The 42,500-nt window shown below is 50.3% G+C and carries 42 protein-coding genes, 2 tRNA genes and 1 rRNA gene (1 of these 45 running past the window's edge); 19 read left to right on the forward strand and 26 right to left on the reverse strand.

The genetic code is table 11. The annotated features are described in order from the left end of the window. From L3N51_RS05115 to L3N51_RS05140, 6 genes are all read left to right on the forward strand, one after another. On the forward strand, positions 1-678 hold a 678-nt coding region (locus tag L3N51_RS05115), incomplete at its 5' end, for a DUF3782 domain-containing protein (protein WP_238025889.1). A gap of 269 nt (positions 679-947) precedes the next feature. Beyond that, the gene (locus L3N51_RS05120; RefSeq protein WP_238025890.1) at positions 948-1,235 is read left to right on the forward strand and encodes a 50S ribosomal protein L44e; all 288 of its coding nucleotides are present in this window, start codon (positions 948-950) and stop codon (positions 1,233-1,235) included. Beyond that, positions 1,232-1,429: a 30S ribosomal protein S27e gene (locus tag L3N51_RS05125; protein ID WP_238025891.1), complete on the forward strand. Its 198-nt coding sequence runs from the start codon at positions 1,232-1,234 to the stop codon at positions 1,427-1,429. Before L3N51_RS05120 ends, L3N51_RS05125 begins: the two co-directional genes overlap by 4 nt. Before the next feature lies 1 nt (position 1,430). Further along, positions 1,431-2,201 carry a translation initiation factor IF-2 subunit alpha gene (locus L3N51_RS05130; RefSeq protein ID WP_238025892.1) on the forward strand — a complete coding sequence of 257 codons (771 nt, stop codon included), beginning with the start codon at positions 1,431-1,433 and terminating at the stop codon, positions 2,199-2,201. Continuing rightward, positions 2,198-2,359 (forward strand): RNA-protein complex protein Nop10, encoded by a 162-nt coding sequence (locus L3N51_RS05135; RefSeq protein WP_238025894.1) that lies wholly within the window; start codon positions 2,198-2,200, stop codon positions 2,357-2,359. Before L3N51_RS05130 ends, L3N51_RS05135 begins: the two co-directional genes overlap by 4 nt. Before the next feature lie 466 nt (positions 2,360-2,825). Beyond that, positions 2,826-3,908 (forward strand): AAA family ATPase, encoded by a 1,083-nt coding sequence (locus L3N51_RS05140; protein ID WP_238025896.1) that lies wholly within the window; start codon positions 2,826-2,828, stop codon positions 3,906-3,908. 84 nt (positions 3,909-3,992) lie between these two features. Here L3N51_RS05140 and L3N51_RS05145 read toward each other — a convergent pair whose 3' ends face one another. From L3N51_RS05145 to L3N51_RS05165, 5 genes are all read right to left on the reverse strand, one after another. Next, the gene (locus tag L3N51_RS05145) at positions 3,993-4,427 is read right to left on the reverse strand and encodes a HEPN domain-containing protein (protein ID WP_238025898.1); all 435 of its coding nucleotides are present in this window, start codon (positions 4,425-4,427) and stop codon (positions 3,993-3,995) included. Beyond that, entirely contained in the window at positions 4,420-4,890 is a 471-nt protein-coding gene (locus tag L3N51_RS05150) for a nucleotidyltransferase domain-containing protein (protein WP_238025899.1), read from the reverse strand. Before L3N51_RS05150 ends, L3N51_RS05145 begins: the two co-directional genes overlap by 8 nt. Positions 4,891-5,797: 907 nt before the next feature. Beyond that, complete coding sequence (locus L3N51_RS05155) at positions 5,798-6,691, reverse strand: ornithine cyclodeaminase family protein (protein WP_238025900.1); 894 nt, start codon at positions 6,689-6,691, stop codon at positions 5,798-5,800. Between the two features lie 54 nt (positions 6,692-6,745). Continuing rightward, positions 6,746-7,246: a hypothetical protein gene (locus L3N51_RS05160; protein WP_238025901.1), complete on the reverse strand. Its 501-nt coding sequence runs from the start codon at positions 7,244-7,246 to the stop codon at positions 6,746-6,748. A 173-nt stretch (positions 7,247-7,419) separates the two neighbouring features. Further along, positions 7,420-9,789, reverse strand: coding sequence for a protein kinase domain-containing protein (locus L3N51_RS05165; protein WP_238025903.1), 2,370 nt, complete (start codon positions 9,787-9,789; stop codon positions 7,420-7,422). 300 nt (positions 9,790-10,089) lie between these two features. On the opposite strand from L3N51_RS05165, the gene L3N51_RS05170 reads away from it, so the two are divergent. After that, positions 10,090-10,177: transfer RNA gene (locus tag L3N51_RS05170), tRNA-Ile, on the forward strand. Between the two features lie 7 nt (positions 10,178-10,184). On the opposite strand, the gene L3N51_RS05175 is transcribed toward L3N51_RS05170, so the two are convergent. From L3N51_RS05175 to L3N51_RS05200, 6 genes are all read right to left on the reverse strand, one after another. Then, positions 10,185-10,523, reverse strand: a complete 339-nt coding sequence (locus L3N51_RS05175) for a HEPN domain-containing protein (RefSeq protein WP_238025905.1) — start codon at positions 10,521-10,523, stop codon at positions 10,185-10,187. Then, positions 10,489-11,052, reverse strand: a complete 564-nt coding sequence (locus L3N51_RS05180; RefSeq protein ID WP_238025907.1) for a hypothetical protein — start codon at positions 11,050-11,052, stop codon at positions 10,489-10,491. The genes L3N51_RS05175 and L3N51_RS05180 overlap by 35 nt, the downstream gene beginning before the upstream one ends. 244 nt (positions 11,053-11,296) lie before the next feature. Continuing rightward, complete coding sequence (locus L3N51_RS05185; protein ID WP_238025909.1) at positions 11,297-11,719, reverse strand: hypothetical protein; 423 nt, start codon at positions 11,717-11,719, stop codon at positions 11,297-11,299. A 16-nt stretch (positions 11,720-11,735) separates the two neighbouring features. Then, positions 11,736-12,698: a DNA primase small subunit PriS gene (gene priS / locus L3N51_RS05190; RefSeq protein ID WP_238025910.1), complete on the reverse strand. Its 963-nt coding sequence runs from the start codon at positions 12,696-12,698 to the stop codon at positions 11,736-11,738. After that, entirely contained in the window at positions 12,667-13,401 is a 735-nt protein-coding gene (locus L3N51_RS05195) for a DNA polymerase sliding clamp (protein ID WP_238025911.1), read from the reverse strand. The genes priS and L3N51_RS05195 overlap by 32 nt, the downstream gene beginning before the upstream one ends. A gap of 44 nt (positions 13,402-13,445) precedes the next feature. After that, positions 13,446-14,210, reverse strand: coding sequence for an ATP/GTP-binding protein (locus L3N51_RS05200; RefSeq protein ID WP_238025912.1), 765 nt, complete (start codon positions 14,208-14,210; stop codon positions 13,446-13,448). Positions 14,211-14,261: 51 nt separating this feature from the next. Between L3N51_RS05200 and prs the strand changes: the two genes are divergently transcribed. From prs to rnz, 3 genes are all read left to right on the forward strand, one after another. Continuing rightward, positions 14,262-15,134: a ribose-phosphate diphosphokinase gene (gene prs / locus L3N51_RS05205; RefSeq protein WP_238025913.1), complete on the forward strand. Its 873-nt coding sequence runs from the start codon at positions 14,262-14,264 to the stop codon at positions 15,132-15,134. Then, the gene (locus L3N51_RS05210) at positions 15,131-16,045 is read left to right on the forward strand and encodes a TRM11 family SAM-dependent methyltransferase (protein WP_238025914.1); all 915 of its coding nucleotides are present in this window, start codon (positions 15,131-15,133) and stop codon (positions 16,043-16,045) included. Before prs ends, L3N51_RS05210 begins: the two co-directional genes overlap by 4 nt. Positions 16,046-16,107: 62 nt before the next feature. Continuing rightward, entirely contained in the window at positions 16,108-16,983 is an 876-nt protein-coding gene (gene rnz / locus L3N51_RS05215) for a ribonuclease Z (RefSeq protein WP_238026062.1), read from the forward strand. Here rnz and L3N51_RS05220 read toward each other — a convergent pair. Together L3N51_RS05220 and L3N51_RS05225 are read right to left on the reverse strand one after the other, a co-directional pair. Continuing rightward, entirely contained in the window at positions 16,967-17,398 is a 432-nt protein-coding gene (locus L3N51_RS05220; protein ID WP_238025915.1) for an RNA-binding domain-containing protein, read from the reverse strand. The two genes, rnz and L3N51_RS05220, sit on opposite strands and share 17 nt — an antisense overlap. Then, positions 17,395-17,922, reverse strand: a complete 528-nt coding sequence (locus L3N51_RS05225; protein WP_287690518.1) for an AAA family ATPase — start codon at positions 17,920-17,922, stop codon at positions 17,395-17,397. The genes L3N51_RS05220 and L3N51_RS05225 overlap by 4 nt, the downstream gene beginning before the upstream one ends. Before the next feature lie 39 nt (positions 17,923-17,961). On the opposite strand from L3N51_RS05225, the gene thpR reads away from it, so the two are divergent. Genes thpR through L3N51_RS05240 form a run of 3 tightly spaced genes read left to right on the forward strand, consistent with a single transcriptional unit; the run spans position 17,962 to position 20,332 of the window. Then, positions 17,962-18,504: an RNA 2',3'-cyclic phosphodiesterase gene (gene thpR / locus L3N51_RS05230; RefSeq protein ID WP_238025918.1), complete on the forward strand. Its 543-nt coding sequence runs from the start codon at positions 17,962-17,964 to the stop codon at positions 18,502-18,504. 11 nt (positions 18,505-18,515) lie between these two features. Further along, positions 18,516-19,754, forward strand: a complete 1,239-nt coding sequence (gene cca, locus L3N51_RS05235) for a CCA tRNA nucleotidyltransferase (RefSeq protein WP_238025919.1) — start codon at positions 18,516-18,518, stop codon at positions 19,752-19,754. Further along, the gene (locus tag L3N51_RS05240; RefSeq protein WP_238026063.1) at positions 19,742-20,332 is read left to right on the forward strand and encodes a serine/threonine protein kinase; all 591 of its coding nucleotides are present in this window, start codon (positions 19,742-19,744) and stop codon (positions 20,330-20,332) included. The genes cca and L3N51_RS05240 overlap by 13 nt, the downstream gene beginning before the upstream one ends. Here L3N51_RS05240 and L3N51_RS05245 read toward each other — a convergent pair. Further along, positions 20,319-20,525 (reverse strand): hypothetical protein, encoded by a 207-nt coding sequence (locus L3N51_RS05245; RefSeq protein ID WP_238025920.1) that lies wholly within the window; start codon positions 20,523-20,525, stop codon positions 20,319-20,321. The genes L3N51_RS05240 and L3N51_RS05245 overlap by 14 nt on opposite strands. Before the next feature lie 181 nt (positions 20,526-20,706). On the opposite strand from L3N51_RS05245, the gene L3N51_RS05250 reads away from it, so the two are divergent. Continuing rightward, positions 20,707-20,802, forward strand: a tRNA-Pro gene (locus L3N51_RS05250). 218 nt (positions 20,803-21,020) lie between these two features. On the opposite strand, the gene L3N51_RS05255 is transcribed toward L3N51_RS05250, so the two are convergent. Continuing rightward, positions 21,021-21,788 carry an ABC transporter permease gene (locus L3N51_RS05255; RefSeq protein WP_238025921.1) on the reverse strand — a complete coding sequence of 256 codons (768 nt, stop codon included), beginning with the start codon at positions 21,786-21,788 and terminating at the stop codon, positions 21,021-21,023. Continuing rightward, on the reverse strand, positions 21,785-22,870 hold the full coding sequence (locus L3N51_RS05260) for an extracellular solute-binding protein (protein ID WP_238025922.1): 1,086 nt from the start codon (positions 22,868-22,870) through the stop codon (positions 21,785-21,787). The genes L3N51_RS05255 and L3N51_RS05260 overlap by 4 nt, the downstream gene beginning before the upstream one ends. A gap of 87 nt (positions 22,871-22,957) precedes the next feature. Here L3N51_RS05260 and L3N51_RS05265 point away from each other — a divergent pair, with 87 nt between their 5' ends. From L3N51_RS05265 to L3N51_RS05275, 3 genes are all read left to right on the forward strand, one after another. Further along, positions 22,958-23,647: a TatD family hydrolase gene (locus L3N51_RS05265; protein ID WP_238025923.1), complete on the forward strand. Its 690-nt coding sequence runs from the start codon at positions 22,958-22,960 to the stop codon at positions 23,645-23,647. A gap of 5 nt (positions 23,648-23,652) precedes the next feature. Next, a complete protein-coding gene (locus L3N51_RS05270) occupies positions 23,653-24,384 on the forward strand; it encodes an SDR family NAD(P)-dependent oxidoreductase (protein ID WP_238025924.1) in 732 nt (243 codons plus the stop codon). Positions 24,385-24,684: 300 nt separating this feature from the next. Continuing rightward, positions 24,685-25,722: an AAA family ATPase gene (locus L3N51_RS05275; RefSeq protein ID WP_238025925.1), complete on the forward strand. Its 1,038-nt coding sequence runs from the start codon at positions 24,685-24,687 to the stop codon at positions 25,720-25,722. Here the strand turns inward: L3N51_RS05275 and L3N51_RS05280 are convergent. From L3N51_RS05280 to L3N51_RS05310, 7 genes are all read right to left on the reverse strand, one after another. Then, the gene (locus L3N51_RS05280; RefSeq protein ID WP_238025926.1) at positions 25,719-26,582 is read right to left on the reverse strand and encodes a fumarylacetoacetate hydrolase family protein; all 864 of its coding nucleotides are present in this window, start codon (positions 26,580-26,582) and stop codon (positions 25,719-25,721) included. The two genes, L3N51_RS05275 and L3N51_RS05280, sit on opposite strands and share 4 nt — an antisense overlap. 26 nt (positions 26,583-26,608) lie before the next feature. Continuing rightward, a complete protein-coding gene (locus tag L3N51_RS05285; RefSeq protein ID WP_238025928.1) occupies positions 26,609-28,090 on the reverse strand; it encodes a 4-hydroxyphenylacetate 3-hydroxylase family protein in 1,482 nt (493 codons plus the stop codon). Then, a complete protein-coding gene (gene hpaD, locus L3N51_RS05290) occupies positions 28,087-29,031 on the reverse strand; it encodes a 3,4-dihydroxyphenylacetate 2,3-dioxygenase (protein ID WP_238025929.1) in 945 nt (314 codons plus the stop codon). The genes L3N51_RS05285 and hpaD overlap by 4 nt, the downstream gene beginning before the upstream one ends. An 80-nt stretch (positions 29,032-29,111) precedes the next feature. Then, positions 29,112-30,554: an aldehyde dehydrogenase family protein gene (locus L3N51_RS05295; protein WP_238025931.1), complete on the reverse strand. Its 1,443-nt coding sequence runs from the start codon at positions 30,552-30,554 to the stop codon at positions 29,112-29,114. Between the two features lie 173 nt (positions 30,555-30,727). Then, the gene (locus L3N51_RS05300; protein WP_238025933.1) at positions 30,728-31,357 is read right to left on the reverse strand and encodes a helix-turn-helix domain-containing protein; all 630 of its coding nucleotides are present in this window, start codon (positions 31,355-31,357) and stop codon (positions 30,728-30,730) included. 80 nt (positions 31,358-31,437) lie between these two features. Next, a complete protein-coding gene (locus tag L3N51_RS05305) occupies positions 31,438-32,907 on the reverse strand; it encodes an MFS transporter (RefSeq protein WP_238025936.1) in 1,470 nt (489 codons plus the stop codon). Positions 32,908-33,020: 113 nt separating this feature from the next. Continuing rightward, positions 33,021-34,298, reverse strand: coding sequence for a glycosyltransferase family 2 protein (locus tag L3N51_RS05310; RefSeq protein WP_238025937.1), 1,278 nt, complete (start codon positions 34,296-34,298; stop codon positions 33,021-33,023). Between the two features lie 307 nt (positions 34,299-34,605). On the opposite strand from L3N51_RS05310, the gene L3N51_RS05315 reads away from it, so the two are divergent. Then, complete coding sequence (locus L3N51_RS05315; protein WP_238025938.1) at positions 34,606-34,920, forward strand: hypothetical protein; 315 nt, start codon at positions 34,606-34,608, stop codon at positions 34,918-34,920. Between the two features lie 94 nt (positions 34,921-35,014). Further along, a complete protein-coding gene (locus L3N51_RS05320; protein ID WP_238025939.1) occupies positions 35,015-35,455 on the forward strand; it encodes a hypothetical protein in 441 nt (146 codons plus the stop codon). Positions 35,456-35,713: 258 nt separating this feature from the next. On the opposite strand, the gene L3N51_RS05325 is transcribed toward L3N51_RS05320, so the two are convergent. The 3 genes from L3N51_RS05325 to L3N51_RS05335 all read right to left on the reverse strand — a co-directional run. Next, entirely contained in the window at positions 35,714-36,091 is a 378-nt protein-coding gene (locus L3N51_RS05325) for a hypothetical protein (RefSeq protein ID WP_238025940.1), read from the reverse strand. Positions 36,092-36,315: 224 nt separating this feature from the next. Then, complete coding sequence (locus L3N51_RS05330) at positions 36,316-41,280, reverse strand: hypothetical protein (protein WP_238025941.1); 4,965 nt, start codon at positions 41,278-41,280, stop codon at positions 36,316-36,318. Between the two features lie 178 nt (positions 41,281-41,458). Further along, positions 41,459-42,500: ribosomal RNA gene (locus L3N51_RS05335) — 23S ribosomal RNA — on the reverse strand; it runs 2,016 nt beyond the window's last position.

A 42,500-nucleotide genomic window follows, 5' to 3' on the forward strand; every position in this document is an offset into this window, starting at 1 on the left:
GAGGCGCAGAGGAAGTCGGAGGAGAGGATGTCCAAGTTGGAGGAGAAGATGATGGAGTTGGCTGAGGCGCAGAGGAAAACGGAGGAGGCGCAGAGGAAGTCGGAGGAGAGGATGTCCAAGTTGGAGGAGAAGATGATGGAGTTGGCTGAGGCGCAGAGGAAGATGGAAGAGGTCCTTGGGACGTTAACGCGGACCGTTGGCCAGCTCACAGAGGAGATGAGGCAGATGAGGAGGGATATGGAGAGGATGAACAGGACTCTTGATAGCATCGGCAGGAGATGGGGTCTGGATTACGAGGAGCTCATCAGAGGATTCTTCAGCGACTTTGTGAAGCAGGAGGGGTTGGACTTCACTTACGTGAACAAGTTCACCTACAAGGACAGTACCGGGAAATACGGCAAGAAGGGGCTCAAGTACGAGATAGATATTCTGGCCAAGGACGACAAGGTCTATCTGGTTGAGGTGAAATCCTTTGCCGAAGAGGATGACGTGGAGTGGTTCGACAGGAAGAGCGACGTTGTGATAGATGTGCTGGGGATCAAGAATTTCGTGAAGCTGTTCCTTGCGGTTAACACGACTGAGGATACGGTCAAGGTGGCTGAGGAACTGGGTATCAGAATGATTTATGGGGGTATCATTGAGGAGAGGAAGAGGGAGAGCTCTACTGGTAAGACGTGAATTTAAAGATCCCCTTTACCACCTTCCCGATATGACTTTGAATCTCGACCTGAGCAAGATGAGCACAGTGTCGTCATGTTGACGTTTTTAAGGTTCAAGGAGTTCAATGCGAAGACACGAAGCCGTAAATTTTTGCAAGTTTGACGGCACTATGGAGATGAGGAATCATCAAAACTACCGGTGTGCCCTCTCATCACCTGAACCTTACCAGGCGTTCCCCGTCCTCTCAGCTGAGATGGACTTTTAAACTTGAACTTCTTCTTCCCCCTATGAAATTCCCTAAGCTGGTCAAGGCCTATTGCCCCAAGTGCAAGACTCACACTGACCACTCCATTTCCCTTTACAAGGGAGGAAAGAGGAGGGAGCTAGCGGAGGGACAGAGGAGGTACAACAGGAAGAACTTGGGTTACGGGAGCACCAGAAAGCCAGTTCCCAAGAGGTTCGCCAAGGTCACAAAGAAGCAGACCCTCATGTTTAAGTGCCAGAAGTGCGGTTACACCTACTCCAAGCCCGGAATGAGGGTGAAGAAGCTTGAGCTGGTTGAGGTGATCAAATGAGGAAGACCAGGATCCTTATACCGGAGCCCGCCTCCCACTTTGTCCGCGTGAAGTGCACCAACTGCAACAACGAGCAGGTGGTCTACTCCAACTCCACTTTCCCCGCGCGTTGCCTCGCCTGCGGGACCCAGCTCGTGTACCCCAGGGGCGGGAAAGCAAAAATAGTCGGGGAAGTACTAAGACAGCTAGGTTAAAATGATCTACAACAGGCATCCCCTACCCCGCGAGGGGGACATATTAATTGCCACCGTGAAGCAGGTTTTTGATTACGGTAGTTACGTCACCCTGGACGAGTACGGTGGACTTCAGGCCTTCCTTCCCTGGAGCGAGATCAGCACAAGGTGGGTTAAGAACATAAGGGACGTGGTGAAGGAGGGGAGGAAGATTATCGTCAAGGTCATCAGGGTTGACCGCAAGAAGGGATCGGTTGACGTTTCACTCAAGAAGGTCAACGACGACGACAGGAGGAAGAAGAACGCCCAGTGGAAGAGGATACAGAAGACTGACAAGATCCTGGAGATTGTGGCGCAGAAGCTCAAGAAGAGCGAGAGGGAGGCATGGGAACAGGTTGCCTGGAAGCTTGAGGAGAGGTACGGAGACGTTTACGAGGCCCTTCAGAAGGCGTCTAAGGAGGGTGAGAAGGTTCTCCTGGACGCGGGAGTTCCAGAGATCTGGGTGAAACCCATCCTTGAGGAGGCGAGCAAGCACGGGGAGGAGAAGAAGGTTAAGGAGAGCAAGGTGGTGCTGGTGAAGAGCCTGGACCCTGACGGGGTTGAGAAGATAAGGAAGGTGTTTGACCTGGAGGATGAGGGGGACATAAGGATATTCACCATTGGAGCCCCGAGGTACAGGGTGGAGGTCTCTGGTAGCGACCCCAAGGCGGTGGCGCAGAGGCTCGAGGAGGTTGTGCAGAGGATACTGGAGAGGGCAAAGGAGGAGGGCGTGACCGCGGAGGTTGCCAAGTGAGGTTAATCAGGAAGTGCCCAAGGGACGGAGCATACACCCTTCATGAAAAGTGCCCCGCGTGCGGTGCAGAGACTAAGCCGGCCCATCCCCCAAGGTTTTCTCCCGTGGACAGGATGGTTAAGTACAGGATCCTGGCGAGAAGGGGGAAGGTCTGCTAGGAGTTCACCTAGGATGGAACACCTGTGAAGTTAAGGAGCTCTCCTCCCTTCACTTCTTTTAAACTTGGCCCCATATCCTCTCTGGGCTATGAAGAGCGATGGGCGGCTAGACCTGTGATGACACACTGCAGCACCGAGCCCTTTCGTGTCAGTATTTTTGTCCAACAATCAGACTGGGTGGTACTGATGCACCGGAGAATCCCACCACATCAGGGATTGACCACTACGCAGGGTTAGCCAAACTCGAGTTCTGTCATCATGTCACGTATCTTAAGGTCTAGGGAATTCGGTTGGAAGTTACCACGTCATTAGACCAGTTTACACAAGTTTGACAACTCTATGAACTTGAGATATCCTGGACCTTCACCACAAGATTCTCTAAGCACTCATCACACGCGACAGGTGCTATACCTCAACTGCGAAGCTCTTTTACTTCTGGGGGTAGAAGTTACTTCGGGGGGTAGAAGTGCTATTCGATCCAGCACCAAAGGAGGATAGGAGGGACCTCTTTGACAGGGAGAGTGAGCTGGAGAAACTGAAAGCACTCTCTTCGCCCATAGCCCTGACCCTTGGTTTGAGAAGGACTGGGAAATCCTCGCTAATAAGGATAGCCCTCAAGGAATTATCGTTCCCAAGCATATACCTGGATCTTAGAAGATTTGACCGCAAGGTCTACATCTCCTACAGGGACTTCCTCCAGGAAGTGCAGAGGGAGGTCAACAGGCTGACCAGAGCTGATAACTCCCTGCTAAATTTCCTCAAACATGTACAGGGGGTTTCAATTCTGGGAAACGAGGTGAGGTTCAAGTGGGGCAAGGACGAGAGGCTCTCCCTCTCCTCCCTTCTGGAGGGGCTAGAGGGATGGGCCGAGGAACGTGATACGAGGGTTATCCTTGCCATGGATGAGGCCCAGGAACTCAGGAGGCTGAGAGGAGCTAACCTTTTGCCCTCCCTTGCCTATTCATACGATAACCTGAGGAACGTGAGGTTCATCCTGGGAGGCTCCGAGATGGGGCTACTTTATGACTACCTGAGAGTTGAAGATCCAAGTGGCCCTCTTTACGGTAGGGCCTTCCTTGAGGTGAAGTTAAGCCCCTTCTCCAGGGAGGAGGCAATAGGGTTCCTGAGGAGGGGATTTCAGGAGCACTCTGTCCCCTTTGATAAACATGAGATGGTTTATGAGAGAATCGGAGGAATACCGGGGTGGCTAACCTACTTCGGTTACTATTACATGCAGGAGAGGGATCTGAACGCGTCGTTGCAGAGAGCTCTCGAAACTGCGAAAAGGCTGATAAGGCAGGAGTTTGAGAACTTTCTAAGGGATAAGAGCCTGGCAAGGGAGAGATACCTTACGGTGATGAGGGTTATATCCAGATGTGCGTCGTGGAGCGAGGTGAAGAACGCCTTGGAGGCCAGGGAGGGCGTGGAGATAAGCGATTCGGAAATTTCCAACTTCTTGAGGCAGTTAATGAGGGCATCGTGGATAGTGAAGGAGAACGGGAGATATTGTCCGGCTGAGCCGTTAGTGGGAATCACCTTCTCAGGCTAAATGGGGACAGCGTGAACGTGGGGGTAGAGAAGGAGGGTAAAAGTTCGGAGAGCAGTTGTGTCAGTAACCGTCCAGGCTTCAGCCTCATGAGCTTTTCTTATGCTCCTGGAAAACCCTTTGGGCAATTTCGTATACATACCTAGCAGATTCCAGCGCTTTCCTGCAATAGCTCTCGTCGTATAGCTCATCGGGTGGAATTCCCTCCTCCTCGTCACCGTAAAAGGAGGGGGACCTCTCCAGACTTAACCACCTGGAAATAAAGGAGATGTTCTCCACCTCTTTCTGTAGCCATGAGGGGAGTCTGTCTTTATTCCTGAGCAACTCCCTGGCAGGTTCGTGCATCTTTGGAACCTCCATCCCCAACAGCCTCAGCATTGACTTCACGCTAAGCTCCACCGCTTCCTGTGACGTTCTCACACAGAACGCGTAGTCTCTGTCCTCCTCAAGTGCGAGTTCGGCGTACTTCAATCTGAGCCTAGCCTCTCTCAGGTACCCCTCAGCGAGGTCCGCACTATTCAAGGGTGTAGACCTCCCCCGGCTTAACCTTCCTGAAGATGACGTAGTGCCTTCTCCCTTCCTTCACCCTCTCCGCTCCCAGTTCCTCCAGCCTCTTCCTCACCCTCTCAAATACCTGCTTCATGACGTCTCCCCTGTCGTAAAGTATCAGGGCATCGAATGCTACGTCTATGTAGAGGGCCCTGAACCTTGTGGCGGACTTCAAGTCTAGATAGATGGGCATCACCACTCCCTCATATCCCCTCTCCCTTAACTCCCTGTATAGGGTGTCCTCCAGGATCCTGTCAACCTCCACGATCCTGGTGACCACAGCGTACCTGTCCTCTATCGTGTCCAAGACCACCAGGAGATCGATGTCGCTCTCCCTCCTCTGCTCTCCCCTGGCGTAGGAGCCGAACAGCACCACGGATACCAGCTTATCACCGTAAACCTTCTTGAAGGCGTCAACTATTGAATTCCAATTCATGAAATTAAATGAACTCACGGGATTAAATACGTTTTCAGCGTTGAGCGTCACGTTCTGACAGGGCTAAGTGCTAGGGATGTGTGGCGAGAGGGTTGCTCTCATTTCGCGTTCTAGACCACTCTCCCATGAACTTTCTCGTGCTGGCGTTACCTAGACAAGGCTCCTTTACATTTTCTTCAAATGTTTACATCATCCTCGTTTCAACCACCATCACGGAACCATTGTTTGAAAGTTTTCCACAATAGAGATTTAAATCCTTTCATCATGTGACGTAGAGGAACGCCCGGAGGACTACTCTTGGATATCTCCGCCCAAAGGTGAAGTCTGTGCCAAAGATCTTGACCAACTTCTTGCGAGATCGTCACTCACGTAATTCCTGGATGCATAATCACTTTTGAGAGAGTTTGCCGTGAACTGCCCCACCCTTACGGATGGGGCTTCTTGGTTCATTGACCATGCTCGATTCCCTCTCACCCACAGCGGAGGTTAAGCAGAATGGAACCCATCCTTGACACCCCGTGTAGCAGGAGGGTTAAGGAGACATCGGTCTCCGCAAGCTTGACTTCGGGCTGTTCCATCCCTAGGTGGCCATCCCACGGCTATTACCGCACGATGGTGTTTAGCAGGCCATAGTGGATTTTACATATATTATCATCATCTTTGGGCTATTCACTCCTACCTCACGGATGGAGTCTTCCACCTCCTTAACCCCCCAAAGAGATAAATCTTTGCATGATGAGACATTATGGGGATAGTGCAGTCCTTAAACAAGTGTTAAATTGAATGAAGTCCTACCGGGATCGTCCATGGATGGATCAGGGGTAGGTCTCTCTCAATGTCTGCTTCTTGTCCCAGTCTGTCACGCTCCTTGAGCTTCATGTGCTCTCCGGATAGCCTGAGTGCGACATCACACGAGTTCCTTAATTGCGTAATAGGTGGCCAGGTTGTCCTGTACTGCCACCCCAACGCTCTTAAAGATGGATGGCCTTTCCACCCTGATTCCCTTAACCAGTATCTCCCCAAGCTCCAGCACCTTTGCACCCAGTGCACCACTCCTGGCTGGCTGAATGTAATCCCCGCTCTCCCTGGAAACCGCCTCAAGGGAGTCAACAATGTATGTCCTAGCCCTCCTGATCGCGTCGTCATCAAGTTCCCTTGCATCGGGAGTGTGAGCCCCTATGCTGGCCACGTGAAACCCATCCTTCAGGAGACTGCCCTTCACCACGGGAGAGGTGGAGGAAGTGGTTGCGAAGATCACATCTGCCTCCCTGAGGAGGGTATCCAACTCCACCGCCTCCGCCCCTGTCCTCCTGGCAAGCTCCACGTGACTCTTCCTGGCAGTCACGAGAACCCTTGAGGGGGAGAGGTAGCCCTGAGCCATCCTTATGTGAAACTCGGCCTCCTGACCTGCACCTATCACCCCCAGAACGCCCACCTTCCTTCCCACGGCAATTTCCGTGGACAGGACTGAGGTGGCGGAGGTCCTCAGTGCGGTCAGCATTGCGCCCGGCAGGACGGCGAGGGGTTCTGCCGTGTCTGGGGAAAGGGCCAAAACTGCACCGTTCACAGATGGAAGGCCCCTCTCCCTGTTACCTGGTATCACTGCAACCACCTTCACGGTGAAGAGGTACTTGGTTCTGCAGGGCATCACCCCCCACCAGTCCCCGTTCTGTGTGACCACTGTCCTCTGCGGAGAGATCACCTCTCCCCTCCATAGAAGGGAGAATGCCTCCTTCATTGCAGAGACCGCCTTCTCGGGGGGTAGAAGGTTCAGGAGATCCTGATCAGTGAGAACTTTCATGGATCTCGATAGATCAGGGAAGTTAAAAAGGAAATTGATGGAGCTTTCTCCTCGTTAGAGGTTCTCAAGGTATCTGGAAAGGACGGAGATCAGGGCCTTATCCTGAGCTGGGGTGAGATTTCCCCCGAAGTAGAACAGGTCGGCCTCGGCATATCCCCTGTGCACTATGATAATTGTGGTCTTGTTCCCGTTAATTGTTTGCGTGTAATTGGAGCTCACCACGTTCTGTAACTGGAGCACCACCACGTAGAGGTGATATCCTGTACCGTTTACGTACTCCACAAGCCCTGACTTGACCTGAGAGGGGAGATAAATGCCTATCCCAAGGAGGGCCAGGGTAGTGTTGAGGGTGTTCCCGGATTGCTGGTGAATGATAACGTTTCCATTAACCAGTTTGAAGGTTCCGCTGGTGGGAAGTATCTCACCTGGACCGAAGGTGGAGTTTATGAAGGTTTGATTGAGTGGAAGAGGTGGCGAGCTCTGGTGAAGGAAGAGGACGAGCAACGCTACTACTATCACCAAGGCAACACCGACTGGAATCAGCAACCTCTTCATAGGGGTTCAATAGAAGGGGTGTATTAAACGTTTTTCAGGATGACACGTGCATATCAGGGAACATGAATACTTATCCAACGAGGGCTTTCAGCAAGGTATCATGAAAAAAGTGGTGCGTCAGTGCCTTCAACTTGAATGCATAACCAAGCTCGCAGGCGCACGCATCAGGGCCCTCACCTGTTCATCCTGTTGAATATCCTTTCCAGAGTAGTTGCAACCTGTCCCGCAGTCGGTCTCCTGCCGGGATCCGGATTAATCATGGCCTTTATCACGTTGGCCAGTTCCGGGTCCACTCCCGACAGACTCAAGCTAGCGTAAAATCTCTGGTACTCCCTGGATGCCTGATCCAGCATGGAACTGAAGTTACCCCTGTTCAGGTATTCATCCACTGCTCCATCCATGAGCTTCACCACCTCAGGAGGGTTAAGGATTTGCCCGGTGAGCATCTTGTACCCTGTGGCGCCAAGGGCGTAAATGTCCATCTTGGGGTTTGCCCCACTCCTCAAAAGGAGGGCCTGTACCTGATCCACTGGACAGTACTCAGCTGTGTACTGGTCCAGAACAGCACCGATCTTCTTGGACGCGCCCAGGTCACCGAGCTTCGCCTTCACCCTTCCCGTTATCAGGTTTCCCATCACCTCATCACCGCTCCTTCCGGGCGGAGAGGAGAAGAAGATGTTCTTTGTCTTCACGTCCAGGTGGACATATCCTTCGCTGTGGACCACGTTTAGTGCCCTGGCTACCCTCATGAGGATGAAGGTCACAATCCTTTCCCACTTCTCGGAGTAGAACACTGCCTGCTCCTTCAGGAGCGAATCCACGTCTCCGCCTCCCATGAACTCCATCACCATGGCCGGGGGAGACTTGAGGTAAACCTCAACCTTACCGGAAAGGATCTCAGTTATCGCTGTCCTGTCCACAAAAATACCGTACAGGGTTACCATATCCTCGGTCTTGGTGGAGATCTCCTGCAGTTTTGAGGATTCCCCAGCCATATCAGCGAAGGTGGTCTTGCTCAGCCTGGTCCTCTCTCCCAGGGAGGCAGGAGAAATGAAGGGAATCTTTATGGCGTAGGACTGACCCCCTCTCTCAGCCAGAAGCACGTAGGCCGTACCGCCCTTGCCCACAACCTTCTTCACCTGATAACCGTAAATTTCCCTGTTGACCCACACTGAGGGATCCCACTGACTTAGAGGGGGTAAGTTCAATTTCTCCTGCTGGGGAGGGGCGGTTGCAGGGGATATTATTCTCCTGGCCGTTTCCCTGGTTTTCTCGCTGGTCCCCTTGGCCAGGACGAGACCTGCCAGCTTCTCGGCGTTCTCCCTGTCCCTCTTCTCCAGGGTCAGAAGGAGCGGATCCACGTTGTTTGGAAGATTTCCAGAGGAGAGGATGCACTGAACGAAACCCTTCAGATCCTGGCAGGAACCGTAGTCGACGTTGTAGTTGGAAATTAACCAGAGGAGAACAGTGCAGTTCTTATCCCTTGAGAACTGACAGGCCAGGGAACTGGGAGAGATTCCCAGGGAGTTGAGGAAGCTCACGTACCTCTTGGCGGTACTATATCTCTTGAGCTTCACTGACTCCACAAGCCTGGCCTTAACCTTATCAGGGTCGGTCAATCCCCTGGGTATAACTGATCCTCCAGCCCCTGTCAAGAGGAGGGAAAGGAGCGCATAACCTGGGGAGAGCAAGAAAAGGAGTGCCCCGAGGGCCAGAGAGGCGGTGGAGGTGAAGAGACCCAGGGGAACTGGATTAACCCTGAATCTGGGAAAGAGACTGATGGGGATGAGAACCAGCGATGCCCCGGCCAGTACCAAGAGCGAGGTAGAGAAACCTCCTCCCAGGGTGTAACTGAAGGCCAAGAGCCATAGGGAACCCAGCACAGGGATTGAGGGATATGTTAATCCCACTGACCTCAGGGCCTGATAGGGCTTTGTGTCCGGGGAGTAGCTCAGCATGAGGAGCCCTGCAAGGCCCATGGAGGAGAGGAACACGGAGATCAATCCTGTACTGGAGTGAAGTTCAGAGATAAGGGTGTCCGGTATTACTGAGAGGTTTCCTCCACTCAACGAGACCAGGAGGGAAATGAACTGATTTCCCAGGAAGAGATAGGAGATCAGGGGTAATACGACGATTATGTAAAGGAGGAAGGAGAAAACGAAGGTCTTCCATCTACCCCTGTGTGTGAAGAGAACTATTGACGCGATGAGGAGGATAAGTGCGGTAAGGAAAGAGAGTGCGTACCCCGTAACCGTTCCCAGCTCTCCGCCCTGTTTCTCAAGGTTAAGCGCTATCAGGGTCAACCCGAGCCAGAGCGAGGTGGCTAGGCCGTACGCCTTCATGCTGTGTTTGAGAACAGATGCCAGAGAGATGAAGAGGATAAATAACAAGGGTAACCCAGCCGTCAAAAGCGGGGTTATCCCATTCAGATTCACTCCTGCGCCTCTATAAAAATAGAGAAAGGCAATGGCCAATGCCTCCAAGGACCCAGCAATCTTTAAGGCGGATGACCATTTTGCCAGCAAGCCATAACTAAATTTCATCCTTGGAATCTAGAATTTTCAGAGGTAATAAAGGTTGAGAGTATAACCATACGTGACGCGTCTCTCATGTAGACAGCTGAAACTCGTGATAGGTATCAAAATCCTGGCCATTTCATGACAGGAGCTTGAGAGTACTGTGCCTAGTTTACTGTTTGATACCAAAGGAATACTAGGATGAGAGTTCAGGATCATCTACAAAATTCGACGAGGCCTGCTGAATGGTGGATAACTGGGTTAAGATAACTGGGGAACAAAAGCTTTAAATGAACGTGGGGTCGATTTTAAGACAACAAGGATAGAGGGCCCGTAGCTTAGCCAGGTTAGAGCGCCCGGCTGATAACTTCTGTCAGAGACCGGGAGGTCGAGGGTTCAAATCCCTCCGGGCCCACTTTCTTCTAGGGTTTGTACATTTTCCTTAAAGTATCAAGGAGGCTCGTTGCTATCAGGATAGCTTCCCTGGCTTCTTCCGTCACAGACCTATCGTCGTAATCCGCTTTCTCCCTGAGCGTGTAAAGGTGCAGGAAATCCTCAGCCTCAGAACTGAATCCCATATGCTTCAGTACATTTGCGAGTTTGTCATCACAGCGTGGAACCTCAACCTTCATTTTCTCAAGGATGGACTCCAGTTCCCTCCTCACAGAGAAGTACAGCGCTGATACCGCCTTGTTCAGGTTTTGTATTTGAATATCCTTTCTAGCTTCATTTAGCAGTACTTCCGATTTCTTCGAATTCATGAATTAAGTCCTCCTCCCCTTCCTCAACGAGGTAGTAACTAATTGTGCAGTTGTATCTATCGTTGACTAGGAGAGCAGACCTGGCCACGAGTCTCCTCACCTGTTCGTCGATTTTCTTCACCACAACCAGCACGTTGCTGTCCCGATGGTATCTGTTTCCCAGGAAAATGAGCCTTGTCGTGTTGTCCTTGACTCTTTTGCTGAATTCCCTGAAGGCCTCTTGGCAATCACTGATCGCGATCTCCTCCCTGTTCTTGAACAGGTTTATGGTCTCCGTATCCTTCTCCTCTGTGAGGTAGTAACTAATTGTGCAGTTGTATCTATCGTTGACTAGGAGAGCAGACCTGGCCACGAGTCTCCTCACCTGTTCATCGATTTTCTTCACCACGACCAGCACGTTGCTGTCCCTAATCCAAGAATCCTCATCCAGTCCTAAGATCATGACAAGGTTAGGTCCAAGCGATTCTATTAGCAGGGTTGAGAACTCGTGAAGGGCCAGATTCCACTCGTTATTGAGAAGCCTGTACACTGATTAATAATGGAACAAAGGGATAAAAAACAAGAGGTAGATCTATCCCTTTCAGGCTTTCCTCATACTTTGAAAGGACATATCAAGGAGAGGAAAATTAACACGAAAGTATATCGGTGTACGAGACTTTTCCTATTCGAGGTAACCGTTCGGTGATGATTCCATGATTAGCCTCATGTCATGGTAGATAGAACCACCGCTGAGCCCAGCTTCCAAGAAATCACACAGACGAAAGCAGTCCATTCTATTTTCTTTCCACCTTACACGGTTCAACGTAACCGGCGAGCCAGAGGGAAAAGGCCTTTTTTAGACTCAGTATCACGTAATCTCCCTGCCTCAGTTCAATCCCATCCATCTTCATGCCACTCTTCACCTCACACAGAACCTTGCCATCTCTGTTTACATACGCACCGGTGAGATAGTTAACGTAGAAACTCCTCATTTTATCCACCACCTCATTTTGCCATGAGTCGAAGCTGTCCCTAATCTCCCTGTTTTCAACCACCTTGATGAGCCTCATCTCGAACAGGGACTCCGCTATCTCGGAATAGATCTTCAGCTCGGCCTCATGTATCTTGTCCCTGTACTTATATCTCAACCTCTTGAAGGTGGAGATTATCTGCTCCACGTCAGTTCCCGGTATACTCTGCGGATCCTCCCCCTTCAACTCCTTTGACAGAAACTCATCTAACGTAATAGGTCACCTCACCCAGGCCCTTGAGATAGGCGAAAACCGCATATCCGGCCTCCATGGATATGGGCTCTCCCTTATTCAGATGAAATTGCCTGTCAACGAGGAGGAAGTCCCCCGTAATGAAGGGAAGCAACACGGCCTTCCCTGAGAAGGGAGAAAGGGATATATCGTAAAGGAACTCATTCATCTCCTTGACCATGAGGGAACTCTTCCCGTGAATTGAGCCGGGAATCCTCACCAGCCTGTGAACGTCCACCGTGACCTGTTCATCCACCTCAACCCCGCCCTCCTGCCTTCCTGCCCATCCGGGGTCTCCCTCAACCCCCCTGAAGGGAACCTGGTCTCTCATCACATATCTTACGATCTCCTTCCTGTCCTCCGAATCCATGAGCGCGCAATCCCCACTGCACTCCACCAGTACGTGAAACCCCCTGTTCCCTGAGAAGAAGATCCTGGGTTTCATATCAAAATCCTCCTTCAATATCCTGGAAAGGAGCACGGCCTGATCCCACGTCCTCTTAAGGCACTCCACCGAGATCTCCATGTACTCCCTAGCCTCCACATCGTGATCGGGACACCTCTCGCCCATGACCTCCCTCCCGCACACGGGGCAGAAGGTCATCCTTCTGGGCTCGCACAGGTGATCAGCGTCCAGATCAAACTGGAGATCCGATCCCATCCATCCCTTCTCCTCCATATCCCTGGCTGAGGGTCTCTGGTACTTGGCGGAGGAGTAAAACACGTGACCTGGAACCTCCCTCAATAGCATTTCCCTCAGTTCCTGAGCCGTCCCGAAGGAGAGATGCCTGACGTAACTGCCCCCCGAGAGGGGTTGAAAGGCGAATTCCCTCAACTCCATATCGAAGGGGAGGTACAACTCGGCCCTCTCGTAGTATCCCCTTATCAGGGACTTGACTATCCTATTCTGCCCTAGGGGCAATATAGAAGTCACCGTAACCCTCCTGAGGTAACTCGAACCTCAACTTTATGGGCAACTGGGAACCGAACATGAGCTCCACTATGTCGGAGGAGTTCCTCATCTTTGCGGTCTTAACCAGGTAATCCACCCCGTAAGTTCCCTTCGCATCTGCCCCCGTTGCCTCAAGCAGGGTTCCGGTCTCCTCCGACAGTTCCACCCTGGAACTTCCCACGTCTCCCTCAACCGAGATCACCAGCTTTCCTCCCTCCGCCGACAGGGTCAGGGCATCCCCCAGGTCTCCCAGTATTTGCATTACATTGGCGAAGGTTGAGGTGAGCATCTTGGCCTTGAACGAGAACTCCAGCTTGATTGTTGGCAGGTTCGGCTCCTCACCCGTGAGAATTGGGAGATAGAAGGTCCTCTCAAAGTCCCCATCTAAGGTTATCATGAGCTTATCCTCGCTTGACTGGAAGGTGAGGCTATCGTTCTTCTTAACGTTCTTGAGAGAGGAAATTATCTCCTCTAGCTTCACAGTGACGATCTCCTTCTCTCCGCTCTCGAACTCGTGGAAGTAGGCCTGGGGCACGAAGATGTCTATGAGCGCTACCCTAGCTGGATCTACACCGCTGAGCCTAACCCCTTCCTTGGTTCCAATTAACGCGATCTCAGGCATGAACTCGCCTATGGTCCTGAAGATGGTTGCGATGGAATTAGCGTCAATAACCTTGAATTTCATGGATGAATCATTTAGGATTCAGGTTAAAAAAGAAGAGGTCCCTATCACAGCCTGCTGTTGTTCTCCTCCGTGGCGTAATCCTCTCCCCCTGCCAGAACCCTCTGCAATTCAGCATACAGCTCGTCAAATCCCTGCCTGCTGGGAGCGGACACAGGTATAGGGGGTACCTCAAGGCTCTCCACGAGGGTTCTGACCAGTTCAAAGGAGTAGTCATCTATAACTCCCAGGCTATCCAAGATACCCTCGCCCTGACCCCACTCCATCAGGTTGCTCAGTTCCTGTTTGGAGATCAGGTCGATCTTGGAGAGGACATTCAGCTGCGGAATTCCCAGCCTGAACCTAACCGAGCTGGAAAGGAGGAGAAGAGACACGTAACTTCTGGCGTCTCTGGCCAGAAAGGAATCTAGGAGGAATACGTTCACGCTCTTGTTATCCCCCACCAGAAGGGAGGAGAACGTTCTCCCGGTATCCCTGTACGCAAAGAGCTCAACCTGACCTGGAGTATCCACGAGGACGTAGTTGGCCTCTATGTTGCCCATATCGCTCTTAATCTCGGTCGCCTTAGTGAGGAGGAGATCAATGGAGACTATGAGAGAGGAATTGGGACCCAGCCCATATCTCTCCATTACCTCCATCGCGTCCACGTACTCCCTCACGTCAAAATCAGGAGTGTAGGGCAATCTCTCCACAGCTGGATCCATGTTGACCACTGCGACGTCCATCTCCTGGTCCAAGAGGTATTCTTGGAATTCCTTCACAATGGTCGTCTTTCCTGAGCCAGCAGTTCCTGTGAAGAACACGTAATACATGGGCTTACGTCGTCGCTTAACCTTTAAAACTTCACCCTTACATTCAATACAATGATCATTGTAGGAGGTACTGCGACCAACGGAATTGACGAGAGGCTGTCCAAGTTACTGGGAGCCAGGCTGGTCAAGGTTGAACACAAGGTTTTCCCTGATGGAGAGTCCTACGTCAGGATCCCCTCCTCGCTTTCCGGTGAGGACGTGGTCCTGGTGCAGACAACCCAGCCGCCCCAGGACAAGAACCTCATGGAGCTCTTCCTGATGGTGGAGGCCCTGAGGGATATAGGCGCGTCAAGGATAACTGCAGTAGTTCCCTACATTGCCTACTCGAGGCAGGACAGAAGATTCCTGGATGGGGAGGCAATCAGCATAAAGACAGTGCTCAACCTGCTTCGTTCCCTCGGAGTGTCAACGTTGGTCACAGTGGAGCCCCATCATCAGGAATCTCTCGCCTATTTCGAGGGAGAGGTGAAGGTTGTGGATCCCATCCCCTCCCTGGCCAGGGAAGTGAAGAAGTTCGTTAAAAATCCCTTCGTGCTGGGGCCTGACAGGGGGGCCATGGGAAGGGCCGAAAGGCTGGCCAGGGAACTGGGGTGCAGGTTCTCGTTCCTGGAAAAGGAGAGGGATAGACACACGGGGGAGATCAGAGTTAGATCCAGTAACCTGGGCTCCCTCAAGGGTTACGACGTGGTGCTTGTGGATGACATAATCAGCACCGGTGGCACGATGGTTGAGGCCAGCAAGATAGCGCAGTCTCTGGGGGCAGAGAGCGTGAGCGCAGTGGGCGTTCATCTCCTCCTGGTGAATGGGGCATACGCCAGGCTAAAGGAAGCCGGGATCAGAGAAATTATGGGGGTTAACACGGTAGTTCCAAGTGAAAGGGTTAGCCTGGTGGACATATCCGATCAAATCGCCGTGAGGTTATGAAATACGCTAAGCTCAGCAACGACGAAGTCTTCGCCTCCATGGCCGAACTCAGGGCACTTGTTGGAGATGAGGTCCACTTCCTTACGGGAGTTGGACTCTACGAGGGCGACACGAAGGGAGTTGCGAGGCGTTCATCCACAATAAAGGTCGTGGGAGAGGTACTGGTAATATCCCACGATCCCCGGGAGATAAACGAAAGGCTGAGGGGAAATTGCTTCTCAGTCTATCCTGACGTCATACTGGGAAGGGAGAAGGAGAGGTTTCGCGTCCTTTACCTGGAGTCCATCCAGGGCGTTAAGACCTCCAGGTCATGTCAAAAACTTGACCTCGTCTTCACGGATGGTGTACTCCTGGCAGGAATCAGGGAGGAGGAGAGGGACAGCAAAAGCTTGATTGAGCACTCGAGGAAGCCCTTCTCCCAGTCAGGAACCATGGACCCCTACACCTCCAGGCTCATGGTGAACTTAGCCAGGCCCAGGAGGGTTCTGGATCCCTTCACGGGACTTGGTTCGATACTCATTGAGGCTGAATGGCTGGGATACAGGGCAGTGGGACTCGACGTGGACCTGAAGATGTTGAGCAAGGCTAAGGTTAACCTGGAGTATTTCGGTTACTCCTGTGACCTGATCCAGGGATCGGCCACAGCCCTTCCCTATTCGGGAAGGTTCTCCGTGGTTACTGATCCTCCATACGGCAGGTCCAGTAACGCGAAGGGGATGAAACTGGTGGAACTGTATCAGGGTTTCCTCTCGGAGGTTGCTGAACTGCTGGAGGGAAGACTGGTCTTCGCCACCGATTCCAATGTAGACTGGAGAGATGTCATAAGGTCTGCCGGGCTTAGACCCATGTACACTCACTTCCTTTATCAGCACAAGAGCCTGTCCAGGGCCATATACGTGGTGGAGAAGTAGGACCGGGCCTTCTCCTCAACCTTTTTACCCGTTAGGTCTTCATGTTCGTGGAGCTTAAGGGTATGATGAGGGTTTACTTTATCGGGACAGGTGGGGGAGCGCCATCCAAGAGAGGTCTTCCCGCTTACCTGGTGAGGAGGGATGGTTTCTCCGTACTCATGGACTGCGGTGAGGGGACGCAGATTACCATGATAAGGAACTCCCTGAATATAATGAACGTGAACGTGATCGCCATAACCCACCTGCACGCTGACCACGTGCTGGGTTTACCCTCACTCATCCAGACCATGGGTATGTATGACAGGAGGGAGAAACTGTATATCCTGGGACCTGAGGGACTCAAGGACCTCCTCAATGAAACCTTTGAGAGGACATACTTCGCGCCCAGTTTCCCCATAGAGTTCGTCTCCAGTTACGAGAGTCCAAGTATTACAGTGAGACCATTTAAGACCTGTCACGTGGTTCCCTCCCAGGGTTACCTGGTGGAGGAGAAGGACACTGCAAACCTTGACGCAGAGAGGTTGAGAAGGGAGGGTGTAAACGACTGGAGGGTGATGAGGGCGCTTAAAGAGGGGAAGGAGGTTGCGTGGGAGGGCAGAGTTCTAAAGCCTGAGGACTATCTAGTCGTGAAGAGAGGGATCAGGATAGGCTACACGGGTGATACCAGGCCCTGCGAAAGCGTGATCAACTCAGTCAAGGGAGTGGACCTTCTCCTTCACGATTCCACCTTTGAGCATGGAGTTGATGCCTCGGAATATGGGCACTCAACCTCGACCCAAGCTGCCACTGTGGCCAGGGAAGCAGGGGTGAAGAGACTGGCCCTCATTCACATAAGTTCCAGGTATAGAGACACCTCAGAGATGCTGAAGCAGGCCAGGAGGATTTTCCCCATGTCCTTTATCCCGGACGATCTCTCCTTCCTCAGTCTTCGGGCATAGGATTGTCCCAGAGAGGCCTTCCCCTTGAGGTCCTAGGAGCCAGCCAGTCCACTACTGCCTCCAAATCCCTGTGAAACACGGTATAGGTTATGGGGCCCAGGGGTGACTCACTCTCGCTGTCCACAAAGGTGATCTTTCCAACGTATGCTGCCTGCTTGTGAATCATGAACTGCAACCTGTCACCCTCCACTCCCCTCCTCAGGTATTTACGGGCAGCGTCCAGTATCCTCTCCTCCCTCAGAGCCCTGTGAAACTTTGATAAACTTGACAAGGTATCCGACTCGGCAACAAACAGTCTGTATTTCCCTTCCTCAACCCTGCTGGTCTTGAAGGAGAAGAAGTTCGCCACAGCCACCTTAACCTTATCCTCATCCTCCGATGGTCTGATCTCCGCAGTGACCACTATCCTGGTCAAGATATCTTCCCCAGAGCTTCCAGTGCTCTCCTCCTGAATTCCTCTTCCGTGGAATCGTTCACTATCATCACATCCGCCAACGCTATAACTCCACCGACACCTAACGCTATCTCCTCCAGGTCTCTTCTCCTCAAGTCCTCTTCCCTCAAGGAGTCGTCAGCTCTCATCCTCCTCTTTAACCTTTCATACCTGAGCGCAGGCGGGGAGTGAACCGCCACGATCACGGGGTTTCCAAGCCTGGTGAACTCCTCAACCTCGGCCAGATTCCTCACACCGTCAAACACAACCTTTTCCTCCCTTCCCTTCAGCTCCTCTATACTTAACCTAGCAACTATCCCCTCTCCATAAATCTCCCTTAACCTCTTCGCGTACTCCATGAGCCTCTCCCCGTGTCTCGCCTCCTTCTCGAACCTCTTCCTCACAGAGTCCCCCATCACTATCACCGCGTAACCCTTTTCCTTGAGTATGGAGGAAAGGAGGGACTTTCCAGAACCGGGCATGCCTGTGATTAGAAGGACTTTAATTGGAGACCACCTTTCCTTAGGATTGAGGGGTTAAAAAACGTGAGGCTATTTATAGGGATTCCCGTTTACGATGAGCCCTGGCTGAGGGAAGCTCTTGGTATGGTGGAGAGGACAGGGGCAGACGTTAAGCTGGTTGAACCTCAAAACGTTCACATTACCTTGGCATTCCTGGGAGAGGTGGGAGAGGACAGGGTCGACCTGGTGAAGGAGAGTCTGGATGAGGTTAAGTTCACCGCCTTTAGGGTTGCGTTCAGGGGATTGGGAGCCTTTCCAAGCGTGTCCAGACCCAGAGTGGTATGGGTGGGGATAACCGAGGGATTCAATGAGCTCAAAAGGATCAGGACGTCACTGATGAAGTCTCTGACTTCTAGGAGAATTAGGGTGGAGGAGGAACAGTTCGTTCCCCACCTAACCCTGGGAAGAGTGAAGGGACCCAGAGGAGTACTGGAGCTAGCCAAGCTCGTGGAGGAGATGTCCGACAGACAGTTCGGTGAACAGGAAGTCAAGGAGATAGTTCTGTTCAAGAGTACCTTAACCCCCAGGGGACCTATTTACGAACCTCTTCATAAAAACACGGCTTGACGGGATCGATCTTGGAGATACTGGAGAAAGTCCTAAGGAGGGTGAAGCCGGGACCAGAGGACGCCAATCAAATTCAGAATGCAGTTAACCTGGTGCTGTCGAGACTCAAGGATCTGGACGCTGAGGTTCACGGTTCCTTCAGAAAGGGGACGTGGTTAAAGGGAGACACCGACGTGGATCTCTTCGTGTTCTACCCCAAGAGCGTCGGGAAGGAGTATCTAGCTAAGGAAGCTTTGAGGGAAATCCTAGAGAGGCTTCAAGGGCTGAGAACCAGACTGGCCTACGCTGAGCATCCTTACGTCATTGTGGAAGTGGATGGGGTAGAGGTGGACGTGGTTCCTGCCCTTCGAGTGGAGAGCGGTGATCAGGCCATCACTGCAGTGGACAGAACTCCCTTTCACACCAGGTACGTGACCAGCAGACTGAGCGAGGAGGGAAGGGACCAGGTGAGGCTCTTGAAGAGGTTCCTCAAGGGGATCGGGGTTTATGGGGCTGAAATCAAAGTTATGGGCTTCTCGGGATATGTTGCCGAGCTACTTGTCATATATTACGGTTCTTTCCTAGACGTAATGAGGGGTGCCTCCGCGTGGAAGCCTGGCACCGAGATAGTGCTGGAAAAGGAGACCAGGAAGTTTGATTCACCCTTGATTATCCCGGACCCCGTTGATCCCAAGAGGAACGCCGCTGCCGCAGTGTCCCTGAGAAGTTTAGCCACGATGACCATAGCCTCCAGAGCCTTCCTCCATGCTCCCTCGCTGGACTTCTTCTATCCGCCCCCTCCAGGGGATCAGCAGGTTCTAGGGGAGGTTCTGGTCACGGAGCTCCAGCTCACGGAGCCCTACGTTGATGACGTCCTCTGGGGACAGATAAGAAAGAGCGTGGAGAAGATGAAGAGCGCCCTCACCAGCGCGGGTTTCAGGGTCGTGGATGTGGGGTGGTGTCAGGATGAAAAGGTCAGGCTCATGGTACAGTTGGAGTCCACGAGCATAGGCGACTACTACCTGGGACAGGGACCTCCCTTTTACCTGGAGAGTTCCGCCGAGTTTCTCCTTTCCAACAGGCACGTCTGGGTGGGAGATGATGGTAGACTCTACGCCCTGAGGAAGAGGAAGGAGATTGATCCCGAGAGGATAATTCTCAACTCCATATCTCTCAAGTATAAGTACTCGGTAAGACAGTATAGACTCACGGAGGCCAGTGACGATTGCACGAGAGCTTTCTTAAGGAAAAGGCCACTCTGGTTGAAATAGGTAAGTTTGTGTTTCCTTCCTATTCCCCCGAGATTGAGGAAGAACTGGTCTCCTCAGGAATAACAAGGGCCTACTCCTTCGGGGGAACGACCCTGGGGAGATACAGGGTTCTGGGCAAGGGAAAGACCGGAGTCGTGGTTCTCACCGAGGATGGCCTAGCCCTGAAGATCAGGAGGACTGATTCCCCGAAGGAGAGCCTGGAACTTGAGGCGAGACTGCAGATGAGGGCAGAGAAATCAGCTCCCAGGGTGGTGAAGTTCGGAAGGAACTTCATCCTCATGGAGTACGTCCGCGGGAGACATCTGGATTATGTGGAGAGCAGGGATGTCATGGTTGACCTTCTGATGAGGGCCTGGTACCTGGAGAGGGTCAACCTGGAACATAGGGAACTGGTTCATCCCTGGAAAAACGTGATCGTAACGGAGAGCAGAACCTACATCCTTGACTACGACTCGGTCTCCGTTAAGGAGAGAGCGTTCAACGTGAACAAGATCCTGAACGCCTTCGGACTCCATGAACTTGCGAGGGCGTACAAGAAGGGTGAAATTGAACTGGATGAGGTCCTCAAAAGGATCTAGATCTCTTCTCTCTCAGTTTGATCTGAACGTCGTCCACCGATGGAGAGCCCAGCCTTTTCCCACACTTGGGGCATTTCCCTCCATAAATTGAGCTTATCTCAGACGGAGTTCTCACCCCGTAAAAGTCTTGTCCTACCTTTTCGAAACTATAAAGAACATGATTGCACCCCCTGCACTTGTAAACTACTGCCAAAATTTTCCACCTATCCCTCTCTATATTTGTTAATGTTCTTAAAGTATGGGCACGTGATACCGGGGGGAAAGTTCCTTATTTCAATCTATCATTACCGTAGAATACACAGAGAGAGTCGATTGAAAGTTTTGGGTATTACTAGGAGATTGATTTATAAGCGTGGCAAGTCGCAGATAAGTTGGGGGCCGTAGTCTAGCTTGGCTAGGATGCCAGCCTGGGGATAACTCCCTAACCACCAGAGCGCTGGTGGTCCCGGGTTCAAATCCCGGCGGCCCCACCTTCAGACTTATTCTCCCATACTCAGGTGAGGATTTTAGACTTTCTCCGCGTTACGTTTAGGTAGCGATGGGCGTTGTACTTTCTCGACTTAGGGAAGAGTCGCCTGCATTTCACACTGAAGGGAAAAGGGTTTCAAAGTTTTGGGATATAAAACTGTGAGTGATCCCAGACTTGAAGAATATCAAAGTGAGACACGTGCACATCTAGATAATGTAATCACCTCAACCTCAACCCTAGAATCTTTATAACCACGAGCAGAACCAGCCCGGCCAGGATCATCACGGCGGAGGCCGAGATGGCCACCTGTGGCCCGTAGTAGCCATAGTAGTTATAGATCTGTATTGAGGCCGGCGAGACTCCGTTGAAGGGCTGACCCAGAACATAATAGGCAATGATGGCTATGGAGCCAAACTCGCTTAACGCTCTAGACATACTGGTCAGCGCAGATAGTACAACTCCCCTGAGAGACTCGGGCAGAACCACGTATGCGAAGGTTCTGAGAGGCCCTGCCCCCAGGCTCATGGCGTAGTTTTCGTAGGATCTGGGCAGGGCGTCAAAGTAGGATCTCATTCCCCTGACGTAGATGGGCGCCGAGACTATGACGAGAGCAGCCACCAATCCCTGAAAGGTATCAAAGAAGTTTATCCCAAGGGTCTGGAGGAACCTGCCCACAGGAGAGTAACTGGCGTCCAGAAACACGAGGGCAACTCCCACTATGGGATGGGGAATTGAAGCTGGGACATCAGCCAGCGTGTCCACCACCGGATCCCTCCCTCTGGACAGATAGTATGCCAGTGGAGTGAAGACAATCACGTCTATGACCGCGGCTGTAATGGAGGAGAGCAAGGAGAGTTCCACTCCCTCCAGGAAGGAGGAAGAGAACGCCTGGGGGGATCTGATCGCGAATCCCTCCACCAGGATATAGAGGACTGGAACCGAAAGAAGAAGTGCAGAAAAAATTGAAATTACCTTTATCCAGTTCAAAGCGTACCTCCTTCAACCAGTTTACCCTGAGAGAGTAAAGAGGCTATCTGGGGAGGAACGGCTGTGGAGTTGAAGAGGATGGCCGGTGATAGGGGGAGCAACCCGAACTTGCTCAGGGACTGGGAATTCTCTATTAGGTACGTGACGAACTGAAGAGCCTCCTCCTGATTATTGGCGTTCTTGGGAACCGTTATGAAGAGGTAAATTGGAGAGCCGTGAACTGGACCGGTGGACAGGTTGTACTCGAACTTGGAGTATAGACTTGAGTAGCTCGGATCTCCCTGGTTAATCTGGTTGGGCAGTTGTATATACTCCAGTCCCTTGGCTATCGCGGCAGACTTGTAAATGAAGAGGAAGTTTATCTGTCCTGCCTCCAGGGGTGACACAAGCTCCGCAGCGTTGGATGCCGTCACGTTACCCTTGTTGCTCAACATCTCGTTATAGAACAGGAAGGTGTTGTTGGCGTACTCGTATCCAGCTAACTCCAGGGTTATCCAGGCCCTGAAGCCCGCAGGGTCCGTGTTGGGGTCGGATATGCCAACCTTAACCTTACCGCTGCTCAAAACCTGGAAGAAGTCGTACCACGCCGAGGTATTCCCCGCCTCAGCCTCCTTGGCATAGTTAAGTGCCTGCTGTGCATATGGGTTATTGATACTGGTGTTGGTGTAGGCTATGGTTAACTGATCTGCAACGAAGGCTATGGCCCACCCAGACGAGTAATTTCCTAGATATAAGGGCGATGCCGCGGACAGGGCCACTGGAAGGAAGACGCTAACCTGTGCGTTGGGTCCCTCAGAGGCTATCTCCCTGGCGAGGCCGAAGGATCCTCCTCCCTTGGGAGTGGGCACAGTTATTCCGGTAGCGTTCTGGAAGGAAGAGCCCAGGAACTGGGCTTCCGCTGTGTACGCGTCAGCCACCCATATGTAGAGGGGAGTCTTGGTGGACGTTGTGGTGGTACTCGTGGTACTCGTATTGGTGGTTGGGGTAGTCACGTGCTTGGGCATCCCAATCTCCACATAGGCTAAAACACCGACTACAATTATTACCAAAACTACTATACCAATAACTAAACCCTTGTTCAAGGCTATCGAGACAAGTAAGATATTGCTATATATAAATATTTTCCAACTTACATATTAAGATTAAATGGTTAAAACCTAGTAAATCCCATGCTCTACGATGCCCACTGTCACTGCTCCGAGCTGGAGAAGGAATATGACGTGATTGTGGCGGCTGTGTCCATGGACCTCAACACCTCCTTGAAAACGCTGAACATGAGGGGAAGGATTCTGAGAGGGGTTGGCATTCATCCCTGGAACGCTGGCAACGGTGAGCTGGAAAGGGTGAAGGAACTAGTGGATAGGGCAGACTTCGTGGGGGAGGTAGGACTGGATTACAGGCTGTCCAAAGCGAGTAAGGAGGTTCAGATCAAGTACTTTGAGGAATTTCTAGTCCCCGACAAGACAGTGAACATACACGCCCTGGATGCCTGGGAGGATGCCTTCAATCTCGCCCTAAAACATGGGGTGAGGAGGGCGATATTTCACTGGTACACCGGTCCCCATGACCTGCTCAAGGACATTGAGGGAGCAGGCTATTTCATAACCATCAATCCGTCGGTGACCTTTCAGGAGAAGCATCAGCGAATAGTGGACGTTGCTCCCGTGGAAATTATCCTCACTGAAAGCGATGGAGGTTACGTGTACAGGGGCAAGCTTCTCGAACCCACCATGGTGAGAGATGCGTTACTGTTCATTTCCAGGAGAAAGGGGATGGATGAGGAGGAGGTTGAGAGGGTGGTGGAGAGAAATTTCAACAGAGCATTTGGAACAAGTTCTAATATCCTCTCCCGAGAGTGAATCCCATGCTTGCGCTAGTTACTGGAGCCTCCAAGGGAATAGGTAAGGCCACGGTAGAACTCCTCATGAGGGAAGGATATAGGGTTGTGGCCACGTCCAGAACGGAACCCGAGGTTGGCGATTACAGATTCAGACTGGACGTATCAAACAGGGGAGAGGTTGAGTCACTCATCTCGAAGGTGAGAAATGAAATAGGGGAAATAGATGCGGTGGTGAATAACGCAGGCTTTGGTATTTACGGATCCTTTCTGGAGACATCGCTGGAGGAAGAGGAGTACATGGTGAAGACGAATTTCCTTGGACCAATCTACGTCACCAAGAGCGTCTACCCCATCATGGTAAAGAGGAGATCTGGTTCCATCGTGAACGTGGTATCGGAGGCAGCATACGTTAACTCCCCGGTTCTCCTGGTGTACTCCGCAACAAAGGCTGGGCTGGCAAGTTTCACTAACGGTCTGTGGGTTGAAGCAAGAAAGTACGGGGTGAAGGTATCTGGGGTCTACCCGGGCCCCGTAAAGACCAACTTCTCATCTCACCCATCCTTCAAGGGGCGCGAGATAACCCCCAAGTATGCCGTAGAGCCTGAGAAGGTGGCCAGGGCGATACTGAAGGGGATAAGGACAGGGAAAAGGGAGATCTACGTTCCCTCAAAGCTCAGGTTAGACCCCTACTTCCTCAAGCTAGCCAACGTAATGCAGGAATTAACCTACAGGCTGGTGGACAGGTTCGCCGTTTAGTTACCTCATCCATGGCAAATGTTCTTGCCCAGCCCAAGGACTTTCTTTCGGGGCTACCTCATACTGCGTATTTAAGGAGCCTTAAACGTGAAATACACAACAAACCAGCTAGGCCCAATTCTTTTACCTTCTCACGTCTAGGACACTTTGACCTAACAGTGGAACTTAACCATACGGATCCCCGTTATCAGGGCCCGTCAGACACTTTCACTTAATCTAGATAGTAACGCAAATTTCTCCACTGCTTCGTAAAGTTTAAAGTTTTAACTGGTGATACACCAGTTACTGGTGTAACTACAGTTGATATTTGATCTTCATCCCAAGGAGAAACTTGAGGAGCTTGCGGGGAGGGAAAAGGATGTGGAGTACATGCTTTCCCAGCTACTTTACGGGAATTGGGTAATTTTGAGTGGACAGAGAGAGATTGGAAAAACCTCCACCATGAAAGTCGTAATAAACGAAATGCGGAGGAGAAGGAAAATACCTGGGATATACCTCAATCTTAGGGGGATCACGAGCCTGAACTCGCTTCTTTCCCGTCTCCTGACGGAAATAAATAGGGACAAGATTGAATGGAATTTTCGCGTGAACGTGAACCTGGTCATAACGTCCGCCGGAATCGAGGTGAGAAGGGGAAGCAAGGTTGTGAATAGCCTTGTGGAGTTGCTAAACTCTGCCGGGGAAATGGTAATTGGCTTAGACGAGGTTCAGGAGCTGTATCCCGTGTCCAGACAGTTCCTTGAGGTGCTGGGTAACGTTTTCTCCAGTAATCCGAGGGTGCACTTTCTATTTTCTGGATCTTACGTAGGTGTTGTGGAGACGTTACTGAATCCTCCCTCCAACTCCCCTCTTCACGGCAGACCTCCAGTGGAAATTAGGCTGAAACCCTTCACTAGGGAAGAATCAAGGAGTTTTCTAGAAAGGGGAATGAAGGAGGCAGGAGTGAACTTTGACCGGTTTGAGGTGATAGACGTGCTGGATGGAGTGGTGGGCTGGCTTACGCTTTTTGGAAATTTTTTCGCTTTGCGAAGACTGGACTACTACACCTCCTTGAGAGGAACTTTGGAAGAAGCTAAGAAAATCATGAGGGACGAGTTCAATCACTTTCTGTCAAGGAAGGGAAACAGGAAGCTGTACTGCGAGATCATGAACGTACTGAAGGTGGTGAGCAGGTGGAAGGAGATAAAGAGGGGCGTTGAAATAGCGTTGGGGAGAATAGACGATAAGGAGTTTTCCAGTGCCCTGCAGAACTTGGTGAAGTATAACTTCGTGGTTAAATCCTCGGAGGAGTATAGGATAGAGGATCCCGTGTTAAGGGAAGTGGAATTCAGGTGTTAGCTCTGGTGGTGTCGATCCACCTTCACCGGGTTCTCCAGCTTTCCTATCTTCTCCACTTCCACGACCAAGTTGGCCTCCAAGGCCTGAAACTTGTATTCGGAAGCCTCCTCTGCCCCCCTATAACCAATGGTGCCGGTGGAGATAAGACTGAGCCTGGGGACCGTGAGAACCTTGGACACCTCCACCAGAAGGTCTTCCACACCGTAAATGAGCTCGTCGCTTTTACCTTCCTGCACCACCACGTCGCCGTAAATGCTTCTCATGGTCAATCCGGTGATGTCACCTAACTCGTCAGCTGTAACTATCCACGGTCCCATGGGGGCGAAGGTATCCCTGTTCTTGTTCCTGAAGTGAGATCCTCTCACCGCCATTTTTTTCACCTTTCCATCCATGGGATCCCTCCTGTACGCATAGTACATGTCCTCCTTCATTTCCCCTGGTGCGGTAACGTCGTTGAACACCGTGTAGCCCAGGATGGCGTTTCTCGCTTCCTCTCTGCTGGCCATCTTCAGGGGCTTGCTCACGATGACCCCTATCTCAACCTCAGGCCTCACGCCAGATTGGGGGGCAAGTATCACGTCTCCAGGACCTATAACCAGCTGTGGGAGTTTCAGGAAAAACTTGGGAGATCCCAGCATTTCCCTAGCTTCCCTCTTATCCTCCACTCCCAGCATCCTGGGGGAATTAACCAGGGTGCAGAATATGGCTGATGGGATTAAGGGGGCAGTTAACTTAACCTGATCGATCTTTACCTCTTCCCCTGTTTCCCTTCCCCCCAGACCCTGCGTCATCACGATGGAGTCTCCCTTCAGGTAGCCTGTCCCTGTCTCCCCTCTCCAGATGAATGAAACTAACTTCATCTCAACCACTAAGGCTGTGTAAAAAATTATGCTTTGGGGTTTGGCATCTGATCCATTATGTCCCTAACCATCTTCACGAACTCGTGTTTTCTATCCCTGTAAACCTCGGTGTACATCTGGGCCCACCTGATCGTGGGATCGCCTCTGCTGAACCTGTCGTACTGTTCGTACCTCATCCCTGTCTCGGAACCTATGGTATCCCAGAGAATGTTGAATAGCTTCACCCTCTCCAGGGCTGGCAGACCCTTGGAGGCCAGATACTTGTCCAGAAGAGCCCTCTCCTCTGGATTCTCAAAGTCCCTTATCCCTGCGGGAACAGGGATGGAGGATCCTGCACTTATGGACCTCAGGATCTCATTTATCCTGGGTAGGGCCTTCATTCCCATGGAGCTTATGGCTATGGCTATCTGTGGATTAGGTCTATACACACCAGGCAACTGCTCACCAAGCTCCTCCGACGCAACCATTCCAGCCTCGTACATCGCCAGGTAAATCAGGATCTCGCCCAGCTTCTCCTGGACATTGATGAAATTGTTGATACCCACGGCCTCAGCGATGGCTATGGCCAGACCTGCCAGGAACTTTGTCCTAGAGTAGTGCTGTATCACGAAGTGCCAGTTGAACCATCCTCTCAGGTTCACCGTGTGCCACATGAATCCCTCAATCTCCTCAGGCTTCCTGTAGAAGATAATCCTGTCCCAAGGTATCAGAACGTTGTCCAGCACCATTATGGCGTCAGGTTCCTCATATCTGGAGGTGATAGGGTACTCAAACTCTCCGAACTCCTCCTTGGGATGGAACCCCCTCCTCGAGATGAACTTTACCCCTTTGCTTTCCGTGGGAAGGGAGAAGAACACAGCGTATCTGGAGTCCGTATCCCTCTTCACGTTTGGTAAATACCACAGCCTTTCAGAGTAGGGGCCCGCAGTGGACAGGAGGGCGGCTCCTCTCACAACCAGTCCCTCCGTGGTCTCGTTGACCACGCCCACCTGTATGTAGGGGTCCTCCCATTGAGATGGAGGTCTGGATCTGTCATACATTGGCGCAACGATGGCGTGGGTATAGAAGAGGTCCTGTTTCGCTGCCTCCCTGTATATCTCTATCACGTTCTCCATCATCTTGCTTCCAAAGACTTTCCCGAAGTAGTCGTCAGCGTGGGCGTAGAACAGCATGGTCCACACGTTTAGGTAATCGGGACTTCTGCCGAAGAACCCCCTGTAGAAGTCGTAGATCTTGCTTATTCCCATCCTTAGCTGTCTCAACTCCTCCTTATTCCTTGGCCTGAAGAAGGTTATGCTGGTCTCCTCTCCTACGTCCGGGTTGTATACCCTTAGGTACTCCTTGTACTCATCCTTCCAGTGAAGGTCATAGTAGTCGGAAACTGTGCGTATGGCTGCCTTGAATGCGGGATGTTCCGTTACATCCCTCACTTTCTCCCCGTTATAGTATATCTCTCCGTGATGTCCTTCCTTCATGCTTTTTATGAAATCTACTCCCTTACGGATCAATTATTCCACCCCCGTAACTTACCCGTGATGTCCTCCACGGGAACCCATTCCTTGAGCCAGGACTCTGGTACTTCCCTCCCCCAGAAATCTGACCTATACCTTAACTGATCCCAGGTCCAGGCAATGGGCTTCCACTTATCGGGATCAAGGACGAAATAGTCCCCCGTAAAGAACTCTATCCTGTTCCTGTCCTGATCCCTCAGATAAACGTAAAACCCTTGAGTTACTCCGTGCCTCCCTGGTCCCCTCTCCAGGCTGTCCCAGAGTTGAGCAGAGGAGACCAAATCCGCAGCCCTTATGATGTCCCTCACATCGTGAACGTAGAACGTTGCGTGATGGAATCCCGGAACATTCCTGGAGCTTCTGGCAATGGCAATCTCGTGAGAATGACCAATCTTAGTCATCCATGAAACCATCTTTCTCCCCTCCTTATCCAGGAAGGTTTCGGTCTCGGTGAATCCAAAAACCTTGGTGTAGAACTCAACCTCTGCCTCAAGGTCCTTTACCATGAAGTTAATGTGATCTATTCTAACAGGGGTTACTCCCCTATACTCGTGGAATTTGAGCCTCTTATCCCCCACGTATTCCATGTCGTGATAAAGGAGAATGGGCAGACCCTGTGGATCCTCAAAGAGAAGAGCGTCCTCCACACCCTTCTCCTTCATTCTCCTATACCTTATGCCCATCTCATCAAATTTCTCCCTGGCCTGGTCCAGGACCTCCGCCTTCCTCACCCTCAGGGAGGCGTATGAGAGACCGGGGGAATCGGCTTTCCTTAAAACGAGACTGTGATGTTGCCCCTCCTCAACACCACGTAAATAGGCCTCGTCCCCGTTCCTCTCCGTTTCCACAAAGCCCAGAAGATCCCTGTAGAAAAAGAGGGCCCTCTCCAGATCTGTGACCCTGTAAACCACATGGGAGACGCGTAATATGTCAAGCATATGTGAAAAGTGGAGACAATTTTCTTAAACCCGAGATGAAAGGGGTTTCAGCAACCTCCTTCAACCACCCATCTCCATGCCTAGGAAAGATCAACGGAAATCAACTTTTCCTCACTCATGGCCAGCATGGTACTTCTCACACCTTCCCTGCTCCCTATTCCGCTAAGGCCAACCCCTCCGAAGGGAAGGGAATCCCATCTCAACCTGGTGCTATCGTTAATTATCACGGCTCCAGCCCTAATTTCCCGGCTCATTTTCAGTGCCATCTTCAGGTCCGAGGTGAAAATGGAAGCCTGAAGGCCGTACTCAGTGGAGTTTGCCAATTCCACGGCCTCCTTCCAGTCCGAGAACTTGGCTATGGGTGCCACAGGACCGAAGATCTCCCTTCTCATGACCACCATCTCCAAGTTGGCGTTCTCCACCACCGTCGGAGCGAAATAATAACCTCCAGTTACGGACGAGCCCCTGTGAAGCAAACCTCCCTTTCTCTGGGAGTCCACCACCGCGTCCTCCAACTCCTTGACCACGTTCGCAGAGATTACAGGTCCCACCTCGGTACTCTCATCCATGGGGTCTCCAACCCTCAAGGACTTCACCCTGTTTACATATTCTCTCACAAACTTCTCATAGATACCTTCCTGAACCAGGATTCTCTTCCCGGCATTGCAGTTCTGTCCGGCATACTCAAACCTGGCCCTGACGGAGATGGATAATGCCCTCTCCAGATCGGCGTCGTTGAACACTATGATGGGATCAGATCCACCCATCTCCATCATGAGCCTTTTCCCTGTTGTAACTGCCTTAGAGGCAATGGAGGTCCCCACAGGGGTTGAGCCGGTAAAGGTTATCCCTTTCACCTTCCTGTTCTCCACTATCTCTGCCCCCACGGTATCTCCACCGCCCGGAAGAACGCTCAGCGCACCCCTGGGAAGTCCAGCGTCATACAGGATCTCGCCCAGCAGGACACCCGTGATAGGGGTTGAGGTTGAGGGTTTCACAACCACCGTGTTTCCCACAGCCAGGTTAGGCGCCACCTTGTGGGCGAAACTGTTTGCCGGGAAATTGAAGGGAAGAATTGCCCCAACCACTCCAAGTGGTTCCCTTATGGACATCACCATTCTCTTCTCGTTACCGGGAGGATACTCATACCCATCCACCCTGAAAGTAGTACCCTCCAGAACCAGTCTGGCCTCCTGTGCTGCAGACCTGAAGAGGTGAATTGCCCTGGTAACCTCGACCCTGGCATCCCTTATGGGTTTTCCGGACTCTGCAGTCAAGGTTCTGGCCAGCTCTTCGCTCCTTCTCTCCATGATATCTGCAGCCCTCTCCAGGATTCTTGTTCTGTCCTTCAGTGCAAGTCTAGAGAAGTGATCGAAGGCCTGATCAGCAAGTTCTATGGCATGTCTGGTCTCCTCTCTTCCAGCTACGGAGACCTCCTCAAGGGGCTTTCCCTTTCCCGGATCCATCACAGTTACCTTGGTCTGGGTTACTATCTTCTCTCCACCTAGAATAATTGGAATCATGGAAATCAAATAATGTTTTGGCCAGAAAACTAAAGGATTTCCATGATACAGATTTCATATGAAGCCCTGCCTTTCTATCTCAGGTACAGGGATACACTGGAATCTATTTGTAAACAGGACGTTCCATAACTAAAATACTAAGTAGCCTAAACGTGGCTACCTTTTAATCCTCCTTAACTCAGGTCAGAGTTGAGGTAGTGCACTGTCAACTTCCTGTAGGCGTTCCTCAGATGATGAAGGAAAGTAACCTTGCTTAGGCCCAGCTCCATGGCCACAGTATCAGCATCCGCCTTCCTTGGGTAGTCCAGATACCCCCTGGAATAGGCAGTTCTCAATGCCCTCCTCTCAGCGGGTGAGAGCCTGGGACCCAGGTCCAGCTTGAAGTCCTCCACAGAATAATTCACCAGCTTTCCGTATGACGATACCTCGCTCAGTATCTCAGATACCCTGTCCCTGGAAATTACGAAGCCCCAGGTCTCGGTTCCCCTCCAGATTCTGTTAAACAGAAACATCACCTCCTTATCGTATAGCCAGCCCGCCAGGGAATCCCTGTACCTGTTAAGAAAGTCCACAAAGTACACGTCGCCATAGGACGTTGCCTTATTTATCTTGAGCACGCCCCTTGACCTCTTCATCCTCAACACCACGGACTTATCCTTGGGATACACCGTTATCCTGGACCTCAAGTAATCCCTTTCCGGGTAAACCTGATAGTTCACAGTACTGGCATCCACGTCATCCAGATTACTAGTCCAGCATCCCTCATGTTGAACTGAAATCGTCATTACCTTTAAGGCTCCCATATGAAGTATATGAATATCTTAAACTTTAAAAGTCTTTTCCTTATTATATATGCATTAAAAATATTATAATTGTTAAGGGGTCAATGGGGAGATATCTCGTCCAGACGTTTCCTGGCGGTCCTGATTCCGGCCAGGGATATGAGCGCCGACACCAGCTGGAACGATATCATCAACATGAAAACCTCGAGGGGCACATTCCCTGTCACTCCCCGTGAGACTATGTTACCTATTTCCAGGGCCACAAGGAAGGAGCCTATACCTCCCCCAATATGCCCTATTCCATCGGCCAACCCAAATCCCGTGACCCTGGCCCTGGTTGGAAAGTTCTCGGTGGTCCAGGCATAGGAGATGGGCACCCACAGGTTATTACCGAAGAAAAGCACAAGAGCTCCCAATACCTCGAGGGGGAAGTTACGCCCTGCCTCAGCCATGATTATTCCGCCAAGAAGCATTATGATAGCAGAGATGGGAACCCACACCTTCCTCTCCAGCCTATCCCCGAACAGAATCAGGAGAACTGGCACAGCCACGAAACCCAGTATTCCAAGGGACGCTATCATACCTGCCTCCGATGATGGATATCCCAAAGACGAGAGAATTGTGGTAAGCCCTGCAGCGTTGGTGTAAACAGTGATATACCCGAAGAACCACATGGACATTATGATTACCCACCTCTTCAGGTAAACCCTGTTCCCCAGGATTGTCTTCAGTGCCTCCCTGTAGGAAACCTCCGTGATGGTCTTCACCTCAATATGTTGCGGTATGGGTGGTAGTTCCCCCATCTTCCTTCTGGCAATCTCCTCCATCCTCTCCACAATTCTTGAGGCCTCAACTATCCTGCCCTTGGACACCAGCCATCTGGGGGACTCAGGTAGCTCAACCCTGAGTAACAGGCCTATTACCGCAAGGAGAGAGCCTATTCCATACATTATCCTCCAACCAGATGTTGCGAACACGCCAGTGCTTCCCAGGGCAACCGGGAGCCCCAGAGGAAAAGGCGCCGGGGGAGTGGTAATCAGGAGACCCAGCCAGAGACCCAGGAACGCTCCGAGGGTGGCGAAGAGGAAAACCAGGGAAGTGAACTTAGCCCTCCCGTTCACAGGAGACACCTCATTTATATACGTGTTGACTATGGCCAGATCAGCTCCCACTCCAATCCCGGTTATGGTCCTGGCAAGCAAGTAGTTCAGGTAATCAGGGGATAACGCGTTGTAGAGGGAACCCAACCCTGTGATGGCCATGGTAACCATGAGCATTCTCTTCCTCCCGTACCTGTCAGCCAGGGGAGTCAGGGCTAGCGCCCCAATGACGTACCCCACCAAGTTCCAGAGTACCACCGGGCCCAGCAACTGCGGAATCTCCGGAGACGATGGTGAGGTCACGCCAAAGGTCGTGAGCGCTGTCTGAATGAACGAAACGTTAATGTCAAAGATATCAAAAAACGTGAAGAGGAAACCTGTACCCAGAACTGCTATGAACGTGGCCGGGAGCGACCAGACCGGTAACCTATCCAGTCTGGCTATAATCTCAGATGCGTTCTTTTCCTCCATTCCGACTCATGGGGAATTGAACGGGGAAATAATATCAGGTAAATTAAACCGATTTCATGAAGTACCATTAAAGTTAAAACGTGAATAAGTCCAAGATGATAAATAGGGCTTTATTACCCCTTATCAATTACGTGGAATCCGTGATCCCTCCAGCCAGTGAACAGAGAGTACCAGGGCGCCAGGGCCTCGAGCATGAGACCGGTAACCCCCTTTACCATGAACCTGGGTAAGTCCCGTCTCTTCAGACCTGCATACCTCTTCGTGATCACAAACCCATCCTTCAACATGAAGATCAGGGTGAACCATATGGGCCCCGTGAGAAACGGGCCGACGGGAAGGGGTGCACTCGCGTCCCTCGTGAGGACAAAGACTGGTACCAGAAAGCCCAACGCTGAGGAATACCAGCTGGCCAACTCCAGAAGGTACTTCAACCTGTTCCTCATGTCCATTCTTCCCTCCCTGAACCCGTCCAGTATACCCAGTATCCATCTCCTCCTCTGTCTCAGGAAGTCCCTCACGTTCTGGGGTGGTATCTCGTAAACAAATCCCTTCATTACCCCATACCTGAACCTCCTGGACGCCCTCAAATGGAAAAGGAGATCCTCCGCCCTGACGGCACCGAAGTCCCATCCAATCTCCCTTTCCACCTCCGCCCTAGCCATGAAACCAGATCCATGCCACATCCCCCTTGGAGACAGGGACAAACTGATCACGTCGTTGGATGTCCTAAGCGTCTCCGTAACTGATAACACATCTCCCCTCCAGTTAACAGGGTAAACTATGGCGTGAACGCCCACATCCCTATCTCCCTGAACGAATTCAGCAATTCCCAGGAGGCTATCCTCTCCAAATACCGTCTCCTCATCGTGATAGTAAACCCAGGTTCCTGATCCAGCGCCCTTCCTCTGCTCCATGGCGTACTGGAGTGCCCTGGCCTTAAACATGGACCTGTTCCTGGTTTCGTAACTGCTGGGAACAACCTCTATTCTGGCTTCCAGTCCCCTTAAGCCTTCTTCCCTTCCCTCGTCCGTGACCACCCAGATCTCGTGGGGAATCTTCACTGAATACTTTCGCTCTACCTCCCTGTACCAGTGATGAAGGGACTTCACCGTCCTCTCCACTGTCCTGACATTTTTGCCCGAGGTAACCACCTGATTTATCACCACCCCATCATACCTGAAACCCCTGAGCCTGTCCACGTCAATGAAGGGCCTCTCCTTCTCCAGGGTCAGCCTGGACGCCCCGAATTCCCCCACCTTGGGTAACGCGAAGTACCAGCCCAGCTTGATGACGTCAAGGGCAGTCCTGAATTGCCAGCCAGGGAAGAGAAAAGCCATAACGGGGGACGAGGCCAGCATCCCGAGGAACTCCAGCCGGGAAGTTCTTTTCAATTCCTTAATAGTTTCATTATAAGCATCAACAGTAAAATTTTCAAATGAATTGGATAAAATCTGCATAGATAGAAGAATGCAGGATAGGATTTAACGTTTATCCAAACTCTGAGCCCGTCGTGCAATGGAGGACTGGAAGGGCATTGAAACGACCCTGGAAAGCCCGTGAAGTGGACATGGGGTAACGTTTTCCCATCTCCCGAGAGATGCGGATCGTGAGGGCGAAAGTTCTTCCACCTCCCGCACAGGGGAAGCCGAGGACAAACCGGGAACAATAAGTTATTAACCAGTCTCCATACCTGATTCAATGAAGAGGCTCTGGCTATTCTTTCTGGGAGCGGGGCTCTCCATTCTGCAGATAATGGATGGTGCTCTCCTGAAACTGGGCTTTCCCCTCTCCCTTCATGTGGCCTCGGGTGTGGCATTGCTGGCCGTCTGCGTGGTCTCAACGTTGAGGACCTCCGGGGTTGAAAGGCGCATGTCGCTGGGTAACCTGGGACTTGTAATAGTGAATGGGGGACTGGGGATATTCCTGGACCAGGTCCTCCTCCTGATACATCTTTTCCTTGCCCTTGGAGTTCTGGCCAACTTCTCCGTGATGTTCGGAATGGAAAGAAGGTGAGGAGTTACCAGTAAACCGTGGTTAAATCTAGTTTTTCAGAACAGATTCGGATGTTATCAAGAAGACTTTTTAATACACGAATAATACTCATTTTATGAGAAGAAATTTAGTACTGGCTGGTTTAATTATAATGCTGGTAGCAGTTGTGATGTATTTCAGTGCCTTCTTTGAGATTCACCAGAACACTGTCACGGCCTCAGGCACGCTCCAGCCGGGGCAATCAGTTCAGGAATCCTTTTCCTACAAGGAGGACGTGATAACTGTTATAGCCTCACCACCGGTCACCCTCAACGTGAATGTCCAGGGAAACGTGGTGACTCAGAACGTTTTCAATAACGCATTCGTGGCCATAGCCACGGGGTCCGGGAACTTGATTGTACAGAATAACTACACCTCCCCAGTGAAGGTAGACATAGTGGTGGCAAACCTGGCCTCTCCCATAGCCCTCTTTGGGATACTCAGCCTGCTCGGGATAGTCCTGGGGATTGCGGGGGTAGTGGTCCTAGTGATAGGAGTGTTGAGAAAGGAGAAATGAAGGCGGGAGTTATGACGAGCTCGTAATGAGCTATGAGCTCAGATATCGTGAGAAAATTAGAGATGAGAGTCAATCTTGCATATCCATGTATCTGCAAACTGAGCTTCATGGCATCGTCAAACTTGTATAAATTTATGGCTTCGTGACTTCGCACTGAACTTCTTAAACCTTAAAATACGCCCGCATGAGACACTATGCTCAGCTTCTAGAGATCAGTCATATACTAGTAATATAAATGAAATATTGACTAGCCAATGATTAATCCCACAACTTTACAGGCAAATAATATTTAAAGTTCACACTCTTGCCAGAATTACTAAGGTAGTTATAGCAGTAGTTATAGCCACTAAAACAACATATATCACTATCACGGTCAAAAGGCTTCTCTGCTCCGTAAAATGCCTCAAAACCAGATAGTTGATTATCGCCCCCCGCGAACACTGCCAGTGCGGAAAGGTAGAGGTTCACCAGCGACAAAATCAAGGCAAAGTCCACCGAGGAAACGTAGATTCCACCAATTAACTTACTTAAGTTTGAAATTCCTCTGTCTATCAAGTTCGGCCAGGCTATTCTCCTAGCTGGTATTCCGATTAAAAAGCTAAGCAAGTAAATAGTTACAAAGGCGCCCACAAACACAAAGTCGCTAGTGATATTATTCCTAGTTATTGGTATATTGAGGAAGGGAAGCTAGACGAAACATGAAAGAGATTCATTTAGTTTTAATTATTACACTATTATTTATTAAATCTATAATATTTTTAGTCAATATTATAGAAAACAAAAACAAGTCAGGATCAAGTTCCATGACGTTAAATCTTCGCTATAACACGCATTCGATTAATGGCTAGTTACCTATTAGCTTACATGGAATGTCCGTTATAGCCAAGACTGGCATTACAGTTTTCGCATTTGTCGATACCATCACAAGTACACGCTCCCGTAAGCCCCCAATGAGCATCTCCCTTTTGGGTAAGACCAAAGGAAGTGCAAGTTACTCCGGTCAGTTTAACCTTAGCTCCATCTTTCCACTCAAGCTCTTGATCCAAGGTGAAACCACACGGACCTATATTTCTATTTTCTACATGAGCAGTAATCTTATCTATGATAACGCTGAAATTTAGTTTTTCTTGAGAAAGAATTATTAAACTATCTACAACAAGGTTAACTGGAATAGTGAAGGCTGACTCATCTACATGATACACTTTAGCACCTAGAGGAATCTTAAAGGCACCAGCAGCGCCCAAATCAATTGTAGAATCTCCAATAACCACTACAATTGGCTTCTTGGCATCAGTTACTATGGTAACCTCAGAAGTGGGTGAGGAAGAGTCCAAGAGCGCGAAACCGTAAGCTTTCTGTTTGATATCTACCGTACCTAGAGAAGGTGAGTAGAAATTAAACTTGCTAATAAGTTCAGGATGCATAGAGATTAAAATGGACGCAACTCTTCGCAAAATCTCACTTACTTCTTTTTCATCCTCCAAGTTTATTTCCTGGAATAATGCCCTATGCGGATCGCTCAGCGCAACGCCCTCAAGTAAACTCGCATATGCTAATCTCTTTATAAAGAGACTATGTTTCCATGAACTTATCTCATCAACCCTTTCAGGATAGGCGAAACCAATATAGAAGAAAAATGGCAAAATATCATTATGATACTCTAGTAAATCCAGAGCTATATCTTTGAATTTCCACGCATAGTCAGGGTTTCCACGTGACAAACCAACTAGAAATTGAGATAAAGCTGATGGCGACCTCTCCTTAAGTTCGTTAACTACCTTCTCTATCTCTTGAATATGATGCCTTGCCAGTCCCATTCCTAAGAGCCTGAAGAATTCTCCGCTGCGGCTCTTGTTTAAAACCTGTGGATAATACTTTAAAGCGAGAACAGGGTAGAACTTTGCCACCCCTATCATGAAATCCATGGCGTCTATCTCACTTTCTTCTTTGTTCAGCAGATTACTTACTAAATCAATGTATTTTATTGCCATCTCTGAGTTGGCCAACAATAACTTGGACAGGAAATATGCCTGTAATCTTGGGTAGTTCTTTAGTTCACTCAGAACTTCCTCGTCATTTAAGTATGCAAAGAAATCAATTATTCTTTCCCTGATCCCCTCGTTGCTTAATCTCTTTAGCGCTTCTTCCCTTAACTCTCTCGCTGCAGCGGGATTTATTTGGGCCAGTCTAGGAAGGAAGTAAGCCACATATTCCAATCCCTTTTCCTTCAATATTCTAATTATTTCATCCTTTCTCTTCTCATCTAGTGACTTGGAGGTAGCTAATATTACCACCAATGAGCTCAGAAGGTTGGATTTGACATACATATCATCAAAGTCTCTGCGTGCGAAACTGAGTATGAGCTCCAGAGGGGCCTTATCTGGCCTCAATTCACTTATACCAAAGAGATACTTACTCCCCACCAATACTTTCTCTAGGTCATTAGACTCCAGCCACCGCTCAAATATATCTGCGAAGAGCTCTTTCCTGGCCAATATACTAATAAATCTCATTAAAGGATACGACATCCCCGCAGATATAACGTACTCATCTTTCACGTTAAGGGATCTGACTATACTCTCCAGATTCTGTTTCACCAATTCCGCATCAACATCAAGATACTTCAAGAGTAGCAGTAAGGCCTCCTCCCTTAGTCGTGGATCAGATAGGAGAGAATTCATCTCACCGATTACGTTTATCCTTTCCTTAATTTTGGGAGCCTTCCTTGCCAAGCGAAAATATCTCATGGCGAGGAGCTTGTCTCCTTCCATAAACTGCTTTAGAAAGTATTCTTCGATGCCATTATCTTCATGTAGGGATAATAACTCCACAAGCTTCATCTTCAGATCTAAAGAGGGAAAACTTTCCCTAGACCCCTCTTGAGTGGAATTGTTTGTTTGCGGACTAGGGAGAGAGAGTATTCCAAGTATTTTTTCCTTCGTTCCTTCTGAGAGATTGTAATCTTTGCCCATGTTCTTCAGAGTATCTGCTATCCACCAGCTCGCCTCATCCGTATTTATTGACTCTTCGATCTTAGGAAGCCAAGCTCTCAACGAGTTTGAGTTTGTGAAGGAGAGTTGCCTGAGCTTAGAGGCTCCTATAAACCTGCTATTGGGGTTCCTACTTCCCAATAACTTCAAGGCGCACTTTATTGTATCTTCGCCTGCACCTTTTCCAGCTAAAAATGCCTCTGCATAAAGCTCTGGAGCATTGTCAGGGCATTCATTACCAAAACTACCTAATACAATGAAATTAATGGGGTCCTTAGCTACGTCAAGCAGTACTTGAAGAAGGCTAGTTCCGTCAACTTTAGCCTCTAAAATGTGACGAAGACGTTCCATCTGTTCGTTACTAATATAGTTTCGTGCCTTGAAGAGATAGGTCAAAAGCGAAAGAAACACATCGTAACTCTTTGCTAGGAGTTTCTTTTCTAAAATCTCCTCCATTATCTTTATGGTAAAATCCGCTGTGACTTTTCTGATATCCTCGATTCTCTCCTTTACATTATCATAGAGTTCCTTATTTTTATCCTCGATTTCCTGCAATATCATATCCACTGCCTCCTTCATTATTTCATGAACAGGTTCTATATTTAGAGAGTTATCAATCCGGAAAAACCCTAAATAGTTAAGCATATTTTCCAATTTTTCCCTTACTAGGTTACGATTTCTCAACAAGTCCACGACAGAGCGTATAGCCAGAGGTTCAACCCTAATTCGCCACGCCCCAGAGTACTCCTCATACATCCTCATGAACGTAATTCCGGGTAATCCTTCGCTTGCGACCTTAAGTAAAGCAAACCTTTCCACGTCAAAATCCTCATCCATGCTTGGACAATCCTTGAGTGAGGTAGAGCAATAATGGAAGTCCATCAATAGGATCTTTGCAACTTCCTTTTTCACCTCGCCCATTTCCTCGGAGAAGGAACTTATCTTCTCCTTCACGCAATCCATATCCTTGCATTTCTCCAAAGAATCTAGAAGGATGCTCAGTTGCAGGGCGTTTTTACCTGTTCTGACAAGTCTATCCCCTACCTGAGAAATGGTAGGATCACTCATTTTATCTGATAATGCTCGCAATCTGCTCTCTGCTAACTCTCTTAGAGACTCTTGGGCCGGGGAAATGTCCATTATGACATCATTTAATTGAGTCTCCTTGAGGGAATCCTTGATTTGCTGTAGTCTGTATTTTCTCATTGTTATGAGCAGGAAACTATTGATATTTTTACTTTCTTTGAACGATAATATTAACTGACTCAGCCTATCCAAACTTAGCTTTCCTTGTTCAAATCCCACGTACCTGTCATCTACTAGGAACAGTATAGGAACGCTTTCATTATACTTATGTAACTTGGCCAACAATGAAAAAGTATCTGGATCTAGGTTCGTTGAATTCACTCGGAATACCTGGACTTTATCCATTAATTCCCTGGCTATCCTATATCCCAACCACGATTTGCCTACACCAGGATCTCCCGTGATTATCAGGAAATTGAATTTAAGCCCGCTGCCCTTGTTAAGATAGTTCAGAATCATTCCCGCGATATCTTGGGCAGAATACACTCCCCTAAACACGCCATCTTTTATTTCATACTTTATATCGGCTAGTTTCTGAGGGGATACACCATAATATTCTGCGAGAGATTCTATATTAAGGGGGGAAGCAAACCTCTCTTGAAGGCTCATTAGTGTATCAAAAACGGCTTTCACATCACCTCTCAGTTCCTCTAATTGATTGCCAAAATATTGCCTGAGCTGATTCAACTCTTCGTTTAATTTCCCGCTTGAAGCCAGCCCGTCAAGAATATACTTTGTGGTCCCATGTTCAAGCCCTAACCTTTCGTCGACGCCTCTAGCCACAACCTCTTTCATTTCTTTGGGTAATTTTCTCCAGTTCTCAATTATCTCTATAAGGCTGTCTATAAAGTCCTTCTTTTCATTTCTTCTTTCGAAGAAGGAAGTAAGTAATGTAATAGGTAGGAGAAAAAGTATCGTAGAACCTCCCGCAATAAGAGGAAAGACATTCGCAAAACGTAGAAGTTCTCCTCCTACATGTAATATTTTATCTCCAAGGAGGGTTAGAACCGAGGGAACGAAGTTATTAGATAATCTAAACATGGAATCGATTCCAAGCTCCTCTGCAGATGCATATAATGCATCTGCAAATAGCGTTCCTAAACCCACGGCCGAAAGAAACTTCTTTGAGAAAATCAAATGCTCCCCTAGCCTATCCCTGTAATTTTTATCGTTAATAGCATATGCCAAACCCAGCAGGATAAGCCTAGGGTTAACATATCTTATGCCATACCAGTTCATTGTAGATATGGCAAGAACGTCCTTTTTAACTTGCTCCTTGTCAAGCGTTTGAGGTTTAATTGGATTAGGCGATAAACCTGTTTCCTCCCTATAGACCTCGTCAAGAAACCGAATCATTGAATCCTTGGTCACATTCCCTCCATCAGTGCTAATAAGACCGTCGCAGGAGCCCTCAAAACATTTCAAAAAGAGATCTATTTTCTCCTCTGCTTGGTTTTCATCTAGATAAAAATTGGCGTCAGATAAATTATTAGAGCCAACTTTTATAGATCTGATTATTCTTTTAGGTAAGTCCTTAAATTTCTCAGATGAGTTAAGATGGTCTTTTATTATGGAGAGAGATCCTTCCTTATCTTTACATTGAAGACTTAAGCATTCTGGAAAGTTTTGTTTACAAGAAGGAAATAGATTACAATAAGCCAAGAAGATAGACTTACCTGATCGAGGAGGGCCTATCACGGCCCGTTTTTTAGTGTCCCTGAGAGCTGAGGATGAGTCAAAGAGAATCATTATATATGGACATGAAAATCACAAGAATTTAAATATTCTGGACCAGCGCTATCACGAATCCAAGAATATCTAGCCGCAATGCCTTCATCCCCTTCCCTAAAAAGAATACAAGATAGACGTGAACACAAGGTAGAAAATGAGGCTAGCTGCGACCAATTACACCCAGCCACCTAGAGACGTTGCGCTGGACTCGCCCGATTGGGAGTGGCAGGCTGAACCCCTCGGACTTTCGCCCTCGAGGCTTACACCCCCACCCCATCAACCCCCTGTTCTTGGGGAGGGCTCCCGCATGCTGACCTTGCGGCCAGCATACACCGCCGCCTCTTTTCGGGGAGGGGTTCCCGCTTAGATGCTTTCAGCGGTTACCCCCTAGGGCGTGGCTGCCCGGCGTTGCCCTATCGGACAACCGGCAAACTAGAGGCCCCGATACCCTGTTCCTCTCGTACTAGGAGTACCTTCCCCTCAGGCGGCGTGCACTCCTCACCCTTAGAGTCCGACCTGTCTCGCGACGGTCTAAACCCAGCTCACGTTCCCCTTTAACGGGCGGGCAGCCCTACCCTTGGAGGCAGCTGCACCTCCAGGGTGGGAAGAGCCGACATCGATGTAGCAAACCGCGGGGTCGATGGGAGCTCTCGCCCGCGACGACCCTGTTATCCCCGGGGTAACTTTTCTGTCATGCCCAGCCCCCACGTGTGGGGGCATGAGCGTTCGCTAGGCCGCGCTTTCGCGTCGAGACCCCGTACTTTGAAGGGTCTCGTCAGGCCAGCTTTTGCCCTTGCACTCTACGGCGGCGTTCTGTACCGCCTGAGCTGACCTTTGGGCTCCCGTGTTATCTTTTCGCGGGAGTGCCGCCCCAGCCGAACCGCCCACCTGACGTTGTCCCTTCGCAGGTTAGGTTCCCGAGCATTCATGGGTGGTGTTTCACTTGCGGCTCCATCGCCCCCGAAGGGACGACTTCGACGCCTCCCACCTACGCTACGCATGAACGCCCGAGAACCAGCGCCAGGCTGCGGTGAAGCTCCACGGGGTCTTCTCTCGGTGTGAGGAGTTGCGGGACTGTGAACCCACTCTGGGCGGTCATGGGGCCCCAGGCTGGGACAGTGGGGATCACGTTGATCCATTCATGCGCGCCGGAACTTGCCCGGCAAGGCATTTGGCTACCTTGAGAGGGTCAGAGTTACCCCCGGCCTTCAGCGGGGCTTCGCCCGGTTGGACCCGGG

Source organism: Metallosphaera javensis (ex Hofmann et al. 2022) (genome assembly GCF_022064045.1).
Classification (GTDB): Archaea; Thermoproteota; Thermoprotei_A; order Sulfolobales; family Sulfolobaceae; genus Metallosphaera; species Metallosphaera javensis.

Bases quoted from the DNA above. Each gene is read 5' to 3' on its own strand.
- L3N51_RS05265 (WP_238025923.1), top strand. From the start codon at position 22,958: ATGCTCTACGATGCCCACTGTCACTGCTCCGAGCTGGAGAAGGAATAT.
- L3N51_RS05120 (WP_238025890.1), top strand. From the start codon at position 948: ATGAAATTCCCTAAGCTGGTCAAGGCCTATTGCCCCAAGTGCAAGACT.
- L3N51_RS05320 (WP_238025939.1), top strand. From the start codon at position 35,015: ATGAGAAGAAATTTAGTACTGGCTGGTTTAATTATAATGCTGGTAGCA.
- L3N51_RS05195 (WP_238025911.1), bottom strand. From the start codon at position 13,401: ATGAAATTCAAGGTTATTGACGCTAATTCCATCGCAACCATCTTCAGG.
- L3N51_RS05175 (WP_238025905.1), bottom strand. From the start codon at position 10,523: ATGAATTCGAAGAAATCGGAAGTACTGCTAAATGAAGCTAGAAAGGAT.
- L3N51_RS05200 (WP_238025912.1), bottom strand. From the start codon at position 14,210: ATGTATTACGTGTTCTTCACAGGAACTGCTGGCTCAGGAAAGACGACC.
- L3N51_RS05155 (WP_238025900.1), bottom strand. From the start codon at position 6,691: ATGAAAGTTCTCACTGATCAGGATCTCCTGAACCTTCTACCCCCCGAG.
- L3N51_RS05330 (WP_238025941.1), bottom strand. From the start codon at position 41,280: ATGATTCTCTTTGACTCATCCTCAGCTCTCAGGGACACTAAAAAACGG.
- L3N51_RS05165 (WP_238025903.1), bottom strand. From the start codon at position 9,789: ATGAAATTTAGTTATGGCTTGCTGGCAAAATGGTCATCCGCCTTAAAG.
- hpaD (WP_238025929.1), bottom strand. From the start codon at position 29,031: ATGCTTGACATATTACGCGTCTCCCATGTGGTTTACAGGGTCACAGAT.
- rnz (WP_238026062.1), top strand. From the start codon at position 16,108: ATGATGAGGGTTTACTTTATCGGGACAGGTGGGGGAGCGCCATCCAAG.
- L3N51_RS05315 (WP_238025938.1), top strand. From the start codon at position 34,606: ATGAAGAGGCTCTGGCTATTCTTTCTGGGAGCGGGGCTCTCCATTCTG.
- L3N51_RS05150 (WP_238025899.1), bottom strand. From the start codon at position 4,890: ATGAATTGGAATTCAATAGTTGACGCCTTCAAGAAGGTTTACGGTGAT.
- L3N51_RS05125 (WP_238025891.1), top strand. From the start codon at position 1,232: ATGAGGAAGACCAGGATCCTTATACCGGAGCCCGCCTCCCACTTTGTC.
- L3N51_RS05270 (WP_238025924.1), top strand. From the start codon at position 23,653: ATGCTTGCGCTAGTTACTGGAGCCTCCAAGGGAATAGGTAAGGCCACG.
- L3N51_RS05300 (WP_238025933.1), bottom strand. From the start codon at position 31,357: ATGGGAGCCTTAAAGGTAATGACGATTTCAGTTCAACATGAGGGATGC.
- L3N51_RS05295 (WP_238025931.1), bottom strand. From the start codon at position 30,554: ATGATTCCAATTATTCTAGGTGGAGAGAAGATAGTAACCCAGACCAAG.
- L3N51_RS05210 (WP_238025914.1), top strand. From the start codon at position 15,131: ATGAAATACGCTAAGCTCAGCAACGACGAAGTCTTCGCCTCCATGGCC.
- prs (WP_238025913.1), top strand. From the start codon at position 14,262: ATGATCATTGTAGGAGGTACTGCGACCAACGGAATTGACGAGAGGCTG.
- L3N51_RS05160 (WP_238025901.1), bottom strand. From the start codon at position 7,246: ATGAAGAGGTTGCTGATTCCAGTCGGTGTTGCCTTGGTGATAGTAGTA.
- L3N51_RS05130 (WP_238025892.1), top strand. From the start codon at position 1,431: ATGATCTACAACAGGCATCCCCTACCCCGCGAGGGGGACATATTAATT.
- L3N51_RS05280 (WP_238025926.1), bottom strand. From the start codon at position 26,582: ATGAAGTTAGTTTCATTCATCTGGAGAGGGGAGACAGGGACAGGCTAC.
- L3N51_RS05305 (WP_238025936.1), bottom strand. From the start codon at position 32,907: ATGGAGGAAAAGAACGCATCTGAGATTATAGCCAGACTGGATAGGTTA.